Source organism: Corynebacterium sp. MSK012 (assembly GCF_030232435.1).
GTDB classification, from domain to species: domain Bacteria; phylum Actinomycetota; class Actinomycetes; order Mycobacteriales; family Mycobacteriaceae; genus Corynebacterium; species Corynebacterium jeikeium_D.
The window spans coordinates 1-57,671 of record NZ_JASPJU010000010.1; the positions used below are offsets into that span (position 1 = coordinate 1).

General features: G+C 58.2%; 51 protein-coding genes, 1 tRNA gene and 1 pseudogene (1 of these 53 running past the window's edge). 46 read left to right on the forward strand and 7 right to left on the reverse strand.

Going from position 1 to position 57,671, the window contains the following annotated elements:
- Positions 1-185 precede the first annotated feature (185 nt).
- Entirely contained in the window at positions 186-1,190 is a 1,005-nt protein-coding gene (locus tag QP977_RS07915) for a tyrosine-protein phosphatase (protein ID WP_187406551.1), read from the reverse strand.
- A gap of 370 nt (positions 1,191-1,560) precedes the next feature.
- Here QP977_RS07915 and QP977_RS07920 point away from each other — a divergent pair, with 370 nt between their 5' ends.
- The 26 genes and pseudogenes from QP977_RS07920 to QP977_RS08035 all read left to right on the forward strand — a co-directional run bounded on the left by QP977_RS07920 (position 1,561) and on the right by QP977_RS08035 (position 30,663).
- Positions 1,561-2,568: a siderophore ABC transporter substrate-binding protein gene (locus tag QP977_RS07920; RefSeq protein WP_070653001.1), complete on the forward strand. Its 1,008-nt coding sequence runs from the start codon at positions 1,561-1,563 to the stop codon at positions 2,566-2,568.
- Between the two features lie 39 nt (positions 2,569-2,607).
- Positions 2,608-3,555: an ABC transporter permease gene (locus QP977_RS07925; protein WP_070602722.1), complete on the forward strand. Its 948-nt coding sequence runs from the start codon at positions 2,608-2,610 to the stop codon at positions 3,553-3,555.
- Positions 3,548-4,591: an iron chelate uptake ABC transporter family permease subunit gene (locus QP977_RS07930; RefSeq protein WP_070827780.1), complete on the forward strand. Its 1,044-nt coding sequence runs from the start codon at positions 3,548-3,550 to the stop codon at positions 4,589-4,591. The genes QP977_RS07925 and QP977_RS07930 overlap by 8 nt, the downstream gene beginning before the upstream one ends.
- Positions 4,588-5,346 carry an iron ABC transporter ATP-binding protein gene (locus QP977_RS07935; RefSeq protein WP_187406548.1) on the forward strand — a complete coding sequence of 253 codons (759 nt, stop codon included), beginning with the start codon at positions 4,588-4,590 and terminating at the stop codon, positions 5,344-5,346. The genes QP977_RS07930 and QP977_RS07935 overlap by 4 nt, the downstream gene beginning before the upstream one ends.
- Positions 5,347-5,390: 44 nt before the next feature.
- Positions 5,391-6,263, forward strand: a complete 873-nt coding sequence (locus tag QP977_RS07940) for an RNase H family protein (protein WP_284847232.1) — start codon at positions 5,391-5,393, stop codon at positions 6,261-6,263.
- A gap of 112 nt (positions 6,264-6,375) precedes the next feature.
- A complete protein-coding gene (locus QP977_RS07945; RefSeq protein WP_284847233.1) occupies positions 6,376-7,581 on the forward strand; it encodes a hypothetical protein in 1,206 nt (401 codons plus the stop codon).
- A 119-nt stretch (positions 7,582-7,700) separates the two neighbouring features.
- Complete coding sequence (locus QP977_RS07950; protein WP_284847234.1) at positions 7,701-8,741, forward strand: HAD-IIA family hydrolase; 1,041 nt, start codon at positions 7,701-7,703, stop codon at positions 8,739-8,741.
- Positions 8,742-8,747: 6 nt separating this feature from the next.
- The gene (locus QP977_RS07955) at positions 8,748-8,999 is read left to right on the forward strand and encodes a hypothetical protein (RefSeq protein WP_042388740.1); all 252 of its coding nucleotides are present in this window, start codon (positions 8,748-8,750) and stop codon (positions 8,997-8,999) included.
- A 5-nt stretch (positions 9,000-9,004) separates the two neighbouring features.
- Complete coding sequence (locus tag QP977_RS07960) at positions 9,005-9,844, forward strand: TlyA family RNA methyltransferase (RefSeq protein ID WP_070601574.1); 840 nt, start codon at positions 9,005-9,007, stop codon at positions 9,842-9,844.
- Complete coding sequence (locus QP977_RS07965; protein ID WP_284847235.1) at positions 9,837-10,799, forward strand: NAD kinase; 963 nt, start codon at positions 9,837-9,839, stop codon at positions 10,797-10,799. The genes QP977_RS07960 and QP977_RS07965 overlap by 8 nt, the downstream gene beginning before the upstream one ends.
- A 57-nt stretch (positions 10,800-10,856) precedes the next feature.
- Positions 10,857-12,596, forward strand: a complete 1,740-nt coding sequence (gene recN, locus QP977_RS07970) for a DNA repair protein RecN (protein WP_224433453.1) — start codon at positions 10,857-10,859, stop codon at positions 12,594-12,596.
- A 25-nt stretch (positions 12,597-12,621) separates the two neighbouring features.
- A complete protein-coding gene (steA, locus tag QP977_RS07975; protein ID WP_284847236.1) occupies positions 12,622-13,806 on the forward strand; it encodes a putative cytokinetic ring protein SteA in 1,185 nt (394 codons plus the stop codon).
- An 89-nt stretch (positions 13,807-13,895) separates the two neighbouring features.
- On the forward strand, positions 13,896-14,804 hold the full coding sequence (locus tag QP977_RS07980; RefSeq protein WP_070862654.1) for a copper transporter: 909 nt from the start codon (positions 13,896-13,898) through the stop codon (positions 14,802-14,804).
- A 47-nt stretch (positions 14,805-14,851) separates the two neighbouring features.
- Positions 14,852-16,273 (forward strand): hypothetical protein, encoded by a 1,422-nt coding sequence (locus tag QP977_RS07985; RefSeq protein ID WP_151457924.1) that lies wholly within the window; start codon positions 14,852-14,854, stop codon positions 16,271-16,273.
- Between the two features lie 419 nt (positions 16,274-16,692).
- Positions 16,693-16,929, forward strand: a complete 237-nt coding sequence (locus QP977_RS07990; RefSeq protein WP_240593370.1) for a hypothetical protein — start codon at positions 16,693-16,695, stop codon at positions 16,927-16,929.
- A gap of 37 nt (positions 16,930-16,966) precedes the next feature.
- Positions 16,967-17,206, forward strand: a complete 240-nt coding sequence (locus tag QP977_RS07995) for a restriction endonuclease (RefSeq protein ID WP_240593368.1) — start codon at positions 16,967-16,969, stop codon at positions 17,204-17,206.
- 75 nt (positions 17,207-17,281) lie between these two features.
- Entirely contained in the window at positions 17,282-17,473 is a 192-nt protein-coding gene (locus QP977_RS11000) for a hypothetical protein (RefSeq protein ID WP_240593366.1), read from the forward strand.
- The gene (locus QP977_RS08000) at positions 17,412-17,669 is read left to right on the forward strand and encodes a hypothetical protein (RefSeq protein WP_240593364.1); all 258 of its coding nucleotides are present in this window, start codon (positions 17,412-17,414) and stop codon (positions 17,667-17,669) included. Before QP977_RS11000 ends, QP977_RS08000 begins: the two co-directional genes overlap by 62 nt.
- A gap of 406 nt (positions 17,670-18,075) precedes the next feature.
- The gene (locus QP977_RS08005; RefSeq protein WP_088611564.1) at positions 18,076-18,276 is read left to right on the forward strand and encodes a hypothetical protein; all 201 of its coding nucleotides are present in this window, start codon (positions 18,076-18,078) and stop codon (positions 18,274-18,276) included.
- Positions 18,277-18,699: 423 nt separating this feature from the next.
- Entirely contained in the window at positions 18,700-21,297 is a 2,598-nt protein-coding gene (locus QP977_RS08010; protein WP_284847237.1) for a type I restriction-modification system subunit M, read from the forward strand.
- Complete coding sequence (locus tag QP977_RS08015) at positions 21,290-22,546, forward strand: restriction endonuclease subunit S domain-containing protein (protein WP_151457923.1); 1,257 nt, start codon at positions 21,290-21,292, stop codon at positions 22,544-22,546. The genes QP977_RS08010 and QP977_RS08015 overlap by 8 nt, the downstream gene beginning before the upstream one ends.
- A 12-nt stretch (positions 22,547-22,558) precedes the next feature.
- Positions 22,559-25,726, forward strand: coding sequence for a type I restriction endonuclease subunit R, EcoR124 family (locus QP977_RS08020; RefSeq protein ID WP_284847238.1), 3,168 nt, complete (start codon positions 22,559-22,561; stop codon positions 25,724-25,726).
- Between the two features lie 933 nt (positions 25,727-26,659).
- Positions 26,660-26,815 (forward strand): annotated as a pseudogene (locus QP977_RS11005) (winged helix-turn-helix domain-containing protein); the annotation flags it as partial.
- Positions 26,816-26,857: 42 nt separating this feature from the next.
- Positions 26,858-27,535 (forward strand): restriction endonuclease, encoded by a 678-nt coding sequence (locus QP977_RS08025; RefSeq protein ID WP_240593359.1) that lies wholly within the window; start codon positions 26,858-26,860, stop codon positions 27,533-27,535.
- A 101-nt stretch (positions 27,536-27,636) separates the two neighbouring features.
- A complete protein-coding gene (locus QP977_RS08030; RefSeq protein ID WP_088611560.1) occupies positions 27,637-28,692 on the forward strand; it encodes a ParA family protein in 1,056 nt (351 codons plus the stop codon).
- Between the two features lie 186 nt (positions 28,693-28,878).
- Complete coding sequence (locus QP977_RS08035) at positions 28,879-30,663, forward strand: GmrSD restriction endonuclease domain-containing protein (RefSeq protein WP_049189949.1); 1,785 nt, start codon at positions 28,879-28,881, stop codon at positions 30,661-30,663.
- Between the two features lie 84 nt (positions 30,664-30,747).
- Here QP977_RS08035 and QP977_RS08040 read toward each other — a convergent pair whose 3' ends face one another.
- On the reverse strand, positions 30,748-31,113 hold the full coding sequence (locus QP977_RS08040; RefSeq protein ID WP_049189974.1) for a PH domain-containing protein: 366 nt from the start codon (positions 31,111-31,113) through the stop codon (positions 30,748-30,750).
- A gap of 429 nt (positions 31,114-31,542) precedes the next feature.
- Here QP977_RS08040 and QP977_RS08045 point away from each other — a divergent pair, with 429 nt between their 5' ends.
- On the forward strand, positions 31,543-32,658 hold the full coding sequence (locus QP977_RS08045) for an esterase/lipase family protein (protein ID WP_258225272.1): 1,116 nt from the start codon (positions 31,543-31,545) through the stop codon (positions 32,656-32,658).
- 74 nt (positions 32,659-32,732) lie between these two features.
- Here QP977_RS08045 and QP977_RS08050 read toward each other — a convergent pair whose 3' ends face one another.
- Both QP977_RS08050 and QP977_RS08055 read right to left on the reverse strand, forming a co-directional pair.
- On the reverse strand, positions 32,733-33,476 hold the full coding sequence (locus QP977_RS08050) for an LURP-one-related/scramblase family protein (protein WP_284847239.1): 744 nt from the start codon (positions 33,474-33,476) through the stop codon (positions 32,733-32,735).
- 43 nt (positions 33,477-33,519) lie between these two features.
- Entirely contained in the window at positions 33,520-34,038 is a 519-nt protein-coding gene (locus QP977_RS08055; RefSeq protein WP_070567026.1) for a type 1 glutamine amidotransferase domain-containing protein, read from the reverse strand.
- Between the two features lie 94 nt (positions 34,039-34,132).
- Here QP977_RS08055 and QP977_RS08060 point away from each other — a divergent pair, with 94 nt between their 5' ends.
- The 14 genes from QP977_RS08060 to QP977_RS08125 all read left to right on the forward strand — a co-directional run bounded on the left by QP977_RS08060 (position 34,133) and on the right by QP977_RS08125 (position 48,944).
- On the forward strand, positions 34,133-34,342 hold the full coding sequence (locus QP977_RS08060; RefSeq protein ID WP_038625583.1) for a DUF4177 domain-containing protein: 210 nt from the start codon (positions 34,133-34,135) through the stop codon (positions 34,340-34,342).
- Positions 34,343-34,415: 73 nt separating this feature from the next.
- Positions 34,416-36,047 (forward strand): CTP synthase, encoded by a 1,632-nt coding sequence (gene pyrG / locus QP977_RS08065; RefSeq protein ID WP_284847240.1) that lies wholly within the window; start codon positions 34,416-34,418, stop codon positions 36,045-36,047.
- A gap of 47 nt (positions 36,048-36,094) precedes the next feature.
- Positions 36,095-36,748 (forward strand): NUDIX domain-containing protein, encoded by a 654-nt coding sequence (locus QP977_RS08070; protein WP_070866389.1) that lies wholly within the window; start codon positions 36,095-36,097, stop codon positions 36,746-36,748.
- Complete coding sequence (locus QP977_RS08075; RefSeq protein ID WP_070862667.1) at positions 36,745-37,683, forward strand: site-specific tyrosine recombinase XerD; 939 nt, start codon at positions 36,745-36,747, stop codon at positions 37,681-37,683. Before QP977_RS08070 ends, QP977_RS08075 begins: the two co-directional genes overlap by 4 nt.
- A 64-nt stretch (positions 37,684-37,747) precedes the next feature.
- Positions 37,748-38,623 (forward strand): ParA family protein, encoded by an 876-nt coding sequence (locus tag QP977_RS08080; RefSeq protein WP_049189940.1) that lies wholly within the window; start codon positions 37,748-37,750, stop codon positions 38,621-38,623.
- A gap of 3 nt (positions 38,624-38,626) precedes the next feature.
- Complete coding sequence (locus tag QP977_RS08085) at positions 38,627-39,469, forward strand: segregation and condensation protein A (protein ID WP_284847241.1); 843 nt, start codon at positions 38,627-38,629, stop codon at positions 39,467-39,469.
- A gap of 129 nt (positions 39,470-39,598) precedes the next feature.
- A complete protein-coding gene (scpB, locus tag QP977_RS08090) occupies positions 39,599-40,213 on the forward strand; it encodes an SMC-Scp complex subunit ScpB (RefSeq protein WP_049170455.1) in 615 nt (204 codons plus the stop codon).
- Positions 40,214-40,625: 412 nt separating this feature from the next.
- Complete coding sequence (locus QP977_RS08095) at positions 40,626-41,786, forward strand: PDDEXK family nuclease (protein WP_284847242.1); 1,161 nt, start codon at positions 40,626-40,628, stop codon at positions 41,784-41,786.
- Between the two features lie 212 nt (positions 41,787-41,998).
- On the forward strand, positions 41,999-43,357 hold the full coding sequence (locus QP977_RS08100) for an adenosylmethionine--8-amino-7-oxononanoate transaminase (protein ID WP_284847243.1): 1,359 nt from the start codon (positions 41,999-42,001) through the stop codon (positions 43,355-43,357).
- A gap of 27 nt (positions 43,358-43,384) precedes the next feature.
- A complete protein-coding gene (gene bioD / locus QP977_RS08105) occupies positions 43,385-44,074 on the forward strand; it encodes a dethiobiotin synthase (protein ID WP_070429687.1) in 690 nt (229 codons plus the stop codon).
- Between the two features lie 342 nt (positions 44,075-44,416).
- A complete protein-coding gene (locus QP977_RS08110; protein ID WP_049193586.1) occupies positions 44,417-45,268 on the forward strand; it encodes a pseudouridine synthase in 852 nt (283 codons plus the stop codon).
- 51 nt (positions 45,269-45,319) lie between these two features.
- Positions 45,320-47,620, forward strand: a complete 2,301-nt coding sequence (gene der, locus QP977_RS08115; RefSeq protein WP_049170462.1) for a bifunctional cytidylate kinase/GTPase Der — start codon at positions 45,320-45,322, stop codon at positions 47,618-47,620.
- Positions 47,621-47,776: 156 nt separating this feature from the next.
- Positions 47,777-48,784, forward strand: coding sequence for a hypothetical protein (locus tag QP977_RS08120; protein WP_284847244.1), 1,008 nt, complete (start codon positions 47,777-47,779; stop codon positions 48,782-48,784).
- An 86-nt stretch (positions 48,785-48,870) separates the two neighbouring features.
- A tRNA-Pro gene (locus QP977_RS08125) sits at positions 48,871-48,944 on the forward strand.
- Between the two features lie 97 nt (positions 48,945-49,041).
- On the opposite strand, the gene rraA is transcribed toward QP977_RS08125, so the two are convergent.
- A complete protein-coding gene (gene rraA, locus QP977_RS08130; protein ID WP_016422839.1) occupies positions 49,042-49,515 on the reverse strand; it encodes a ribonuclease E activity regulator RraA in 474 nt (157 codons plus the stop codon).
- 190 nt (positions 49,516-49,705) lie between these two features.
- On the opposite strand from rraA, the gene secA2 reads away from it, so the two are divergent.
- The 5 genes from secA2 to QP977_RS08155 all read left to right on the forward strand — a co-directional run bounded on the left by secA2 (position 49,706) and on the right by QP977_RS08155 (position 55,015).
- A complete protein-coding gene (gene secA2 / locus QP977_RS08135) occupies positions 49,706-51,985 on the forward strand; it encodes an accessory Sec system translocase SecA2 (RefSeq protein ID WP_284847245.1) in 2,280 nt (759 codons plus the stop codon).
- A gap of 238 nt (positions 51,986-52,223) precedes the next feature.
- A complete protein-coding gene (gene odhI, locus QP977_RS08140) occupies positions 52,224-52,649 on the forward strand; it encodes an oxoglutarate dehydrogenase inhibitor Odhl (RefSeq protein ID WP_016422837.1) in 426 nt (141 codons plus the stop codon).
- A 70-nt stretch (positions 52,650-52,719) separates the two neighbouring features.
- Positions 52,720-53,478, forward strand: a complete 759-nt coding sequence (ftsR, locus tag QP977_RS08145) for a transcriptional regulator FtsR (RefSeq protein WP_016422836.1) — start codon at positions 52,720-52,722, stop codon at positions 53,476-53,478.
- A gap of 45 nt (positions 53,479-53,523) precedes the next feature.
- The gene (locus QP977_RS08150; RefSeq protein WP_284847246.1) at positions 53,524-54,123 is read left to right on the forward strand and encodes a bifunctional nuclease family protein; all 600 of its coding nucleotides are present in this window, start codon (positions 53,524-53,526) and stop codon (positions 54,121-54,123) included.
- Between the two features lie 388 nt (positions 54,124-54,511).
- The gene (locus QP977_RS08155) at positions 54,512-55,015 is read left to right on the forward strand and encodes a MerR family transcriptional regulator (RefSeq protein ID WP_172620271.1); all 504 of its coding nucleotides are present in this window, start codon (positions 54,512-54,514) and stop codon (positions 55,013-55,015) included.
- A gap of 145 nt (positions 55,016-55,160) precedes the next feature.
- On the opposite strand, the gene QP977_RS08160 is transcribed toward QP977_RS08155, so the two are convergent.
- Together QP977_RS08160 and QP977_RS08165 are read right to left on the reverse strand one after the other, a co-directional pair.
- Positions 55,161-56,759, reverse strand: coding sequence for a vWA domain-containing protein (locus tag QP977_RS08160; protein WP_284847247.1), 1,599 nt, complete (start codon positions 56,757-56,759; stop codon positions 55,161-55,163).
- Positions 56,760-56,856: 97 nt separating this feature from the next.
- A protein-coding gene (locus tag QP977_RS08165) for a 3-methyladenine DNA glycosylase (protein ID WP_284847248.1) crosses the window boundary here: on the reverse strand, positions 56,857-57,671 show its 3' portion. 103 nt of this gene lie beyond the right edge of the window; only the last 815 of its 918 coding nucleotides appear in the window; its start codon lies beyond the right edge, outside the window; it ends in the stop codon at positions 56,857-56,859.

The window sequence follows — 57,671 nt, forward strand, 5'->3', positions numbered from 1 at the left end:
AAGTCCACCAGCGCCGATGGTACTGCACTCGGGAGGGTGTGGGAGAGTAGGTCGCCGCCGGCATAATAATCTTGTTTTGTGGGTCGTGGTTGCCTTGCCCCTTGTGTGGGGTTGGGTGCTGCGGCCCACTTTTGTACCCACGGGTAAACAACATTCAACGAAGGTTGTTGTGGTAAGGCGTGGCGCTATACCAGATACTTCTGGCGCAATTGGTTGATGTCGGCGTCGGAAAGCCCGATGCCTTGTCGGACGAAGTTGTCGAAAGTACCGTAGTTCTCTTCGATAGCGTCCCACGACATCTTGAGCCACTTTTTGTCTACCGCGTCTTCACGATTGAGGTAAGCGTTGCTGGCAAGGAAGTCCTGCTCGATTGCTTCGTAACTAACTCCCAAGATGGCCAAGAGGAACGCGGCTCCGAGGCCGGTTCGATCCTTGCCCGCGCTGCAGTGGAATACAACGGCACCGTCTTCATATGCGAGTGCTTGGAGAAGATCCTTCCAAGCGGTTCGCGGTGCTTCTCCGGTAATCATCAACTCATAGCCGAGTAATTGGCCGAAATACTTCACTTCATCATCGAAAACCTCTGTATCGCGCGCTTTGATGCTGTCTCCCGCCGCTTCGTAGAACTCGGGCGCGTGGCCGTAGAGCTGCTCGCCAGTAGTTACGACAGGATTCTTCACAAAGCCCAAGCCATTGCGAACATCGATGATGTCCGCTACTTGGTAAGTCACGCCGTCGGGCAAGACGTCTGGGCCTTCGCTGCGCTCTTTAATGTTTCGCAAATCGACGACGCGTGTCACGCCTGCCTGCGTCATGTGGGCAAGATCTTCGTCGCTTGGCTCCCGTAAGGCGTTTGACCTGTATGCGAGGCCTTGGCGGATGTGGCGACCGTCCTCGGTCGTGATTAGGTTGGCGCTACTGCCCGCTACATCGCGGAAGTTGCTGAGTGAGGATAGTGAGCCGGATTCGATAGGGGTTGGAGATCCGGTTGGTGCCGTGGCGGTAGTAGTCTGACCGGTGCCCTGTGTTTCGGTCGCGCTAATCCCTGGTGTGACTGCATTAAACAACGCGGTGTCAGGGCTAGCCAACGCGGGCGATGGGGCAATAGTGCCGAGTGGTAGAAGAAGGGCCGCGGTTAGGGCAGAGACTTTAGCGCGATGATTCGCGCGGCTTAGGTTAGTTGGATTCACGGGTATTGAGGTTAGTGTGCTTCAGGTTTTCGGCAACTTATAAGAAAAGCTCTTTCCTGCATAGTCTTGCCCGCGCACCCGCATAGCCATGCCCGCACAATAGGCCCCACTGGGACGCGGTAAGAACGTAACGGGGGTGCCTGGCTACACTGCTCAGAAAAGTGGCTTCTACCAGCACAAATTAGCCAACGCTAAGCCAGGTTCGAAATATGCCCTAAATATTGCGTAATTTCATAACGTATTTACTTGTTAAATAGGGAACCCTAAGCTAATGTTTCACAGGTAATGATTACCTAAGTAAGTGATTGGGTAACGGCGTCTAAGTGGCGTTTGTTTAACAATCCTACTGTGACCGAAGGGATGCCTTTAAGTGGCGCGTTCTAACTCCGGCCGTATTCGCAATATCGTAGTTGCATCTGTTGCGAGCCTTGGACTTGTTCTTGGTGCTTGTTCTACTGATGCCGGTAACGAGGATAAGTCTGCAGCTGCAGGAAACGAGTCTACTATTACCGTTACTGATAATCATGGTGAGCAGACCGTACCTGCCGAGATTGACTCTGTTGTGGCCACGGATAACCGTTCCTTCGAGATGCTCGATCAGTGGGGTATTAAGCTGGCTGCAGCTCCTAAACCGATTATCCCGTTCACGGTTTCCGACTACAAGGACAATCCTGACGTTCAGGACATCGGCAATCACCGCGAGCCGAATCTCGAAATTGTTGCTGCTGCTGACCCGGACCTGATTGTGAACGGTCAGCGTTTCGGCAAGTACTACGATGACCTGAAGAAGCTCGCTCCGAACTCCGCGATTGTGGAGTTTGAGCCGCGCGAGGGCAAGCCGCTGGACGAGGAGCTCAAGCGCCACGCTAAGGGCCTGGGCACCATCTTCGGTAAGGAGAAGGAAGCCGATCAGCTCATCGCAGACTTTGACAAGGCTCTGGAGCGCGCTCGCAAGGCTTACAACCCGGACGTGAAGGTCATGGCGCTGAACTCGTCGGGCGGCACCCTCGGTTACATTGCTCCGACTGTTGGTCGTACCTTCGGCCCGCTGTTCGACCTGATTGGCATGAAGCCGGCGCTGGAGGTCGACAAGGCCAGCGATGACCACCAGGGTGATGAGATTTCCGCCGAGTCCATCGCTGAGGCGAACCCGGACTTCATCATGGTGCTTGACCGCGATGCCGGCACCTCTGTCCGCGGTACCGATGAGTACCGTTCGGCACAGTCTGTGGTCGAGGAGGCTGCTCCGCTGAAGAACGTGAAGGCAGTCAAGGAGGGCAAGATCTACTACGCCCCAGAGGACACCTACACCAACGAGTCCATTATCACGTACACGGAGATTCTGAACGGGCTTGCCGACGCCTTCGAGCAGGCCTAATAGTTCTCTGACCAGTCACAGGAGTACCTCACCAACTCTATGCAGAAGTTACTGGATTCCCGACTAGCCATCGGGATTGCCTTTGTGGCAGTCCTGGTGGCTATGTCGCTGTTTGTAGGCCAATACGACATCCTGGGCGCCGACGACGGCTGGGAGATGTTCGCCACTACGCGTATACCGCGAACCATTGCACTAGTGCTCTCGGGTGCCGCGATGGCGATGTGTGGCTTGGTCATGCAGCTACTTACGCGCAACAAGTTCGTCGAACCCACCACCACGGGAACCACGGAGTGGGCTGGTCTCGGCCTGATTTTCGTGATGTATTTCTTTCCTTCGGCCTCGATGCTTGGCCGGATGGGCGGGGCAATCATCTTCGCTTTCATCGGCACGGCAGTGTTCTTCCTGTTCTTGCGCCGTGTCGCTTTGAAGTCAAGTCTGGTTGTGCCCATCGTGGGCATCATGTTGGGTGCGGTAGTCAGTTCGATTTCGACTTTCTTTGCGTTGCAGACGGACATGCTGCAGTCGCTAGGCGTGTGGTTCGCAGGCTCTTTTACTGCCATTTATAAAGGGCAATACGAATTCCTGTGGCTGGTCGTCATCGTGGTTGCAATCGTCTTCGTATTCAGCGATCGGTTAACGGTTGCGGGGCTTGGTGAGGACATTGCCACCAACGTCGGTCTGAACTACAAGCGAATCGTGTTCCTGGGCACCGGCCTGATTGCCATTGCAACGGGCCTGGTTACGGTAGTGGTGGGCAATCTGCCCTTCCTGGGCCTCGTTGTCCCCAACATTGTCTCCATGTTCCGTGGCGATGATCTGCGCTCCAATCTGCCCTGGGTATGCCTGGTGGGCATTGCCATTGTGACGGTCGCGGACTTGATTGGCCGCGTCATTATCGCCCCGTTCGAGATTCCGGTATCGGTGATTCTCGGCATCCTGGGTGCTGCCATCTTCGTCTATCTGATTGTGGAGCGGCGTCGTGCTTAATCTCAGTTCAACTCACACGGTGGCCGACCAGGCCGGGCCGCAAACGACGTCGTTTAGCACGGCCGCCGCGGCGCGCAGGTACTGGATTATCATTGCTGCGCTGGCGGGCCTGGCGGTGTTGTTTACGGCGGGCCTGCTTGCGTGGGACAACCCGTTGCCGTTCGGTACGGATGGTTTTTGGCTGATTGCGCGCCGGCGTCTTGATGCCGTAATTGCCATGATCGTGGTTGCCTGCTGCCATGCCGTCGCGACAGTGGCGTTCCAGTCGATTGCGAATAACCGAATTATTACGCCGTCGATTATGGGGTTTGAAGCGCTGTACGTGGCTATCAGTACCGCTGCGGTGTACTTCTTCGGGGCGACGGGTCTGATGAATGCCGGCTCGGTTGGGGCGTTTGTGCTGCAGCTCGTGCTGATGGTGGGGCTGTCGCTGGTGCTGTATGCGTGGCTGCTGACCGGGCAGGGCGCGGATATGCACAGCATGCTGCTGGTGGGCATTGTCATCGGTGGCGGACTGGCTTCGCTGTCGACGTTCATGCAGCGCATGCTCACGCCTTCGGATTTTGACCTGCTGACGGCGCGGCTGTTCGGCTCTGTCAACAACGCTGACCCGGAGTTTTTCCCGGTGGCGATTCCGCTCGTGATAGGGGCGATCGTGGTGATCGCGTTGCATTCGCGGGCCCTCAACGTCATGTCGCTCGGCCGCGAAGTCGCGACGAATCTGGGTGTGAACTACCAGGTTCGGTCCATCACTGTGCTGGTCGCGGTGTCGGTGCTGATGGCAGTATCGACGGCTATGGTCGGCCCGATGACATTCCTCGGTTTCCTGGTCGCGACCATTGCGTACCAGGCTGCGGATACCTATGACCACCGCTTTGTGCTGCCGATGGCGGCGCTGATTGGCTACGTCACGCTGGCCAGTGCGTATTTCATCCTCAATCACGTTTTCTATGCCCAGGGCGTGGTGTCCATCATTATCGAGCTGGTTGGCGGTTCGATCTTCCTCTACGTCGTTTTGAAGAAGGGACGGCTATGATTCTCCTCGACAGTGTAAGCAAGAGCTATACCAGCGAGGTGTCAATTGGCCCCGTTGACCTGGAAATTCCAACCAACGCAATCACGGCTCTGATCGGCCCGAACGGCGCGGGCAAGTCCACGCTCTTGACTATGATTGGCCGCCTCCTTGCCGTCGATTCCGGTGACATCAACGTCGGTCCATACAACGTGGGCAAGACCAAGTCGAAGGATCTGGCGAAGGTGCTGTCGATTCTGCGCCAGGACAACCACTTCGTCACGCGTCTCACCGTGCGCCAGCTGGTCAGTTTCGGCCGCTTCCCGCACAGCCAGGGGCGCCTGACCGCTGAGGACGAGCGCATCATCTCCCAGTACATCGAGTTCCTCAATCTTGAGGCGCTCCAGGGCCGCTACCTCGACGAGCTCTCCGGTGGGCAGCGTCAGCGCGCGTATGTCGCAATGGTGCTCTGTCAGGAGACGGATTACGTGCTTCTCGACGAGCCGTTGAACAACCTGGATATTTCTCATTCGGTCGACATCATGTCGTACCTGCGCACTGCAGTGCGCGAGTTGGGGCGCACCATGGTGGTGGTGTTGCATGACATCAATTTCGCGGCTCGCTACGCCGATTACATCTGTGCGGTCAAGGATGGCCAGATTGTCGAGCACGGCCCAACCGCAGAGCTGATGCGTTCGGAGGTTCTGAGCCCAATCTTCAATACCCAGATTGACATCGTCGAGGGTCCGCACGGACCGGTCGCCTGCTACGGCTCTTAAGGCAATTCCTGGCCGGTCCCACGCAGCCGATACAATCTAGCCTCATGACTATTACTGCTGCCGTTGACGGTTCCGCTCTGCACAACCCCGGACCTGCCGGGTGGTGCTGGTATATCGACGACAGCTGCTGGGCCGCCGGCGGATGGAAAGAGGGAACCAATAACCGCGGCGAGCTCACCGCTCTTGCCGAGCTGCTCCGCGCCACCGCGCACATCCCTGACGAGCCGCTTTTCGTACTGTGTGATTCGCAGTATGTGATTAACTCCGTCACTAAGTGGATGCCGGGATGGAAGCGCAAAGGCTGGAAGAAGCGCGACGGTAAACCTGTCCTCAACGTCGACATTTTGCAGGACATCGACCAGCTGCTCGTTGGCCGCAATATTCACCTCGAGTGGGTTAAGGGGCACTCCGGCCACGACATGAACGAGGCCGCTGATCAGCGCGCCCGCGCCGCCGCCACCGCGTATCAGAAGGGCACCACCGTGCCCGAGGGGCCGGGTTTCGCTGGTTCGGGTAGTCGTGCGCAGGCGAATGCCGCGCCTAGGTCCGAGCCCAAGGCGACCAAGGCCACAACCTTCGAGCAGGAAGGCCTCTTTGACCTCGCCGTCGACACCACCGTGACACCCGAGGACGCCGCCAAGGAAGCGCTCACCATTTTCCGCCGCGCCGCACATCGCGCTGAACAGGGTAATGCCCGCGCACTCAAGGCATTGCTTAACGACGCCCTGGGCGCCAACCTCGCCGTGCCAGACGGACTTTCGGATGCCGAGTATGAGCTCCGCGTCGAGGGAACCACCGCCACCGCGCAGTTCACCACCGACGACTGGGTTGGCCTGGCTGTCTGGGATTTGTCCCAGGCAGTGGGGAAGGCCACAGGTTCCGCCCGTTTGCTGGGCTGGAATGTGGGAAGGTCTTAGCAGTAGTATGAAAGTTTGGTCTTTTAGGTAGACCACCAGGCAATCCGGGGTTACTGGTAGCCTGAAAACACATAAATTCTTTTACTCATTACATATAAGGAGCTCCGACTTCATGGCTGAGCACGAAGGTCCTCGTTCCGGCGAAGGCCGAGGAAATCGCGGAAACCGCGGGTCTAACCGTTCCCATGGTCGTGGCGAGGGCGGCTTTAACGGGCGCAACCGCAACGATCGTCGTGGACAGGGTGGTGGCCCAGGTGGTCGTGGCCGTGGTGGTCACGGTGGTCATGGCGGTAACCGCGATTCCCGTGGTTCGCAGGGCTTCCGTCGTGACGATCGCGATGATCGCGACTTTAACCGCGGCGACCGCAATGAGCGCGGTGGCCGTGGCGGTCGTGGTTACAACCGCAACAATCGAGATGATCGTAATGAGCGCAACGATCGTGGCGAGCGCAGCTTTGACCGGAACGACCGCGGCGACCGCAATGATCGTCGCGGCCCGGGCGGGCGCGGTGGCCAGGGAGGTCGCAACTTCGACCGTCGTGGTGGCAAGCCACGTCGCTCCAACCGTGGTGGCCGCTTCCAGGATGAGAAGCGTACGCACCGCACCGGCCCGCAGCGCCCAGGCTTCCGCGAGGAGCGCATTGAGGCCCGTAAGAACGAGCCGAAGCTGCCAGATGACATTCGCGCAGACGAGCTCGACCCGAGCGTGCGCCAGGATCTGAAGAGCCTGGCTAAGGACAACGCCGACAAGGTTGCTCGTCACATGATTATGTCCGCAATCCTGATGGCTGAAGACCCGAAGCGTGCTCTGGAGCACGCCCGCGCAGCGAAGGACCGCGCAGGTCGCGTCGGTGTCGTTCGTGAGACCGCTGGTGTTGCCGCTTACCACGCAGGTGAGTGGAAGGAAGCCCTGGCGGAGCTGCGTGCTGCTCGCCGCATCTCCGGTGGCCCGGGCATGCTTGCGGTCATGGCGGACTGTGAGCGCGGCCTCGGCCGCCCAGAGAAGGCCATCGAGCTGGCTCGCTCCGAGGAAGCCAAGCAGCTGGACAACGAGTCCAAGACTGAGCTGGCTATCGTCGCCGCAGGTGCCCGCCGCGATATGGGCCAGATCGATGAGGCTCTGGTCGAGCTGGAGACCCAGGATCTGAACCCGGACCGCGAGGATTTCGAAGCAGCTCGTCTGTTCTACGCCTACGCTGATGCGCTGGTGGAGGCCGGTCGTAAAGATGATGCCAAGGTGTGGTTTACCCGCTGCGCCAAGATCGATGTGGACCAGATGCTCGATGCTCGCGAGCGCATCGAAGAGCTGAGCAAGTAATCAGCCCAGCTGCCGGCTCGCGACATCAGCCACCGCTAACGCACCGCTGGCGCGATGCGGCTGCGCATCTACAATTCGTCGTAAAGCGTTCCTATTTCGTAAAAGGAGAAATGCACCTCATGGCTTCTGTCGCTTCTTCCTATGATGCCGCTCTGTTGGATCTGGATGGCACGATTTACGAGGGTGGCGCGGCGATTCCGAACGCGCTGGAGGGGCTGACTGAGGCGGCGCTGCCGATGGTGTTTATTACCAACAACGCCTCCCGTGCGCCGCAGACGGTGGCGGATCAGCTCAACGGGCTGGGCTATGACGTTCACGCGGACGATGTGATGACGTCGGCGCAGGCGGCCATTGAGATGGCGGCGGAGGTCATTGAGCCGGGCTCGAACGTTTTTGTGTTGGGTGCGGAGTCGTTTAAGCAGCTGGCTCGTGAGGCGGGGTACACGCTGGTGGATTCCGCTGATGACAACCCTGCGGCGGTGTTCCAGGGGCTCAACCGTGAGATGACGTGGAAGCAGATGTCGGAGGCGGCGCTGGCGGTGTCGCGAGGTGCGCGCTTCCTGGTGTCGAATTTGGATACGACGTTGCCGTCGGAGCGCGGTTTCCTAGTTGGTAATGGTTCGGTCGCTGCGGCGATTTCGACGACCACGGGTGTTGCGCCGCTGTCGGCGGGTAAGCCGAAGCCGCCGATGTTCATTAAGGCTGCGGAGCGTATGGGCGCGAAGAGTCCGCTGGCGATTGGGGATCGTCTGGATACCGACATCGCGGGTGGAAATGCTGCGAAGATGGACACGTTTATGGTGGTCACGGGCGTTTCCACGCATATGGATGTCGTCGCAGCGCCGCCTGAGCACCGTCCGACGCTCATCGGTGCTGACATGACCGCGCTGAACCGTGAGCTGGATCAGGCACGTCCGGCTCCGCAGGCTGGTTTCACCGCGCGTTACGACGACGCGGAGGCCGGTGTCATCGTTCTTTCTGGCGGTGACACGGAGGATCCTCGGTTGGCGAACCCAGCGGAGGCCGCGGTGGCGGCTCTGCTGACGGTCGTGGATGTGGTGTGGAACTCTGAGGCTGGTCGTGCTGGCGCGGTCGAGGTCGCGCAGGTCCGCGCTGAGGGCCCGGCTGCTGAGGCGGCGCTGGCTGCCTGGCGGATGTGATAGCCGATGAGTGAGGTCGCACCGAAGCCAGGGCAGGGGCAGGAGTCTGGTCCCGTGCCGGGGCCGAAACCCGGCCCTGTACCTAGCCCGGCGGCAATGCCCGGTGCGCGCGAGGTAACTCCGGAGGCCGTCCGGGAGCAGGTTGCGGCCGCACTGTCCGCACCTGCGCCGACTCCGCAGGAGAGAGTCGCGCAGTTCGAGCGGGCGCATGAGATTTTGTATGAGGCCCTGGGCTCGTCACGCAGGGAAGGAAAGTGAACGCGGTGGCAAAGAAAGCTCCTAAGCGCAGGCTCGATGCGGAGCTGGTGCGAAGGAAGATTGCTCGCTCCCGTGAGGCGGCAGTGGACATGATTAAAGCCGGCCGAGTTGAGGTCGGTGGTTTTGTCGCCTCTAAGCCCGCGACTGCGGTGACGGGGGACGTGTCCATTCGCGTCAGTGGTCTGGAAGAAGACGAGAACTGGGCGTCGCGCGGGGCTCACAAGCTGCTCGGCGCACTGGAGGCTTTCGAGCCGCAGGGCCTGGACTTGAAGGGCCGGAAGGTGTTGGATGCCGGTGCCTCCACGGGCGGCTTCACCGATGTGTGCCTGCGCCGCGATGTCGACACCGTCTACGCCGTCGATGTCGGCTACGGTCAGCTGATTTGGCGCCTGCAGGATGATCCGCGGGTGGTTGTGCTCGACCGGACTAATGTCCGCACGCTGACCCCGGAGATTCTCGGTGGCACGGCCGATGTCATGGTTGGCGACCTGTCGTTTATTTCTTTGAAGCTGGTCCTGCCAGCGATTGTTTCCTGCCTCGACGAGGGCGCTGACCTGCTGCCAATGGTCAAGCCGCAGTTCGAGGTGGGCAAGGAGCGCCTTGGCTCCGGTGGTGTCGTGCGCAGCGATGCACTGCGTCAGGAAGTTGTCCAGGAAGTCGCCGAATACGCCCGCACTCTGGGGCTGTCCTTCCGCGCAGCCGTGGCCAGCCCGCTGCCGGGTCCGAGCGGCAACGTGGAGTTCTTCCTGTGGCTGGTGAAAGACGGCGGCGCCAGCGATATTGGTGATGAGGCTATGGCTGCGGCCATCGCCAAGGCTGTTGAGGAGGGGCCGCACAATGACTAGCGCGAAGACTCACTCACGGGAAAGCAAGCCCAAGACCAGCGCCGGCAAGCGCGAGATTCTGCTGGTCCCGCACACCGGCCGCAGCGCCAACCTGGAAATGGCCGCCGAGGCTGCCGAGCTGCTAGCGGCCGCGGGTATCGATATCCGCGTGCTGGCCGGTAAGAACCCGGAGGCGCTGGCTGCGCACCCGACGCTCGGCAAGTACCCGCGCTACTGGCATTCCCCGCAGGCGGCGTCGGGATGCGAACTCGTCCTCGTCCTCGGCGGCGACGGCACCTTCCTACGCGCCGCTGACATTGCGCACTCGGCTGACCTGCCGGTGCTCGGCATCAACATGGGGCACGTGGGCTTCCTCGCCGAGTGGGAGCAGGAGTCCATGACGGAGGCAATTAGCCGCGTCATCAAGCGTTCCTGGCGTATTGAAGACCGCATGACCATCCGCGTCACCGTCCGTGACACCACCGGCCGCGTCATTGGCTCGGGCTGGGCGCTGAACGAAGTCAGCATCGAAAATGTCAACCGCCGTGGCGTGCTGGACGTCATCTTGGAAGTCGATGGTCGCCCGGTGAGTTCCTACGGTTGCGATGGTGTGCTAATTTCCACGCCGACCGGCTCCACCGCGTACGCCTTCTCCGCAGGTGGTCCCGTACTCTGGCCGGAGCTCGACGCTATGCTCGTCGTGCCCAACAACGCCCACGCGCTGTTCTCCCGCCCGCTGGTGATCTCACCGCATTCGACTATCGCGATTGAGACCAACCACGACACCGCCGAGGCCATCGCGGTGCTCGACGGCTTCCGCAACATCACCATGCCGCCGGGTAGCCGCATCGAAATCGAGCGCGGCGCGCAGCCGGTTCGCTGGGTGCGTCTGGACGATCAGCCGTTCGCCGATCGTCTGGTGCACAAGTTCCGCTTGCCGACGTCCGGGTGGCGCGGCCCCGCCGAAGCCCAATAGCCTCCAAACACGGCAGACGAGACCCCAACTTCAAGGGAAGGACTGATTGCAGGCGCCATGCTGACTGAGATTTCCATCCGCGACCTCGGTGTTATCCCCGATGCAACGCTTGAATTCAGCCCAGGCCTGACCGTACTGACAGGTGAAACCGGTGCGGGTAAGACCATGGTGGTCACAAGCCTCAAGTTGCTCTGTGGCGCGCGTGCCGACGCCGGCCGCGTGCGCACCGGCGCAGACAAGGCGTTGGTGGAAGGTCGCGTGTCCACCGAGCACCTCTCGGAGGAAGAGTCAGCGACCATCGATGCTGTGGTTTCTGAACTCGGCGGCGAACGCGATGAGAATGACGAGTACCTGCTTGCCCGTCAGGTCTCCGCGAAGGGCCGCTCCCGGGCGTGGGTTGGAGGCCGCAGTGCCTCGGCTGCGGCGTTGGCGGATGTCTCCACCCGTCTGGTTGCCATTCATGGCCAGAATGATCAGCTGCGCTTGCAAAGCGCTGATGAGCAGCGTGCGGCCATCGACCGCATGGATGCCGACACCATCGCACCAACGCTGGAAACCTACCGGCAGCAGCGTGCACACTGGCGCGCCCTGGCCAAAGAACTAGAAGAGAAGACCTCCAAGCGCCGCGAACTGGCCATGCGTGCCGACCAGCTCAGCTTCGCCATCGAAGAAATCGATGCGGTCTCACCCGAACCGGACGAAGACCAGGACCTGGCCTCCCAGATCCGCCGCATGCAGGACCTGGATGGTCTCCGCGACGCTGCAGCCGTGGCGCTGGCCGCCATCGATGGCGCCGCCGCCGTGAGCACGACCGGCATGGATGCCGCCACCGAGGACTCCGGTGCCGCCGAACTCCTCGGCGCCGCCGCGAACGAGCTCGCCGCCGCAGACGACGAGGAACTCACCGAGTTTTCCAACCAGCTCAATGAACTGACCAGCCAGCTGTCCGAAATCTCCGCTGGTCTCGGCGCGTTTCTCTCCGGCCTGCCGGAGGAAACCGAGTCCTTGGACAAGCTGATGCAACGCCAGGTGGAGATTAAGAACCTCACCCGCAAGTACGCCCCAGATATCGCCGGTGTCCTGGCCTGGCGGGATAAGGCGGAGCGTAAGCTCGCCACGCTGGATGTTTCCGGCGAAGCCCTGGACAAACTCACCGCAGAGATTAAAACCGCGGAGAAGAAACTCGGCACCACCGCGCGGAAGCTCTCCAAGGCCCGCGCGAAAGCCGCAAAGCACCTGGAACAGGCCGTGACCAAGGAGCTCAAGGGCCTGGCCATGCCGCACACCTCGCTGGTGGTGGAGATCACCAAGGCCGACACCTTTGGTCCCGCTGGCGTGGACAACATTGAGTTCAAGCTTCGCGCCCACGAGGGTGCCGAGCCGCGTCCGCTGGCATCATCCGCATCCGGCGGTGAGCTCTCTCGCATCATGCTGGCATTGGAAGTTGTCCTCGCCGAAGGACAGGCCGGGCACACAATGGTTTTCGATGAGGTCGATGCCGGTGTTGGTGGGCGCGCGGCTGTGGAAATTGGCAAGCGCCTGAAGCAGTTGGCGGTGAACAACCAGGTGATCGTCGTCACGCACTTGCCTCAGGTGGCGGCGTTTGCGGATACCCACTTGGTGGTCAGCAAGGATGCGCGTTCGGGTGCGGTGTCGTCGAAGGTGACGAGCCTGGGCGACGAGGAGCGGATTGACGAGCTCGCGCGGATGATGGCGGGCTTGGACGATTCGGACTCCGGACGTGCGCACGCGCAAGATCTTCTGGATCAAGCTCGGCGCGCCTTCGCGGCCAAGTAGCTGCACTTATGTTTCACTAAGTGCCATGAGTCTGTTCTCTCGGAACGAAAAAGATCTTCCTGGCATTTCGGGGACTGTGCGGGATGGTTCCCGCCTGGATCGTGCGCTGAAGCGCATGGGCGAAGGTGACATCGTGGTGATCGATGCGCCGGATATCTCGCGTCCACTGGCACAGCAGTTGATTGATGCCAAGGTCGCCGCAGTGGTGAACACCGGCGCGTTTACCACGGGTTTTGTGCCGAATTACGGCCCGCAGATGATGCGCGACGCCGACATTGCGATGGTGCAGAACGTCGGCGACGAGGTCTTTGCCAAGCTCAAGGACGGCAAGAACGGCAGGCTTGACGACGGCAAGCTCTACCACGGTGACCGCCTGATTGGCCAGGGCGACGAGGTCGACCAGGACGAGCTCGAGCGCGCCTTCGACGAGGGCCGCACCAGCATGGTCGACCGCCTGGAGGCGCTCTCCGGCAACTTGGTGGAGTTCGCCAAGACCGAGTCTCCGCTCTACATCGATGGCTTGGGCATTCCGGACGAGACAGAGCCACTGCACGGCCGCAAGGTCGTTGTGGTCAGCCCCGGTGAGGGACACCGCAAGACGCTGGAAGATCTAAAGAATTTCATCCGCGAGTACGAGCCGCTGCTCATCGGCGTCGATGCAGGTGCCGACACGCTCTTCGACCTGAAGTACGAGCCGGACTACATCATCGGTGATCCGGAGAACATCAACTCGGAGGCGCTGCGGTCCGCTGGTTGCGTGATTCTGCCTGCCGACCCGGATGGTCACGCGGTAGGCCTTGAGCGCATTCAGGACCTCGGCATTGGCGCCATGACATTCCCGGCGCTGTCCGATTCCGCCACTGACTTGGCGCTGGTCTTCGCCGCGCATCACGACGCCGACATGGTCGTCTCCGTCGGCGCCCCGCAGAACATCGACAGCATCTACCACGCTGAGAATCAAAGCGGTGTGCCGTCGGCGTTGCTGTCGCGTTTGAAGGTCGGGGAGAAGCTTGTCGACGGTCGCATGGTCGCCGACCTCTACCAGGTCAATAGCCGTGGTTTCGGTGTGGCCTGGGCAATCCTGGCTATCTTTGTCGCCGTTGCGGTGATCTTCGCTATCGCTGGTACCTCCGGTGATGGTTCTGTCAGTGAGAATCTGATTGATACGTGGAACTCCATTGCACTGTGGTTCCAGGGGCTGTTTAAGTAGTTTTAGCGGTATTCGAGCACTAGGAGCGCCTAAAAGTTTTCGGCTGTCAGAGCTGATTGAGGCGTCGGCGAAAGGAAAAGGGACGGGCGATGGGGAAGAAGCGCAGGAGCGGGAAGTTCACAGCTGGTGTGACAGGTGCTGCCCTCGGTGTTGCGGCAGGTGCTGCGCTGGGTGCTTATGTGCTGAACCCCGCTGGTGCAGGCATTGATTTCGGCACGGGTGCCGCGTCCGAGCGCGATGAGGCTGTCGCGCGTGCCGATGCGCAGCAAGCGCGTGCCGATGAAGCAAACCGCATCATCGAGCCCATCGTCGGCGAGATTGTTAAGGACTCGTTGCAGGATGTTCCCGTCCTTGTTGTCGCCACTCCTGATGCCACGGATGAGCAGCTGGCAGGGGTTTCCGAGACCCTGCGCGCTGCTGGCGCCCCGGATGCGGGCGTGCTGAAGCTGACCGATAAGTTCCTCTCTTCCGCTGGTGCGGACGAGCTGAAGGACACGGTTTCTACCTCGCTGCCGGCTGATGTCCAGCTGGACCCGGAGCGCCGCGAGCCAGGCCGCCAGGCTGGTCAGGCGCTGGCTCCGGTGTTGGAGCTGGATAAGGATGGGGGAGAGCGGGCTTCCGCTGCTGACCGAAAGCTGCTGCTGGAGGCCTTAAAAGGCGGCGGTTTTGTGGAGTATGACGAGGGGACTCTGCGTCCAGCCGCTGGCATTGTGATTGTTGGTAATCACGGCACAGTGTCACGCACTGCGATTGATAAGGGCGAGGACCCGGAGTTCGGTGCTGGCCTGGTGGCCGATCTGGCTGTGGCCCTGGCTGAGGGCTTTGGTGCTGGAGGCGATGCTGCAGGTCACGTTGTGGTGGGGACTGACAGCTTTGGCCGCGAAGGTGTCAGTACTCTGACTGACGAGCGCTGGGGTGCCGACCCTGCTGTGAAGCGTGTGGACGCGGTGTCGGATGCGGCGGGGCAGGTTGGAGTTGTTGGGGACTTGAAGAAATAACACGGACGAGAAATTTCACGAAATCACCGGAGAAAAAGGAAGATTACGTGGCAAGGCGGCCAATGGGGAAATCTAGTATCAAGAAAACGAAAGCTGCCCGTAGTACTCTTCGAAAATATTGTGTTGATAATGGGAATCACAATAGAGCAATCTTATTTATTGCGATTCAAGCGATGCTTTTTTGCAGTATCGCATACCTTCATTTCTTAGCGATCACGATCAGACAAATTGCTTTTACGGAGGACGCTGATATAAATAAAGCTTTTATGTTAGTGGATTTTCATGGGTTAGGAAATGTTACTTCGTTCCTGGGTATAATATTTGCTATTTTTATCACGTTAATATTGGGGATTGAAAATCGAGCCTTTAAGTTAGCGGATGAGCTCCAAAAATCACTGCATGGACAGACTTCAAGTCAACTTACCTTGGAGGACTTCAACCAGTTCAAAGATGAGAGCATTAACTATAGTTTTTACCCAGCGCTTCTCGGACGATTGTACTTATTAGCTTCGTTAGTTACGACTACATATATAGCGAACCGATTCGCAATATTTCTTATAGATTTTGAGGATCTAGGTGGCATAATTGCTGAGATTCTTGTAGTGAATCTACTATTATATGTACTCTTTGTTCTAATTCAACGACTAAATGATGTGAGCCTGAAGATAGATAAAATAAACACCGTATTCAGCCAATATAAGTATTTGGCTAAGATTGAAATTATCAAAGAGTCGGATTTTTCTGAATCTAATCTAGTGGCAATAAAATATGATGATTTAATAAAACGGTTAACTAAATTCAAGGGTGAAAGTAAGAAGTTCATCACTAAAACAAAGGTGTTGCAATCTTTTGCGTATCCCAGTCTGTCTATTATTGTAATTGCTTTAGGGTGGGTTTTTGTGTCCACTCAGTTGCTTAATCCGGGGCGCGTCCAGGGGCGATTGAGTATAGAAAACCCTATTTTGTTGAGCGTTACAGTTGTTTATTTACTGCTGCTTTTCTATATTGCAGTATCGATGCTATTTACAAGTTATTTCTTGTGGAAAAACTACAGAGTCGTTGGTGTATTCAACTTTAGGGTCCTTCGTTTGTCAGCATTCATCTCGATTATTCCATTATTGATTCTTTGCTTTAGAGCCAAAGGGGTATTTGGCCTCACGTCGACGATTTGTCTTTTGTTGATTCTTTTTGGAATATTGACCGGCGTGTTTTTAGGCGTAAGAGCAATGTTTTCGGAAAATACCAGAGGCAACATTGACTCATCGATTGGGTCTTCGTTATCATTTGAGGTTAATTCCAGTGGCTGGCCCATGCAGTTAGGTGAAGAGCGTTTGAAACGTATTCGAAACCTGTTTCACCACGCAAATATTTTCAATGCGTATCAGTTTAAGGTTATTCTTTTGTGTGCAATTGGTCGGCCTAACGTAATTAATCAGGTTGATGAGCGCGGTTCCGATACGGAAATCTAAATTATCGTGACACTAGCCGATGATTAAGGTATTATTAATTAGTGTTTTTGCTGGCTGGGGACATTATTTGATGCATTATTATTGTTAGCGCCGCTCTGATTCTAATGTGTCGGGGTCGACTCGTGGTATGTTTCCTTAAAGAACTTACTTAATTTAAGTAGAGGGTAGTAATCGTCCAAATATTGTTTGCGGATTGAATTAAATATATGATGTCTTTTTAATGTATTTAATTTCGTAACGCAATGGTAAATGGTGGAAAGGTATAAAATTTTTTTATAATGTGGTATTCTAGTATCTGGTTGGTTGCTAAAGAAGAGTTTCTTATGCCCAGTAAGGTGAAATTCTTCATTTCCAGGTCTGCCAAAGGCGCAATAGTCTCTGTCCAAGCTGTGTCATCCCAAAATTCTCATTACTTCTGAGTGTTATTTTTTCTAGGGCACAATATCTTCACGTCCAAGTTTTCAGAGGTCCATGACCAGCTCCGTGAGAATCAGCCGAAGGCGAAGTATTGCATTGCTTTCGAGAAGCTCATGGTCAATGACTTCCGCACTGACCCGACCCTGAAAGTTCAGTTCGACGAGGTCTACCGATGGTCAGACTGGAAGTACAAGGGGAGCGCCGGACACTGGCATCGTCCTGGTCGCACACCGCATTGACGCCGGCACGTGGGTAGTCATCCAGGGCAAGTTGTAAATGCCAACGACTTGCTTGGCAAAGGCGGACCTCGACTCATTCTTTGAAGCGTCGGGACGATCCTTTTGTACTGAGCCCGGCCCAAAACACTCCTGCAGCCGCATCATCATCTGTACAACTGACCACGAGTCCTCGAACTCAGAAGAAGCTTCGGCTAATCAGCTCATTCCCACCAGTCGTATCGTCATGGCAGCAATCGCCAAATCCCCGATTTACTGGGGTGTCGCTTTCCCCGGCTGAGAAATCCAAATCCATCTCTCTCAGCGCGAAACCTTTGAGTCGCGGCCGCACCATCAGGAAGCTATTGATCGCGCCATGGCGGGGTTTGCTACTCGCGAACGTGGTAAGCTCATTTTGGCCTGCGGTACTGGTAAAAACGTGACCGCTTTTCGCCTCGCCGTACGGGTAGCTGAAGAAGATGGGGAAAGCTCGAGTACTCTTCCTCGTGCCATCCATTTCGCTCTTTTCGCAAACTCTCAAGGAATGGACAGAACAAGGGCGTCTTGACATTCGCTCCTTCGCTGTGTGTTCGAACTCGGAGGTCGCTCGTAAAGCTGAGGATATTGCGACTTACGACCTAGAAGTTCCCGTCGCTACCAACGGAATTAAGATGGCTGAACGGTTGGAATCCGGCAAGCGGGCCAAGGGGCTCCACATCGTCTTTTCCACTTACCAGTCGCTGCCGGCTGCTCACGAGGCATAGGGCAAAGCCTGGGGTCACTCGGCCGAGCTTGAATCCAGGTCATCTAAGGCCGTACATTCTACGAACTGGCCCTGGCGAAGCCGTCGAAAGGATATCTGACGGGCTATTCTTACAGGTCATGGCTGTTGACGAGTTCGCTGACGATTTCATGGCCCGCAGCCAGACCAACCAAATCAATCTCTCTCCCTACGGCAATGATTGTGTATGTAACCGTCGGTCAATGTGCTCTGGTTAACAAGAGTGGTTTCAATCTGGGTGGAGCGATTCTTCCTCGTATCGGTGCGCACTTATACCTGTGACACGATTTGCTGCGCGCATTACAGGAAGAAATAGTACATGGTCACTGCTTTTTCTCTTCTTGCTAAAGCTAGAACTGAGAGGTTTGCACATGTGAATTTACTCCGAGGTGGACGACTCTATCGAAGCAGTCATTCTCGAATGGTTGTTGCAACTGGAGGCGATGGAAGTGTTACTGGCGGTGCTCTCGTTCCGGGAGCGGAAGGTGGTTACCGAGCAGATGCAGACACAGGTTGAAGAATTGAAGACGCTGCTCAAGTCAGATGCACGTAGGTTGCGATTGCCATTGTCGAAGCAGATGTTGACATAGTGGTAGCCGGATCAGTGTCGAACAAGCGCGAAGGTTAAACTTCGGATTGTAAAAGCCCGTCTGGGGTTTGAAGGCGCTAATTATTTGGCTGCAGAGCCAACTGGCAGGCCGGGCTTTGCCGAGTTGTGGAGCGGAGCTACCGTAGAAGGAAAGGTTGACTTATGAGGCTGCTGGTGGATATTCGCTTTTTGCCAAGAAAGCTTGGCGCGAAGGATTGTGTCCCGCATCGCGTGAAAACTACTTGGAGCTAGCAGTCAGTTGTTGCCTGCAGGCTATCGCTAATGAGCGGATTATGTTCCGCCTGGCTTTACGTAGGTCGATTCTGATCATGATTAGCCTGTTGATATACGCATGTAACGACACGTCAATCGTAGGTATACTGATTCGACTGGTTTAATACTGACAGGTAACAAGTACTTCATCATGGATAAAAGTCAATTAGCCTCGCGCATCTGGGAATCTGCGAACACTATGCGCTCAAAAATCGAAGCGCAAGAGTACAAGGACTATATGCTCGGCTTCATCTTCTATAAGTTCCTCTCTGATCAGGTCGAGCAACTTATGTACTCCAATGAGGTTGCATCTGAAGAGTTGGCCGAAATTCTTGTTGAGGACGATTCCGAGACTGTCGAGTTCGTGCAGCACCGTCTGGGCTACTTCATCTCGTACGACAATCTCCACTCGACGTGGCGTGCTGTAGGCAGTGACTTCAACGTCGCTGATGTCCGTGATGCGCTTGCAGCATTTGACCGTCTCCTCCTCCCGAGCCGTGCCCACGTGTTCAAAGACATCTTCCGAACACTGGAAACAGGCCTGTCGAAGCTGGGTAGCAACGCCACATCGCAGACTAAGGCGATTAAGGACCTACTGGACCTTATTAACGACATCCCGACTGACGGCGCTCAGGGCTACGACGTGCTTGGGTTTATCTACGAGTACTTAATCTCGAAGTTCGCGGCGAACGCCGGCAAGAAGGCGGGAGAGTTCTATACTCCGCACGAAGTCTCTGAGGTGATGAGTCGCATCGTCGCAGCACACACTCAAGACCGTGAGACCCTGACCATCTACGACCCGACCTCTGGTTCTGGTTCGCTGCTGTTGAATATCGGCCAGGCTGTCGCTCGTCATATGGGTGATCCAGATGCGATTAAGTACTACGCCCAAGAGATCAAGGAAAACACCTTCAACCTCACGCGCATGAACTTGGTCATGCGCGGGGTCAAGGCCGACAACATTGTCGCTCGCAATGGTGATAGCCTGAAACATGACTGGCCGATGTTCGACGAGTCTGACCCGGAGAACACCTACGATCCGCTGTTTGTAGATGCGGTTGTGTCGAACCCTCCGTATTCGCAGAAGTGGGATGCAGAGGGCATGGACACCGATCCACGCTTTACGCAGTATGGTCTGGCACCGCAGAACAAGGCAGACTTCGCCTTCTTGCTCCATGAGCTGTTCCACATTAAGCCGGACGGTATTATGACCATTGTCCTGCCACACGGTGTGCTTTTCCGTGGTGGGGCAGAAGAGACGATCCGCACCCGCCTTATCGAAGCCAATAACATCGACACCATCATTGGTCTGCCAAGTTCCATCTTCTATGGCACTGGCATTCCGACCATCATCATGGTGCTCAAGAAGCAGCGCAGCCACGACGACGTGCTGTTCATCGACGCATCCCAGGGCTTTATTAAAGACGGCAAGAACAACCTCCTGCGCGCACGTGACATCGAGCGAATCGTTGATGCTGTCCATACACGCCGCGACGTAGAGCACTTCGCTCGTGTTGTGTCTCGCGATGAAATCCGCGCTAACGACTACAACCTGAATATCCCGCGCTACGTCTCTGCAACGCCGCCGCCAGAATCCGTGGACTTCTTCGCCACCGTCAACGGCGGCATACCTGTCAGCGAGATCGACGCTCTGGCGGAGTACTGGGACGTGCTGCCGGGCCTGCGTGAAGCGCTGTTCGATGAAGACGCAAACGGGTACGCGACCTGCCGCACTGACGACATTCGAGAAATGGTCTTAGAGCACAGTGCTGCCGGAGCGCTGGCAGACACATTGAACGAGTCACTCGATGGTTTTGCTGAGTCCTTGGAAACAGATCTCATTGACAACGCGATGGCTGTTCCAGTCAACACTGCAGAGGATGGGATCAAGGCTGATCTGTTTGCGCGTCTGGCCCCGGTGCCCCTGGTCAACGAGTACCAGGGCTACCAGCTGTTACATGAGAAGTGGCTTGTCATTGCCAATGATCTAACGATCCTGCAGACCGAGGGCTGGGATGCAATGCGTGTCATTGACCCTGTCATGGAGTGGAAGACGAAGAACAAGAAGAAGGAAGAAGTCCAAACTGGCTGGGAAGGCCGCGTCGCGACTTTCGAGATTATCCGGGATCTGTACTTGCCTGAACTCCGTGACCAGGTAGATGATCTCACCGCTGAGCGCGACAGCGTTGATTCTGAGCTGACAGCCCTTATCGAGGGCCTGAGCGAAGAAGACAAGACTGATCTGGCTGATGTGCTCAACGCCAAGGAAACTGGTTTCTTGAAGGGTGAACTCAACAAGGCAGTCAAGGCGCTTCCAGCCCTTCCAAGGGGGCAGCAGTGGCCTGAGGGTAGCATCGAGGCTATCCAGATTGAGGCAAAGCAGTTGATCGACCGCCTGACTAAGGTGAAGGCGCAGCTCAAGAAGGCCAACGAAGAGCTAGAGACCAAGACGCACGAGACTGTTGAGAACCTCACTGACGATCAGATCGTCGAAGTGCTCTCGACCAAGTGGGTAGCAGCGCTTATGGTGCAACTCGCGCTGCTGCCGACGCTTGCGCTGCGTGAACTCGTTGACCAGGTGCAGCGCTTGCAGGATAAGTACGCCACGCCGCTAACTGAGTTGGATACGCAGATCGCTACCACTGAGCACAGCCTGCTTGCATCGCTAGACCAGCTGACTGGCTCGGATGCGGATATGCAGGCTGTCGCAGCCCTGAAGCAGATGCTGGGCGGTGGTCAGCGTGACTAAGAACAACACACCAGCGCTGCGGTTCGCTGGGTTCAGTGGTGAGTGGGATGAGCAGCCTTTGGGCGCTATCGCTGATCGTGTTCAAACTAAAAACACGAAACTCGCAAGCACGCTTCCCCTAACCATCTCGGCACTTCACGGACTTGTCAATCAAATCACTTATTTTAACAATCGTGTTGCAAGTAGCAATCTGACAAACTATCTACTCATTCACAACGGTGAATTTGCGTATAACAAGAGTTACTCCGAGGGGTACCCGGTCGGTGCTGTCAAACGACTGGACGGCTATGACAAGGGCGTTCTCTCATCTCTCTATGTTGTTTTTCGGCTTCTATCTGCGCGCGATGTGGATAGTGATTTCGTTTTATCATTCTTTGAAACCTCAAAATGGCATCGTTACGTTGAGATGCAGTCCGCAGAAGGTGCCCGTAACCATGGTCTGCTGAATATTTCAGCTGATACTTTCATGGGGGTCCCCGTATCTCTAGCCCCGTCTCTCAAAGAACAGCAAGCCATTGGTGAACTCTTCGCTGATCTCGACGCGCTGATCGAGCAGCACCGCGCCAAGCACGCGAACCTGCAACAGACGAAGGCTGCGCTCCTGCAGCGCATGTTCCCGCCAGACGGTGCCAATGAACCGGAGCTGCGGTTAGGTGGGTTCAGCGGTGGGTGGAATAGTTGTACGTTCGGGCAATTAGCGGTCTTGTCCCGAGGGCTAACCTACTCCCCTCGTGATCTCGTCGATCCTTACCAGGGCATTCGTGTTTATAGGTCTTCAAACATTAAGGATCACATTGTAGTGACTAACCCCGATGATGTGTGGGTCAGGGCGAGTGCTGTAAACATCCCGCTCCTCGCCAAGGGCGACATTATCATCACCGCTTCGAATGGGTCTGTTCGCTTGGTAGGGAAGAGCGGACTTGTCCGGGAACTGCCTGTCCCCGGTACACCTGGTGGGTTCATGCTCAAATGTTCTTCTAAAACTCCAGAGTTCACTGCTGCACTGCTTCAAAGTCCCTGGTTTAGGAGCTTTTTGAACGTTAATGTAGCAGGGGGCAATGGTGCCATTGGTAATTTAGATTCGACCCAGCTGTCTAACGAACCCACCCTCATCCCGCCCACCCTCGAAGAACAGCGTGCTATCGGTGAGGTGTTTACCAACCTCGATGCGCTTATCGCAGCTGCACAGCGCTACATCACGCAACTGGCTCAAGCCAAGACGGCGCTGCTACAGCGCATGTTCGTTTAAGGAGCGCTCACCATGACTACACCACTGACGTACACAGACGAGAATCGCTTCGAGGACGATGTTGTCGCCATGCTTCGCCGCCACGGTTGGGATGAGGTACTTGACCGTCCTACTGAGCGCCAGCTCATCGACAACTGGGCGCAGATTCTTTACAACAACAACCGTGACCAGGACCGACTCGGTGATGTGCCGCTGACGTCCTCTGAGATGGACCAGATCATCGAGCAGATCACGGAGCTACGCACACCGTTGCGTCTCAATGAGTTCATCAACGGCCGCAGTGTGGCTATTACCCGCGATGCTCCTGAGGCACACAACCTGGGCAAAGAGGTCTCGCTCAAGATCTACGACCGTCGTGAGATCGCAGGCGGGCAGTCCTGTTATCAGATCGCACGGCAGCCGAAGTTCCCCACTGCCGCGCATAAGCTCATGCCGGAACGCAGAGGCGACCTCATGCTCTTGATCAACGGCATGCCGGTCATCCACCTGGAACTCAAGCGCTCTGGCGTGCCTGTCTCGCAGGCAACGAACCAGATTATTAAATACGCCCACGAGGGCGTCTTTACTGGCCTGTTCTCACTGGTACAGATCTTTGTGGCGATGACGCCTACAGGGACGCAGTACTTCGCTAACCCCGGCCCCGGGGGCAAGTTCAACCCTGACTTCTTCTTCCACTGGGCTGATTTCAACAACGAGCCGATCAATGACTGGCCGACGGTGGTTACTTCGCTGCTGTCGATCCCGATGGCGCATCAGCTCATCGGCTTCTACACGGTGACAGACCGCGCAGCCGGCGTGCTCATGGTCATGCGTTCCTACCAGTACTTCGCTGCTCACCGCATCGCCGACCGGGTGGAAAGCCACGAGTGGGGCAGCGACAATAAGGGGGGCTACATCTGGCACACCACCGGCTCTGGCAAGACCATTACCAGCTTCAAAACCGCGCAGCTAATCGCTGATTCCAAGAACGCCGACAAGGTTGTGTTCCTGCTTGACCGTGTGGAGCTGAGCACGCAGTCGCTGGCGAACTACCGCAGCTATGGCGGGGATACCATCGACGTTGCAGACACCGCGAGTGCTGACGAGCTGCTCCGCCTGCTCACAAACGACACCTCAGTGCTGATTGTGACCTCGCTGCAGAAATTCCATCACTTGCAGGCTGACACGCTGCGTGAGACGGTACTAAAAAAACTGCGTGACAAGCGCATTGTCTTCATCATTGATGAGGCACATCGTTCCACCTTCGGAGACATGCTGCTGAATATCAAGACCACGCTGCCGGATGCGTTGCTGTTTGGTTTTACGGGCACACCTATCCATGACGAGAACAAGAAAGTGCGTTCCACCACGGCCACCATCTTCGGTGATGAACTGCACCGGTACTCCATCGCTGATGGTATCCGTGACGCCAATGTACTGGGCTTCGACCCTGAGATGGTCGAGACCTATCGAGCACATGATGTGCGTAAAACCATTGCTCTGGAACAAGCGAAGGCCGCCGATGAACAAGAGGCTTATAGCGACCCGAAGAAGAAAAAGACCTTCCTGAAGTACATGGACAAGGCGCAGATCCCGATGGCAGGTGTGCGCCACGAGGACGGCTCCTATGACAAGGGCATTGAGGACTACCTGCCGATGTCGCAGTACGCCCAGCCAAAACACCGTGCTGCCGTAGCACGAGATATCGCTGAGCATTGGGGCCACCTGAGCCGAAACAGTGCTTTTCATGCAATCTTGGCCACGCACTCGATTCCTGAGGCAATCGAGTACTTCCGCATCTTCCGTGATACTTACCCGCATTTGAATGTCACGGCGTTGTTCGATCCGAATATCGACAACACTGGGGAAGCACAACTGAGAAAAGAAGACGGCCTTCTCGAGGTGCTTGAGCATTACAACGCCAAATACGGCCAGCACTTCACCATGACCACACACGACGCCTTTAAGCGCGACATCGCTGCACGTCTGGCACGTAAGGCGCCGTACAACACGCCGGCATTTACGCATGACAAGCAGATTGACCTGCTCATTGTCGTCGATCAGATGCTCACGGGTTTTGACTCGAAGTGGCTGAACACGCTGTATCTCGACAAAATCATCGCTTACGAGAACATCATCCAGGCATTCTCGCGTACCAACCGTGTCTTCGGCCCGGAAAAACCCTTCGGCTCTATCCGCTACTACCGCAAGCCGTACACGATGCGGCGCAATATCGACGCTGCAGTGAAGTTGTACTCCGGTGATAAGCCCTTTGGGCTGTTCGTCGATCACCTTGACGAACACCTCATGCAGATCAATCAGTGTTTCACGATCATCAAGCGACTCTTTGCTGGTATCGAGGACTTCTCTCGGTTGCCAGACGATGAAGCTGATCGCCTTGAGTTCGCGAAAGTGTTGCCCGAACTATACGAGCACCTCCAAGCAGCCCAGATCCAGGGTTTTACCTGGGAGAAATCCTGCTACCCGTTTGCTGATACCGACATTTCGGTGGAATTGACTGAGCCGGTGTACATCGCGCTGCTATCGCGTTACAAGGAACTTGACCGTTCCGACGGCGAACCAGAGCCGACACCAGGCGGGGGAGATGGCGATGAACTTCCACCATATGACATCAACGTTCACATCACCCACATCGACACTGCACGAATTGACGCCGACTACCTCGACGCGAAGTATTCGAAGTACCTGCGTGCCATCGAGACCGGGGTACCACAGCCTGAACTTGATGAGCTGCTGTCAGATTTGCACGCTGGCTTCGCACGCTTGAGCGCTGACGACCAGGTCTTTGCAAACCGCTGGCTTCATGACATCCAATCAGGCGATGCAGTCCTTGTTTCAGGCAAGACAGTGCAGGATTACATCAACGACTACAAACTCACACAGCAAGAACGTGAGATCGCGCAACTTGTCCGCGCTATCGGCGTTGATCCTGTGCTTCTTCGTACAATCCTCGCCGCACACGTGGATGAGGTTCATATCAATGAGTATGGTCGTTTCGATGATGTCATTGGCTCTGTTGACCTGGACGCTGCAGCCCAGTACTTCCATCAACAGACAGGTAAGAAGCTCCCACGCTTTAAGATTCGCATGGCCACTGACAAGCTCTTGCGGGGATACGTGCTGCGCCACGATCTCCCTGCAGACCTCGAAGAAGCTGCGGCAGAAACAGTGGAGATATAACCGATTTCTATCGGATACGCCGATGTCTCCACATCAAATAGGGGCAATCACTCGCTCCCCAACGTGAGGCGCTTATCGGCGCTGGATACAATGCGAACTGCAACTACACTGACACAACCTAGGACATGAAGCGGCAACAGTCAGGGGTAGAGGACGCGTTAGCATACTTCGCTCCGGTGATTCGCTCGTTGTTACGCACTCAGAAAGGCTGGGCTAAGGCCTGGCTGAGACAGTTAATACTATCGGTGGCCTCGCTGGGTGTGGCATCAATGTGAAAGTTTTAGAACCCGAATTAGACACATCACGCGGTGGTGACAAAGCCATGATTAACGTCATGGTCGCCCTCGCGCTGTGTATATGGGGGAGCGTGACCTACCAGTTCAGCACACTTGCGAGAGTGCTCCATAACTTATGCGCAGAGTGGAGTAGCCGCTCCGAAGCCAATGCTTAGTAATTGGCGGCTCAAGTTACGAAGAAACTCATCGATAGGGGCTAGTTCATCGTTGCCGCGAGTGCACTTGAACGATTTGAGGCTGAGAATCTACAGACCAATCCGGCTCATCCTTGACAGTTACCAGGTCAAGAAGGACAAAGCATCCGGCATCGTTAACGATCTGAACGATTGGATTGACGAGGTGGGAACCCGCGTTCCATCGTGGACTTCATGGGGCGCGTGGTACGGGACCCTATGGAGACTGTGCGGATTATTGATGGGTTGAGTGCTGGAAACTAGAGAGTCGTGTTTCGCTTAGGAGATTTCAGATCAGAGTCAAAAACGATATATGCATCTCGAGCCAGTATTAGGCATCTATAATTCTTCTATGGCACAAGACAGCATTCCGACTACAGATCAGTTCCGTCCAGTAGTACTGCGTGTGCTATCAGATGGGCGAGAACGACGGCTCACGGAGATAGGCGACGATGTAGTCAAACATCTGGGGCTTTTCTCCTGAGGTTTTGGCGGAAACTATTCCGTCCGGACAGCCAAGATATAGAAATCGGATTGCTTGGGCCTGCTCGTCGTTTGCACAGTCTGGTCTGGTAATCCGGCCCAAGCGCGGGCGATACCTGATTTCGGATGATGGGCGCCAAGTAGATGCAAGGAACCTTGCGGAGTACACCGAAAAGGACATGCTGGAGTGGTCCAAGTGGCGGCAGTACCAAGATGAGATTCGGGAGCGTAAGAGCTCTGGCCATGCAGCAGCTGATTTGCCGGCATCCTCGGGCGTGCGTAACGAAGGGGCTCTAGCTGAATGGGAAGAGGCTTCGGCTAGTCCGACGAAATCTCCATTAGAGATGGTGGAAGATGCGCAAGCTGACTGGAACGCGAAGGTTTCCACCGATCTGCGGCAGCGCCTGCAGGACTCGACCCCAAAGTTCTTTGAACGCGCTGTCATCGAACTGTTGTGGGCAATGGGATACGGCGGTGTCCACGGACAGAAGCAGCATCTGGGACGGTCGAATGATGGAGGCGTCGACGGAGTGATTCGTGAAGATGCCCTTGGGCTTGGCAAAGTTTATGTGCAGGCCAAGCGCTATGCTGACTCAAGTTCCGTTGGGAATGGAGAAATAAGAAACTTCATTGGTGCGCTAGATTCTCGCGGTGCGAATAAAGGTGTATTCATCACAACTTCCCGCTTTACCAACGGGGCAGTAGAAGCTGCAGCTAACTATCGGCACGGAACAATCGTTCTGATTGATGGCGTGAAACTTTCCGCGCTCATGCTTGACCATGGTGTGGCGGTCCAAAAAGCACATGAGATTACCCTTTACGAACTGGATGACGACTTTTTCGAAGAGGATGAGTAGGACGTCTCACAGCCGGGTGTGACCTGTCGTTGCGGGGTTACTTGAGTGGGCTTCAGGTCTTATACAATCGGGAGACTGTTTTTACGTAAATAGGAAGCCCGATGCGGACACTCAGTTTCTTCAACAACAAGGGTGGGGTGGGGAAGACCACTCTATCCACCAATGTCGCCCATTATTTCGCTCGTCAGGGTAAACGAGTGCTCTACGTGGATTGTGATCCGCAGTGTAACGCCACACAGCTCATGCTGACTGAAGAGCAGCATGAGGAGATTTACCTGAGCAGCAAGAATGACGAACAGGCCGAGCGAGATTCGTTGGCTAATACGGTCTACTCGCTGTTCATTCCATTGCGAGAAGGCGAGACCGATATCGAGCCCGATATCCGGCCAGTGCGCTCGGAGCGGTTTGGAGTCGATGTCTTGCCAGGGCACCCGGCTCTTTCCAACATTGAAGATGTCATGAGTGACGCCTGGCAGTCATCGCTCGCCAAGAAGACCGGTGACTTTCGTCGAATCCACTGGGCCGGGCAGTTGGCTGTGGCTATGGAGGATGAAGATCGATACGACTACATCTTCTACGATGTGGGACCGTCGTTAGGCCCTTTTAATCGAACCGTGCTTTTGGGCTGCGACGCCTTCGTTACTCCTACGTCAACCGACCTGTTCAGCTTCCACGCCTTTGGAAACCTCGCCAAGTGGTTTAACGACTGGGTCACTGAATACAGCGAAATTTCTGAGGGCAACCTTGCCCAGTGGAGGAACTACTCACCGGATATTTCGAAGAAAACTCGAAAGCTTCGGCTGCTCGGGCATGATGGACGTGGGCTTCAGTACCTTGGCTACACAACGCTGGAATACGTGAAGCGGCGCTCGAATGGTAAAGAACAGCTTGTCGGAGCGTTTGAACGATTCCGCGGCAAGTTCGACGACGAAGCAAAGCGAATCGGCGATAGCCTCGGGCATTCGTGCGACCAGTACCTGATTGGGCATGTGCCGCACATGTACTCGATGCCGGCGACAGCTCAGGATAGTCATTCACCAATTGCAGACCTGCAAGCAACTGATGGCGTGCGGGGAACTCAGCTGAACCAGCGTACTGGCTATGCACAGAAAATTGATGAAGTCGCTGCACTGGTTCTGGAGCGGTTGGAGAGTTAGGTGCTGTTGGTCTTGGTTCCCTAGCATGTCTTTGACGCTTAGCGTTGGCGTGTAGGTGAGGCCGTTTTCGTACGTGCGAGCAATCCTGGCGTGGAAAGTATTTCCAGAAGTGAGTAGTGCTCAAATGCAAGGAATGTGTTCCCTAAACGCCAAGAGAATTCGTGTAACTGTGGAACAATTATCGGCATGAGCATGTACGCCGTGAACCAGCACACAGTCGAAACGCTGCTTGGATGGATTGAGAGCGACACTATCGCTATCCCCGAAATGCAGCGACCATTTGTATGGAACAGTACAAAAGTTCGCGATTTGATGGACTCGCTGTATCGCGGGTTCCCGGTGGGGTTCCTCATTACTTGGCAAAGTCAACAGGTACCGGTTAAAGGCGGCGGCCATGCCGGTTATCAGCAGATTCTGATTGATGGTCAACAGCGCATTACTGCTTTGCGTGCTGCCGTTGCCGGGCAGCCGGTGATGGGCAAGGACTTTAAGACCAAGCGGATTGTTATCTGCTTCAATCCGCAAACTGAGGAATTTGCGACTGCAACACCAGTGCTGAAGAAGCAACCGGAGTGGATCTACGACATCTCGGAGTTCCTGCGGTCGAACAATGTTTATCGGCCGATGAACGAGTACATGGCGAAGAACCCTGAAGCCGACGGCGAAGTAGTTGCGACTGCGCTGGAAAAGCTGATGGGAATCAAGAAAGCCCCAATTGGAATCATTGCACTGAGCGATGAGCTCGATATCGAGACTGTTGCCGAAATTTTTGTGCGCATCAACTCCAAGGGCGTAGCACTGTCTAGCGCCGACTTCGTCATGAGCAAGATTAGTTCCTACGGAGATCAAGGGCGCAACCTGCGGAAGCTCATTGACTACTTCGCACATCTAGCAGTAAGTCCGCATGATTACGGCGAGCTCCGTAATGATGAAGAGTTTGTGCAGACTCAATACTGGCGGGAGATTGAGTGGCTTAAAGATGACACCGAGGATCTCTACGATCCGTCGTATGTAGACCTTATTCGTGTCGCGTCGATGGTCGCGTTTCGGCGTGGTCGGGTTTCATTCGTTGTTCGTGAACTCAGCGGCCTCGATCCTGAAACCAGAAAGTTTTACCCTGAGCGAATTCCGGAAGCGTACAACAAGTTCGAACAAGCGCTACTCCGCGTCGTTAACAAGTATGAGTTCAAGAAGTTCTTGGTAATTCTGCGATCGACAGGCTTTATCAAGAAAAACATGATTACCTCAAGCAACGCGGTCAACTTTGCGTACGCGCTGTTCCTCATCATGCGTGCGGACGGCCGGCCGGATCCGGAGGTTAGTAGCGTCGTTAGGCGATGGTTTGTAATGACGCAGTTGACCAGTAGAGCGTCAGGTAGTTTTGAGTCGACTTTTGAACGAGATTTGCGTGCAATTGACCGAGTCGGGCCGGTCGCAGCGTTGAAGGAGCTTGAAGAAGGCGAGCTGGGAGAGAGCTTCTGGACGGTAACACTGCCTCAGCGTTTCGATTCGTCGAGCGTGAGTAATCCGCAATTCCGCGCCTTTATGGCTTCGCAGGTTAAGGCGCAGGCAACGGCGTTCTTAAGTAAGCACGCGCTAGTAAGCTCGATGATTGAAGTCCAAGGCGATATTCATCACCTAGTTCCGAAAGACTATCTTCGCAAAAGTGGGGTCAACGATAAGCGCGACTACAACCAGGTAGCCAACTACGCGTTCGCAGAGACTGCGGTAAATATTCGAATCGGCAACCGTATGCCCTCTGAATATTTGGGCGAGGTGTTCTCCCAAATTGAGTCCGGTGAGTCGACGCTCGGTGAGATTACGTCGCGTGAGGATCTTGACCGTAACTTCGAAATCAACGCCATTCCGCAGTCGCTGGTTGACACAACTGTTGAGAACTACCACGAGTTCCTGCAGAAGCGTCGCTCTTTGATGGCAGTGAAGCTTCGCGAATACTACAGGGATTTGTAGATTTACTTGTGGAGTATGACTCCCACAGATTGAAAAAGGTCCAAAGAATCTCGTGGGAATCGCGGAATAATCAGCTGACGGCTGTTACGCAAGCACGCAGTTACCGATTAGCCGGTCAATTGCACGGACATCGAGGCCGCGGCCAATTTTAATTTTGATTTTGCCCGCACGAGTCCACAGCTCGATTTCAGCGTTGAAATCCAGAGTGCCTGCGTTTTCTGTGGACCACATGTTGATGGAGCTGTACGGAAGCGAATACATCTCCACCTTTTTGCCGGTCAATCCCTGCGCATCTCGTACGATTAAACGCTTATTGGTGAAGATTGCAGAGTCTCGGAATGTCTTGAATGCCACGTAGGGCTGTTCGCCTTGAACCATCAGCTCCTGTGCGTCCTTAGGAATTGGGGTCTCTTCGACAAAAGTCCAACTAGTGATTTCTGCAGCTTCCACGGGATCCTCCAAGGGAAGTAAAAGTAATTTTCGGCTGCATAATTTTACGATTAATTCGTTAGTTAATGAAAAATATTTTTATCGGGTGTACCTGGGCTAACTCCTGAATTGGTGCTTGAGCAGGTGCTTGCGCCTGCAAGTATCGAGATATTTGCAGCCGCTGTCAGTGCAGCGTGCACAGGAATGGGGCGGGTGCGCGCTTCTGTTTCACCCGATGGCCGACATCATTTTAAAAGCCTGCAGAACTGGGGGGGGGGATAGTATTATAGTTATATTTAGTTCACATTTTATTAACCCTGTTTAGGGGCTTTGGTTGGTCGCCTATCAGAGTACGATAACGATTCATAGCCTGTAATTTTTGGCTCTTGCCCATGCCGTAGTTCTTATTGGAAGCGTTTTGCTATTCACTGTTCTACGCAAGGAGTAATCATGGGCACTCATCGAGCATTTTCGAAGCTGGCACGGTCGGCCACAGCACTGGTAGCCGCAGCTGGTGTCGCTATGGCAGCGGCTCCTATCGCGGCTGCCGCACCGGCTTCGGCAACTGGTAATGATCAGGTCCTGTCCTGGACCGAAATGGGCGAGTGGGGCCCAAAGGCAAATGATTTCCCCACCGTCATGGTCAATCAGGGGATGACGGAAAACATCAGTCCAGAGGGCACAAATGTGCACTGTGTTCCTGCTCCTGGAGAGAATCCGGTGGTCATGATTCACGGGATGAACTCGAACTCGTACCAGACCTATGCGCGCATGGCACCGGAGCTAAAGGCAATGGGTAAGTGTCTGTACGCATTTAACGTCGGCAAGCTAGGTCCTGACGAGTTTTCGGTGCTGGGCTCTATTCCAACCATGCGCAACATGACCCCGCTCGACACCGCTTTGGCTGAGCTGACTGCAAAGATTGACACCCTCAAGGCTGAAACTGGTGCTACCGCCGTCGATATTGTTGGTCACTCTGCTGGTGGCACCTTGGCTGCCGCTTACGCCAAGCAGGAGCAGGGCCGGGGTATAGGCACGGTAGTGTCCCTGGCGGGCGTCCTGCACGGCACATCGCTGCTCGGTATCTCCTATGGTTTGGAGCAGCTCGACCAGTTCGACAATGCTGGCAATAAGGCTGCTGGGTACATTGTCAGCCCGAGCCTGGTGGATCTGCTGCAGCATAGCGAGTTCATGGCCAAGATGAATGAGGGCGGCTTGGAGCAGCCGGGTGTCAACTATGTTGCAATTTCTACCCAGGTTGATGAAGCCGTCACTCCAATGGCTGCAAGCCAGTGGCAGGCACCAACGTCCAACAACATTCTGCTGCAGGATGGGTGCTCTGCGGACCTGTCGGGCCACATCGGACTAACTTTCTCGCCACGGGCAATTGCGCTGGTAGCTAATGCGCTGGGGCGCAACGTTGAGGTTCCATGTGTACCGGTAACCGCCGTTGTGGAAGGCGGCATCAATGACAACGCTGATGTTCGCGCAGAACACGTCAATGCAGTTTCTGATGGCATCACGCAAATCGACGGACGCATCGCGCAGGCTGCGGGATCGCGGTAGCGATAGTCGCGAGCGCGATAGTAACCGGTAGTCAGAGCCGGACAAGGGTTAGGGCGCGTTGTCGGCAGCAGTTACTAGCTGTCGGAACGCGCCTTTTTCGCCATCAAATCCAGGGCAATGGCGGCACCAATAATGGCAGCGCGCAATTGTGGTGGTAAATCATCCTTGAGCTGCAGTACATAGCGCTCATTGCCGGTTAGCATATTTGCGAAACCCGACCACTTGCGTGACATCTGTGCAACTTCGATGTCATTAATCTTGAAGGTTGCGTCGTAATGCCAAACGTCGCCGTCGACCTCGCAATTGGCAAAACCGGGGATAGAAATCTCCAGTCGCCGCTTAAAGAACGCAAACTTTTGTTGAATAGTTGCCAATAGGCGCGATGAGTCTGCTCTGACCTGCTGCTTGCCCTCAGGGCCTGTTGCCTGCGGGTCGGGGTAGTAGACCTCGTAGCTGTCAAGGGCGAAATCGGTCGGATCGGTAATAACGAACACCGGAGTGCCGTCTGGTTCGGACACTGTCAGACGACGAGAGCCCATAAAAATGCGGCTCAGCGTGCCGCCAGTAGTTTCAATCTTGCCGACGCAATTGCCCTCGGTGTCCAGGATGTCGAAATCATCCGCCATGAAATTTCGAATCTGCTGGATAACGATGCTGTTGTGCGAGAGCAATCCCCGATAACGTCCTTGCTGTGGCGGAAGCTGTTCAGGTGCGGAAGGCTGCTCAGCCGCGGAGGACTGCTGCTCGGAAGCATCTTCCTCATCATTTTGTGGAATCTGATCCCACAGTGACTTTGGGTTATCCCAATACGAAGTCATGGCAACAGCCCTCCTTTGATGAGTCTTGAGGCAGGCGAGTGGGTTAGAAGTTCTCTACGAGCGCCTTGTTGAAAGCCTCAAGATCAGCCGGGGTGCGGGAGGAGATCAGGTTGCCGTCAACGACAACTTCCTCATCGACCCAGTTGGCGCCAGCGTTCACCAGATCGGTCTTGACGCTGATGTAGGAAGTAATCGTGCGGCCCTTCAGTGCATCCGCGTCGGTGAGAATCCAACCGCCGTGGCAAATCACGCCGATTGGCTTGTCAGCTGCGGCGAATCCCTTCACCAGGGCCACGGCATCCTTATCGATGCGAATCTGGTCAGCATTCACGGTGCCGCCCGGCAGAATCAGAGCATCGTAATCATCAGCAGAAACGCTGCTGGTCAGCTTATCGACCTCCACCTTCGTGCCATTCTTGCCCTCAATGGAGCCTTCCTCCGTGGAGATAACGTGCACGGTCGCACCGGCATCCTTCACGGCCTCAGTCGGGCTAGTCAGCTCGGAGTCCTCGAATCCGTCAGTGGCCAAAACTGCAATGGTCTTATTCGTTAAATCAGTCATAGCCCCGAGGGTAACGACGTGATCGCGTTTATGCATCCGCCCGAGTATTGTTTTGCATGCAATATTGAAAAATTATCTTGATGGAGGGCGAAAGATGCCTCATTATGAAGTTCTTCAGGTGGTTCTGAAGGAGAAGTTCATCGGTACCGGCTCGGCTAATCTGACTGAGTTGGAGCGAGTAATTAACGACAAGGCGTCGCAAGGGTTTCGGCTGCACACGATTACTACTGCTTCTTCTGGCAGTAAGGGGCTGATGGGTGGTGACCGTATCCAGGCGACCATGATCTTCGAGAGTCTTACCTAGTTGCGTAATTAATCTCCGCCATTATGAAAAGTCGCTTGCGTTCACACCCGCGCAAGCGATATTCTGAAGTCCCGTGGTTACGAAATACATCATCGTTACGGGAGGCGTAGCCTCCTCCCTCGGCAAAGGCTTAACTGCGGCTTCGCTCGGCCGCCTGCTCACCTCGCGTGGTCTCAAAGTGACTATGCAAAAGCTCGATCCCTACCTCAACGTGGATCCGGGCACCATGAACCCCTTCCAGCACGGCGAGGTCTTCGTCACTGAAGATGGCGCAGAAACTGACCTGGACCTCGGTCACTACGAGCGCTTCCTCGATCGCAACCTCTCCGCCGGCGGTAACGTCACCACCGGCAAGGTCTATTCCTCAGTCATCGCCAAGGAGCGCCGCGGCGAATTCCTCGGCCAGACCGTGCAGGTCATCCCGCACATCACCGACGAGATCAAATCCCGCATCGTCGCTATGGGCAATGCCGACGCAAACGGCGAAAAGCCCGACGTGGTCATCACCGAGATCGGCGGCACCGTCGGCGATATTGAATCGCAGCCCTTCCTGGAAGCCGCACGGCAAGTGCGTCACGACGTCGGCCGCGAGAACGTCTTCTACCTGCACGTGTCACTGGTTCCGTACCTCGGCCCCTCCAAGGAACTGAAGACCAAGCCTACCCAGCACTCGGTGGCCGAACTTCGCTCGATTGGCCTGGTTCCCGATGCCGTCGTTTTGCGATGCGACCGCGACGTCCCCGACTCCCTCAAAAACAAGATTGCGCTGATGTGCGACATCGACCGCGAGGGCGTGGTGTCCTGCCCGGATGCTCCGAGCATCTACGACATCCCGAAGGTCCTCTATGAAGAGCACCTGGACACCTTCATCATCCGCCGCCTGAACCTGCCGTTCCGCGACATGGATTGGGCCGTGTGGGGAGACCTGCTCGAACGCGTCCACAACCCGAAGGGCGAGGTCACGGTGGCGCTCGTCGGCAAGTACATCGACCTGCCGGACGCCTACCTGTCCGTCGCGGAAGCTGTGCGTGCCGCAGGTTTCGCCCACCGCGTGAAGGCGAATATCCGCTGGGTCGCGTCCGATGACTGCGAAACCCCGGAGGGGCTGAAGAAGAACATGGCCGGCGTTGACGCGATTGTCATCCCCGGTGGCTTCGGCGGGCGCGGCATTGAAGGCAAGATCGCGACCATCCGCTACGCCAAGGAAACCGGCACGCCGCTGCTGGGAATCTGTCTGGGCATGCAGTGCGTCGTCATTGAGGCGGCGCGCACGGCAGGCGTTGAAGGCGCTTCTTCCACCGAGTTTGACGAGAATGCGGCCGAGCCGGTCATCGCCACGATGGAGGAACAGCTGCAGGCGGTCTCCGGTGAGGCTGACCTGGGCGGATCCATGCGCCTGGGGTCCTACCCGGCGAAGCTTGCCGAAGATTCCGTCGTCGCCGGCCTCTACGGCACCACCGATGTCACTGAGCGCCATCGCCACCGCTACGAGGTCAACAACGCCTACCGCGCGCAGCTCGAAGAGGCAGGCCTGGTCATCTCGGGCACCTCGCCGGACGCCAAACTCGTCGAATTCGTCGAATACCCCACGGACGTGCACCCATACCTCGTGGCCACGCAGGCGCACCCGGAGCTGAAGTCACGCCCCACCAGCGCCCATCCGCTTTTCGACGGCCTCATCGCCGCAGCCCTCAAGCGCGCTTAGCTTAGCTCCGCGAGGGCGAATCCGGCCTACCTATTAGAGTGAAGCTCATGGCGCACCAATTTGACGTTGTTGATTCCGAGATTGTTCTCGAGGCACCTATCATCGCGGTCCGCCGCGACCAGGTGCGAATGCCAGGCGGGAATGTGTCCGCCCGCGAGATCGTGGAGCATTTCGGCGCTGTCGCAGTCGTTGCCGCAGATGAGGATAACCGCCTCTACCTGCTGAATCAGTGGCGGCAGGCAGCGGGGCAGCGCTTGGTGGAGTTGCCGGCCGGACTTCTCGATGTCGCGGACGAGGACCCACTGGAGGCCGCCAAGCGTGAGCTGGTCGAGGAAGCCGGACTGGAGGCCGAGTCCTGGTCCCTGCTTACCGATATGTTCAGCTCGCCCGGGTTCGCAGAGGAAGCGGTCCGGATCTATCTGGCCAGGGGGCTCCGTGCCGTCGATAAGCCGGAAGCCCACGATGAGGAAGCGGACATGACTGCGTCGTGGATCGCAGTGGATGAGGCAGTGGCGATGGCGCTGCGCGGAGAGGTCCTCAACGGCATCGCGCTGTCCGGCATTTTGCTGGCGGCGGAGGTGCTGCTGCGGGGTGCGACGCCGCGCTCGGTCGTGGAGCCGTTCGACATTCGGCCGACGGCCCTGGCCAAGCGTCGAACCGAGCAGCTCGGCGCCGGCGCGGATCTGAAACGCATCCGATGAGTTCGATTGATCCGCTTGTCGACGCCTTCGTCACCTACCTCGCGGTGGAAAAGGGCCTGTCAGCGAATACGCTCGCCAGTTATAAGCGCGACTTGGAGAAGTACCGCACCTATCTGCGGGAGATTGGGCGTACGCGATTGGCGCAGGTCACCGAGCAGGATGTGTCAGAGTTCCTGGCGTATCTGGCGCGGGGAGATAAGTCGGCGGGAAGGCCAGCGCTGGCCCCGACCTCGGTGACGCGGTCGCTGTCGGCCGTGCGGAGCTTCCACAAGTTCGCGGTGTGTGAGGGCGCGTTGGATGTGGATGTCGCCAAGCGGGTGGCGCCGCCGAAGCAGCCCTCGCGGTATCCGAAGGCGCTCAGCATTGATGAGGTCACTCGGCTTATCGAGTCCATCCCCGACGATGAGACCGCCGACGTGACGGATTTGCGAAACCGCGCGCTGGTGGAGTTTTTGTACTCGACCGGTGCGCGCGTTTCCGAGGTCACCGGCCTGGATATCGATGACGTGGATCGCGAAACCAACCTCGTGTTGCTGCGCGGTAAGGGCGGCAAGGAGCGCATCGTGCCCGTGGGATCGCCGGCCATGGCGGCGCTGGATGCGTGGCTGACACGCGGGCGGCCGAGCTGGGTGCGGGCGAACTCCGGGCCGGCGCTGTTTATTAACTCGCTGGGGCGCAGGCTGTCTCGGCAGTCGGCGGGAAATACGCTGGCGGAGCTAGGCGAGCGCGCCGGGCTGAGCGTGAAAATCTCCCCGCACACCCTGCGCCACAGTTTCGGCACACACCTCATTGAGGGCGGTGCCGATGTGCGCGTGGTCCAAGAGCTGCTGGGGCACGCCTCGGTGACGACGACCCAGATCTACACCATGATTACCGCGGAGAATATGCGACGAGTCTGGGCGGGGGCTCACCCACGGGCTGAATACTCGCGGTAATATGTGGCGGTAATATATCGCGCAGTAGAATTGATGAGAAATCTTCAAGGAAGAGGGATTGACTGTGGCTGAAGAAGGGTTGTTTGAGGCCGATCGAGTTGAACTCGGTCTCACCGGTCGTCCGGCACGTGAGCTGCCGGAACCCGCACCCCTGAACAGTCACGGCCCCGCAGTCATCCTGGCAATGTGTAACCAGAAGGGCGGCGTGGGTAAGACCACCTCGACCATTAACCTGGGTGCGGCGCTGGCAGAGTTCGGTCGTAAAGTCCTGCTCGTTGACTTAGACCCACAAGGCGCACTATCCGCCGGTCTTGGTGTCCCGCATGAGGAGCTCGACCTGACCGTCTACAACCTCATCGTCGATGACACCACCGACGTTCGCGATGCCATCCACCACACCAAGGTCTCCGGCCTGGACCTCGTTCCGGCCAATATCGACCTGTCGGCGGCGGAAATCCAGCTTGTCAACGAAGTCGGCCGCGAGCAGGCCCTCGGACGCGCGCTGCGCCCAGTGATGAATGACTACGACTTCATCATCATTGACTGCCAGCCGTCGCTAGGCCTGCTGACCGTCAATGCGCTGACCATCTCCGAGGGCGTCATCATCCCAATGGTGGCGGAGTACTTCTCCCTGCGCGGTCTGGCACTGCTCACCGACACGGTGGCCAAGGTCCGCGACCGCCTGAACTTCAACCTGGAAGTCTCCGGCATTTTGGTCACCATGTTCGACCGCCGCACGCGCCACGCCAAGGAAGTCATGGAACGCCTCATCGAGGTCTTCGGTGACAAGGTCTTCGACACGGTCATCACCCGTACCGTCCGCTTCCCGGAAACCTCCGTCGCCGGCGAGCCCATCACCACCTGGGCACCGAACACCCCAGCTGCGGCGCAGTACCGCAACCTGGCCCGCGAGGTCATCGAGCGCAAAGGCCGCAAATAATAGGTGACTTCCCCGGATAGTTACACTCCCGAACCGTCGTCAAGCGAGGGCGTGCAGGAAGAGATCACCGGCTTCCGCGTTGCGCTCGCGAACTTCAACGGGCCATTTGACCTGCTGCTGCAGCTCATCAGCAGCAAAAAGATGGACGTCACCGAGGTCGCGCTGGCGGCGGTCACCGACGAGTTCATCTCGTACACGCGCAGCCTCGACGCAGTCAGCGACCTCGACGAAATCACCGAATTCCTCGTCGTGGCAGCGACGCTGCTCGACCTCAAAACCGCACGGCTTCTGCCGCGTGGCGACGTCGACAGCGAAGAAGACCTCGAACTGCTAGAAGCGCGCGACCTGCTGTTCGCCCGACTGCTGCAATACCAGGCGTATGGCAAGGTGGCCGACCAATTCGAGGAGTGGCAGAAGACCGCGCCGCGGCGCTATCCGCGAGCTGTGGGACCGGACAAGCAGTTCGAGGAGCTGCTGCCGCCCGTGCGCCTGGGCATGACGCTCGGGGAGTTCGCCGAGTTTGCGGCCGTCGTGATGCGACCGAAGCCGCCGGAGGAAGTCGGTGTCGGGCACATTCACGGTGTGCCCGTGTCCGTGCCGGAGCAGGCGGGCAGAATCCTGGACTCGCTGCGGCTGGCCGGCGAGGGGACCTGGCTGACGTTTACGCAGCTGACCTCGGAATGCCGCGTGTCCATGGAGATTGTTGGGCGGTTCCTGGCGCTGCTGGAGCTCTACCGTGCCAAAGCGATTGGTGTGGAGCAGGAGGAGGCGCTGGAGGAAATCCACGTGGCCTGGACCGGGCTCGAGGTGGACCCGGCCGTCGTGGCGGCGGCGAACTGGGAGTAGGTGGCTGGGGCTGGCTGTTGGGCGTGGGCTTGGTTGGGCGTGGGCTAGGCTTGGTTGGGCTGGCGCTAACAGCTGATTAGCGCCCGGCCAATTAGCGCCCGGCGCGGGAGGTTGCGTAATCTGACGCGCATGAGCGAAACCAGTTCCGGACCATCCGAGCAGGCCGTGGAGCCCGCGTCTGCTTCTTCGGCTCAGTTGCCGCCCATTGACCCGTTGCGAGCAGGCGTTGAGTCGATTCTGCTGGTAGTCGATACGCCGGTGGCGGCGGAGGATATGGCGCGGGCGCTGGATGTTTCCGCAAGTGATGTCCGTGACGTGCTTCGCGAAATCGAGTACGAATACCGTGCACGTCGCAGCGGCATTGAGCTACGCGAAACGGATGAGGGCTGGCGGTTTTACACAGCTCCCGCCCACGCCAGCGCGGTCGAGCGATTCTTGCTGGATGGCTCGCAGTCGAAGCTCTCACGTGCAGCTATGGAGACGCTGGCAGTAGTGGCTTACCGACAGCCGGCCACGCGTGCGCAGGTCTCCGGTGTGCGTGGTGTCAATGTCGATGGGGTGATGCGCACGCTGGTCGCGCGCGGTCTGATTGCGGAATCCGGAGAGGACCCGGCAACCGGCGCGCATTTGTACGTTACGACGACGCTGTTCCTGGAGCTTTTGGGGATTGATTCGCTGGACCAGCTGCCTGATTTGGCTCCGCTGCTGCCTGAGGTCGACTTGATCGACGAGCCGTTGGACTAGGTGGGGTTCACTCTATTGAACGACCCACTTCACGGTTTTCGATTCGCCTGACGGTCATCGATCCACTTCACGACACGGGTGTCACCTCATGCCACCTCCACAGCTGCCACGAGGTGACATAGGTGTCGTGAAGTCGCATTTTGGGGCTGCGGTTGCCGCTCACGACGGCTCACTGCGAGCCTTTGCACCCCACTGCACTCACCACACGCACACGCACCCCACCACACACCCACCCCACGCCCTGTGGATAACTCCCGAAAACTGCAAACTATCCACAGTCGATGCCAAATCGATGCCTCCTGAGTCTCCGTGTGAGCCCAAAAATGAGAACGTAGCACTCACAAGCACTCGCAAACACTCGCAAACACGCAAACACTCACCAACACTCACACCACCACCCGCCAGCCAGCAAATGCATGGACCTCAGGAGCGCAATCCGATGCCGCAGTGGATCTACGACGCCGACGACATCATCCGTACCGGCCAGCAGCGCGAATGCGCCCGCCCCAGCACATTCGCAATTTCCCGAATCGGCCAGCACTCCGACCGAGATCTCCGCCAGCGAGCCAAAAGCGGCAGCCTCCTGTGGCTCGCACACGGCGCGTACGTGCCGGTCGACAGGTGGCTCCTCCTAAACAGCACCGAACGTTACATCCTGGAAATCAAAGCGCTCGTCCATCGCGGCACCACCACCGTAGTCACCCGCGATGCCGCCGCTGCTCTCCACGGTTTACCTCTACTTACGCACAACACTCCCATCGCGATAGCCAACTCCGGCCGCACGCGCGGGCAATCGCGAAGCACGCCGAATGGCCCGTACCAGCCGCACAAACGCCTCATCCGCGTCTCCGGCCGGATTCTCCCCGAGGACATCGTAGAAATCGATGGCCGCCTCGTCACCGATGTCCCAAAGTCCGTCATCGACGTCTGCCGTTCCCGCACTCCGCACAATGCACTAGTGCTTGCCGACGCCGCCCTCCAGCGCCACACCGACACCGAGGAGCTGTTGGCCACGTTGGCTGCATATCCGCGTGCTCCGGGAAATGCACAGGCCAGGAGATTGTTGGGGCAAGCGACAGCGTCGTCGGAAAGCATTGGGGAATCGCTCACTAAAGAAGCAATCGTCCAGGCGGGGCTAGCTTCTGTCGACGATTCTCGTACTCCGTTGCTTCAGCAGGTGTCCTTTCGGGATGATCGTGGCTTCATCGCACGCGTGGACTTCTACCTGCCCGAGCTTGGGCTGATCGTCGAGTTCGATGGCCGTATGAAATACACCGACGGTGGAGTCGCGGACACGCAGGTGGCAATCGCAAAGGAGCTGGAGCGCGAAAAGCGCCTGAAGAACCTCGGGTTGAATGTCATCCGGATCGTCTGGTCACAGCTTTTCGACGGCTCCGCCGTAGCCACCTTGCGGCAAGCAGCCGCGGAAATCCGGCGTCACCTAGCAAATGGTGGTAGTTGCTATCGCGGTAACTACGCCTTCGCGCGGCAGCCCATCACGATCACAGGTAAGGCGGCCGAGTTGGCCATGCGTCGCCGACGAGTGTGGAGCCAGGCGGGGCGGCTGTACTAGGCGGCGTCGGCACTGCCGCTCTCGGCCCGCTTCCACAGGCCCTAAGTCCACTTCACGACACGAGTGTCACCTCATGCCACCTCCACAGCTGCCACGAGGTGACATGGGTGTCGTAAAGTCACTGAGACTGTCTGTAATCCTTGCGAGAAGCTCCACCACCAACCCCGAACGGCGTTCAAGTCTGGCGCTGTACAGGTATTATGCTGAGTATCATGACAGCCTCGGAAACCGCCCAGCCGCACACCCCGCAGCACTCCCAACCACCCGCCCAACCACACACCCAGCCAGCCATCGCCGACCTCGCCCAATTCGACGCCGACCACATCTGGCACCCATACGGCCCCATCCCGTCGCCGGTCGCGCCCAAGCTGGTCGAGTCCGCCGAGGGCGTGAACCTCCACCTCGCCGACGGCCGCACCCTCATCGACGGCATGAGCAGCTGGTGGGCCGCCTGTCACGGCCACTCGCACCCGAAGCTGGTCGCAGCCGCGAAGAAGCAGGCCACCACGATGTCGCATGTCATGTTCGGCGGACTCACACACCGTCCGGCCATCGAACTGGCGGAGAAGCTCCTAAAGCTCGCAGGCCCCGGCTTCGATGCCATTTTTTACTCGGACTCGGGTTCGGTCTCTGTCGAGGTGGCGATCAAAATGGCGTTGCAGTATCAGCAGGCCAAAGGCCATCCCGAGCGCACCCGCCTGGCCACTTGGCGTGGCGGCTATCACGGCGACACTCGCGCGCCCATGACCGTCTGCGACCCTGAGGGCGGCATGCATTCGCTGTGGACGGGGCAGTGGACTCCGCAGGTCTTCGCCGACAAACCGCCCGCCCGCGGCGCAACCGAGGAGGAACGAGCACGCTATCTCGCGTACTTCGATTCGCTTATCGACGACTCCGTCGCCGGCATCATTATTGAACCGGTGGTCCAAGGCGCTGGTGGCATGCGGTTCCATGACCACGAGCTGCTTGTGGGGCTCCGGAAGCTGTGTGACAAGCACGGGATTCTGCTCATCGCGGATGAGATCGCCACCGGCTTCGGCCGGGCCGGTGACCTGTTCACGACGCAGGCGGCCGGGATTGTGCCGGATATTATGTGTGTCGGCAAGGCGCTGACCGGCGGCTTTATGAGCTTCGCAGCCACCCTCACCACCGCCGACGTGGCTCGCACCATTTCCAGTGGCGCAGGCGGAGGCATCATGCACGGCCCGACCTTCATGGGCAACCCGTTGGCCTGTGCCGTGGCCTGCGCGCAGCTCGACCTGATTGCAGAGGGGCAGTGGCGTGAGGATGTCCCGCGCATCGAGTCCCGACTCCGCAACCAGCTCCAACCCCTAGCCAGCAGCGATGCCGTGGCCGACGTGCGTGTCCTTGGTGCAATCGGGGTTGTGGAGATGCAGCGCCCGGTGGACATGGGGCTGGCCACCGCAGCAGCTGTCGATGCTGGGGTGTGGCTGCGGCCATTCGGCAAGTTGGTGTACACCATGCCGCCGTATATCAGCACCAATGACGAGGTCGATCGCATCTGTGAGGCCATCGCCGCCATCGTCGCCGCGGAGGAAAAACGCAAGTAGCGCAACCAAAAAGGAGCATCAACCACCATGAGCATCGTCCTTGTCACAGGCACCGGTACCGATATTGGAAAGACCATCGGCACGGCAGCCCTGGCGGCGGCACTTCGCGAGGAAGGCAAGGAGGTGCACGTCGTCAAGCCAATTCAGACCGGTTTTCCGGGCCCAAATGGCGGTGATTTGGACACTGTCGCAGAGCTGACGGGGATCGACAACCTGCATGGCTTCGTGCGTTACCCCGAGCCGATGGCGCCGGTGGCGGCGGCGCAGCGCGCGGGAATGCGCCTGCCGAACGCCACGGAGATCGCTGAAAAGATCAAGCTTATCGACGGGCCGAACCGCGTTGTCCTCGTGGAGGGCGCGGGCGGCTTGCTGGTGCGGCTCGGCGAGGACTGGGCGCTGCCGGAGCTGGCGGCGTTGTTGCCGGGTAGTCAGATGGTGGTCGTGACGCGGTTGGACCTGGGTTGCCTGAACGAGGCGGAGCTCACCGTCGAGGTGGCGCGGGGCCGTGGAGTCAATGTCACGGCGCTGGTGGGCGGTTCGTTGCCGGCGGAGGTCGACCCGATCATTGAGACGAACCTGGAGGAACTGCCGCGCATCACCGGGGTGCCGCTGCTGGGGTCGGTGCAGGCGGGAGCTGGCGCGCTGGACCGGCAGGAGTTTGTGGCGAAAGCTACGCAGTGGCTGCCGGGCGTGCGAGAGTGGGCCGCAGCGCTGTAAAAGACGTTGTAGGTGGAGGCCGCGCGGGACGTCGTTAAGCTGGCGTTTTGCGAAAAACGTGCTAAGGTGGCTAGACGACAAGGCGCGAGGCTTTCTCTGTAATTCTCTTTATTAACCTGCTTCCACCGGCCAATTTTGGGCCCACGGGGGAGAGAACAGCGTCGCCTGGCGCTGACGTTCTAACAAACAGAACATTCTCCAACGCTTGAAAAGGATGTAGGTCAAGTGGCTAAGCCCGCTCGCCGAGAAGGCACACCGGCACACAAGAACCGTAAGAATCAATCCAACCGCGGCTCCACTAACGCCCAGCGCAACCGCAGCCGTCGCGACAGCGGCGCGAAGATGGAGACCTCCAACGTCCACGCGAAGGACATCTACGTATCCAACGCTCGCCCGGCGCGCCACCAGCATGTGGACGACAACCGCCGCGGCTCGGGCAAGCGCGTGCACAGCGAAGCAGGCGAGGGCGTGCGCCTGCAGAAGGTATTGGCACAGGCAGGCGTGGCGTCGCGTCGTATGGCGGAAAAGCTTATCGACGAAGGCCGCGTCGAGGTCGACGGCAAGATTGTGACGCGGCAGGGCGTGCGGGTGGACCCGAACACGTCTGTGATTCGCGTTGATGGTTCCCGCGTCATCGTCAATGAGGACATGCAGTACTTCGTCCTGAACAAGCCGCGTGGTGTGCAGTCGACCATGCACGATGACATGGGCCGCCCGTGTGTGGGCGACATCATCGGTGAGAAGATCAGCGCTGGTCAGCGACTCTTCCACGTGGGTCGCCTGGATGCGCCCACCGAGGGCCTGCTGCTGCTCACCAACGATGGTGAGCTGGCCAACCGCCTGATGCACCCGAGCTACGAGGTCACCAAGACCTACATGGCCACCGTTGTCGGCGAGGTCGATGCCAAGGTCATGCGTGAGCTGGAAAAGGGCATTGAGCTTGATGACGGCATCGCTAAGGCGGACATGGCGCAGATCATCGATGTCTGGCAGGGCCGCTCCATCGTCCGCATCGAGCTGCACGAGGGCCGCAAGCACATCGTCCGCCGGATGCTCAAGACTGCGGGCTTCCCGGTCGAGCGCCTGGTGCGCACTAAGATTCACACTGTCCAGCTGGGCGAGCAGACCCCGGGCGCTCTCCGCGCACTCAACCGGGCTGAGCTGACCTCCCTCTACAACGCGGTGGGGCTGTAAATGGCACTAGTGAAAAAGAACGAAGAGAACCAAGGAGCTGAAGGAGCCCACATGAGCGAGCAGAACACTGACGACATGCTGTTGGTTGCCATTGACGGCCCTTCCGGCACTGGCAAGTCGACTGTCTCCCGGATGGTCGCAACCGAGCTGGGTGCAAAGTACTTGGACACCGGCGCAATGTACCGCGTGGCCACCCTGTGGGTGCTGCGCCAGGGTATCGACCCGACTGATGAGGAAGCCGTGGCCAAGGCGACGGCCGCCCTGCCACTGGAAGTCTCCGATGACCCGAACTCCACTGCGGTCCTCCTCGACGGCGAGGATGTTTCCGGCGAGATTCGCGGCCCGGAGGTCACCCGCAACGTGTCGGCGGTCTCCGCGATTCCGGCCGTGCGCACCAACCTGGTCGCACTCCAGCGTTCGCTGGCCGCATCGGCTGTGCGCTGTGTGGTGGAAGGCCGCGATATCGGCACGGTCGTGCTCCCGGACGTTCCGGCGAAGATCTTCATGACCGCCTCCGCAGAGGTCCGCGCTCGCCGCCGCTACGACCAGGACATCGCTGCTGGTCGTGAGGCTGACTTCGACACCGTGCTTGCCGACGTCATCCGCCGCGACGAACTCGACAGCAACCGTGCGACCTCTCCGCTGAAGCCAGCCGAGGACGCGTTCATTCTGGACACCTCTGAGATGGACATTGAAGAGGTCGTGGAAAACGTCCTCGATGTCGTTGAGGCCGGCTACCCGGGGTCCACTATGGACTGGGACGATGTCGACAACGAGGAGTTCGAGGGCTCTTACGACGACTCCGAGGACGACACCGCCGGACACCTGGTCGCAAACGTGGAGAGCGAAAACGCGCCGGGCACCGCAGGCAGCCACACCAGCGCAGACGAGTTCATCGACCGCACAATCGCTGACCACGAGACGATCATCTCCGAAGCCATCGAGCGCGCCGAAACCGGCCAGATCGATGACGATGCCGACTGGGAAGAATTGGAAAACGCCTTCGCAGCGCTTGGCGTGAGCGACGAGGAGGAAGAAGCTCTTCCGACCGTGGCCATTGTGGGACGACCGAATGTTGGTAAGTCCACCATGGTTAACAGGTTCATTGGCCGTCGTGAAGCAGTTGTCGAAGACTTCCCGGGCGTGACCCGCGACCGCATCTCCTACCTGGGGGAATGGGGCGGACGTCGCTTCTGGGTGCAGGATACCGGCGGCTGGGACCCGGACGCCAAGGGCATGCATGCGGCGATTGCTCGTCAGGCGGAGACCGCCATGGAGACCGCCGATGTGATTGTCATGGTCGTCGACACCACCGTCGGCATCACCGCCACGGAAGAGGTCATGGCCCGCCGCCTGCAGCGCGCGGAGCAGCCGGTTATTCTCGCCGCCAACAAGTTTGAGTCGGATTCGCAGCTTGGCGACGTCGCGGAGTTCTGGGCCCTCGGGCTCGGCGAGCCGCACCCAACCTCGGCCCTCCACGGTCGTGGCAATGCCGACGTGATGGACGAAGTGGTGGCTTCCTTCCCGGAGGTGCCGCGTGCGAAGTCGCTGCCGACCGGGCCGCGTCGTGTGGCGCTGGTGGGCAAGCCGAATGTGGGCAAGTCTTCGCTGCTGAACAAGCTCTCCGGTGAAGATCGCGCAGTGGTCAGCGACGTGGCCGGTACCACGGTTGACCCGGTGGACTCCCTGGTGCAGATGGACGAGGCGCTCTGGCGTTTTGTGGATACCGCTGGTATCCGCAAGAAGACCAAGACCGCCAAGGGCCACGAGTTCTACGCCTCGCTGCGTACTCGCTCGACGATTGACAACGCCGAAGTCGTCATCTTCCTGGTCGATGCTTCCGAGCAGATCACCGAGCAGGACCAGCGCGTGCTGCGCATGATTCTCGACTCCGGTCGCGCACTTGTGGTCGCCTACAACAAGTGGGACCTCATGGATGAGGACCGTCGCGACCTGCTCGAGCGCGAAATTGAAGAGCAGCTCGCACATGTGCCGTGGGCTCGTCGGGTGAACATCTCCGCCAAGACTGGTCGCGCTGTGCAGAAACTAGAGCCGGCCATGCTGGAGGCCGTGGAGTCGTGGGATAAGCGTATCTCCACTGGTCGCCTGAACACTTGGTTGCGTGCGATTATGCAGCAGAACCCGCCACCGCTGCGTGGTGGCCGCCAGCCGCGCGTGCTGTTTGCCACCCAGGCATCCTCGCGCCCGCCGGTAATTGTGCTGTTCACCACCGGGTTCCTGGAGCACGGCTACCGTCGCTTCCTGGAGCGCAAGCTGCGTGAAGAATTCGGTTTCGAGGGCTCACCGGTGCGCATCGCGGTGCGTGTCCGCGAGAAGAAGAAGCGCCGCTAGGACCTGCTAGGAAGCACCGTCAGGTAGTTCCGTTCAGGCCTGCTAGTCGCTCGAATTGAGCTGAGAAAAGCCCAAAATGTGATTTAGGCGATTGCATTTTGGGCTTTTCGTTGGCATTTTAGAGTTTCAGTAAATTAGCGATAAGGAGAACTGACAATGGTCAGGCGCGGCAACAACCGTGACGGCTCTCAGCACGATGGCCGAGACAACAGCTACGGACGCGATTCCTCAAGCGCATACGGCGATGACTCCGCGACTCGCTACATTCCGCGGGACGAGGGATACCGCGGATACAACCCAGATGCCGACTTCGCGGGCGAGCAGCCGACCGAATACTTCGGTGGCGACTCCTCTGAGACACAATTCCTGCAGCGTGGCGATGAAACACGTTTTGAGAACTCGCGAGGTGCCGGAGCCGGTGCAGGTGCTGGTGCCGCCGGTGCACAAGGCAGTGGCGCACAGGGTAGCGGCCAGTACTGGGATCCGCTTTCTGAAGAAGAACGCGGCTATGGTCAGGCGGGCCAGCAGGCAGGTGCAACCCAGCAGTACTCCGCAGGCGGCGCAGGCGGTTACGGCGACATGAATAACGGCAACAACCGCGGTAATAACCGTGGCAACAGTGGCAATGATGACTCCAAGAAGGGCTGGGGCAAGCCTGTCGCCATCGTGGCCATCGCCGCCATGGTGGCCGTAGTCGCGCTGGTAGCCCTGGTTTTGTCCTTTACTTCCGGAACCGAGGACAAAAACGACAATACGGCGGTGCCGACGCAGGAGACGTCGTCAAGCCCGACGCCGACGACAACCTCGCCGGAAGAAACCACGACAAGTCCCACCGATCGCTTGGACCCGTCGGGCACGATTAACGACACCCGTGAGCGCCTCGAGCAGGAGCTCGACCAACTTCGCGAGTCGCCGCCAGCTATCCCCGGCCCCGGTGAGCGCAGCAGCGGTTGGGGCACCATCCCGCAGGGCGTGGTGGGCAAGAGTCCGGCATCGGTTGAGGTGGAATTGCGTACCAACGGCTACCAGAATGTGACTGTCGTCGACGCCGAGGGCAATCCGACCAACTCTGTGGCCGCGATCATGGGTAAGGTTGCCTCGATCGATCCGCCGGAGGGACAGATGGCGGAGACATCCACGCCTGTGACCATCTACCTGCAGTAATGCGGTAGCCAGGGAAGGTGCCAGGGGCGATTTTCGCCTTCAAACTCCAATGATGTAACCTATAGCTCGTTGCACTTTCGTGCACACGGGCTGTAGCGCAGTTTGGTAGCGCACCTCACTGGGGGTGAGGGGGTCGTCGGTTCAAATCCGGTCAGCCCGACAAAAATAGCCGCCGTCTTCTGGAAGATTCCGGGAGGCGGCGGTTTTGTTTACGGCTATTGCTTAAGGCTTTTGTTTGCCCATAGCTCACAAGCGCACTAGCGCACGACAATACCGTCGGAGTCAGCGTAGAGCGTCTCGCCCGGAACGAAGTCAATGCCGCCGAAGGAGACAACGACGTCGCGCTCGCCCTCACCGGTCTTGGTGGACTTGCGCGGGTTGGTGCCAAGCGCCTTGCAGCCGAAGTCCATCTCGCCAATCAGCTTGGAGTCGCGAATCGCGCCGTTGACGACCACACCAGCCCAGCCATTGTCCTTGCCGAGCCCCGCAATAACGTCACCGACCAGCGCCGTGTGCACAGAAGCGTCACCGTCGATGACAAGCACGCCACCCTCCGACGGTTCGGAGAGGACCTTCTTCAGCAGCGCGTTGTCCTGGAAACACTTGACCGTGGAGATCTTGCCGCAGAACTCCACGCGACCGCCGAGGTTACGCATCTGAGTATCGCAGGAACGCACGTCCGGGCCGATCTCGTCAACCAGGTCAGCGGTGGGGATGAATTCGATTGCCATAGGGGATTCAAGTCCTTCCGAAAATTGCTCGCATCAAGTGTTAAACCCATTGTTTCAAACTCAAGATGTGACTAAAGACATATGGTGCAAATTCGCTGGCAGCGATTGACACTCCGAAGGCCGGCCCAGATTGATTACTCTGGTGAGTCAGAACGCGCCGACAACCACACGCGCGCAGGAAGGGTAGAAGATGGCTGGGTTTAATTGGTTTTGGAAGGCTCTTAGCGGCAAGCAAGGGCGCAACCAAAAACGCAGCGTAGGGCTGGTGGCACACGCCGCTGAGCTCGAGCCGCAGGTACAGGCGCTTTCCGACGCCGACCTCGCCGACTTCACCCGCCAACACGCCACCGACGCACCGGAGCTTTTAGCCGCGCTCCGCGAAGTCTCCCAGCGCACCCTGTCCATGCGCCCCTTCGATGTGCAGCTGCAAGGCGCACTGGCGCTCATGGAGGGAGACGTTGTCCAGATGGCCACCGGTGAGGGCAAGACTCTCTCCGGCGCCCTGGCTGCAGCCGGTTTCGCGCTGCGTGGCCACCGCGTGCACTCTGTGACCGTCAACGACTACCTCGCAGGCCGCGACGCGCAGTGGATGCAACCGCTGTTCGGGTTCCTAGGGCTCTCGGTGGCGGCTATTTCGCCGCAGGAGGGACCGGGGGAGCGTCGTAAAGCATATGCGGCAGACATCGTCTACGCCGCCGTCAACGAACTCGGCTTCGACGTTCTGCGCGACCGCTGCGCGCCGGCCATCGAAGACCGCGTGCAGTCGCCCGCTGATGTCGCGATCATCGACGAGGCCGACTCCGTGCTGGTGGATGAAGCGCTAGTCCCGCTCGTGCTTGCCGGCAATGAGCCGGGCACCGCACCGACCGGTCAGATTACCGACGTGGTGCGTCGCCTGCAGCTCGGCGACGACTACACCGTCGACGAAGGTCGTCGCAACGTCTTCCTCACCGATACCGGCGCCGCACGCGTCGAACGGCTGCTTGGCATCGGCTCACTGTACGACGCCGAGCACGTCGGCACCACTCTGGTTCAGGTCAACGTTGCACTGCACGCCCACGAGCTGCTGCAGCGCGATGTCGACTACATCGTGCGCGACGGCAAGGTCCAGCTCATCGACGCTTCGAAGGGACGCGTGGCGGAACTGCAGCGCTGGCCGGACGGTCTGCAAGCAGCGGTAGAGGCCAAGGAGGGGCTGCAGGTCTCGGAGGGCGGCCGAATCCTCGACTCCATGACCATCCAGCAGCTCGTCGGCCGCTACGACATCACCTGCGGCATGACCGGCACCGCCACCTCCGCGGGCGACCAGTTCCGCGAGTTCTACGGACTTCACGTCTCCGTCATCGAACCCAACGTCCCATGCATTCGTGACGACGAGCCCGACCGCATCTACGCCACCACCGACGACGCGTTCGCCGCGCTTGTCGACGAGGTCGTGGAACTCAACGGCACTGGTCGACCAATACTCGTAGGCACCCGTGACGTGGCGGAATCGGAACGCCTGGCCGATGCACTGGTTCTGCGTGGTATCGAATCCTCGGTGCTGAACGCGAAAAATGACGAGCTGGAGGCCCAGGTCATCGCCAATGCTGGCGATATTGGCCGCGTGACGGTGTCCACCCAGATGGCCGGACGAGGAACCGACATCCGCCTCGGTGGGGCAGATGAATCCAACCGAGATGCGGTGGTCGAACGCGGTGGACTATGCGTTATTGGCCTGGGCAAGCACCGCACTGACCGACTGGACAATCAGCTGCGTGGCCGCGCCGGGCGCCAAGGCGATCCGGGCTCGTCGGTGTTCTTTGTCTCCCTGGATGATCCGGTGATTTCCGAGGGCGCTGCTGGCGAGACGCTGAGCGTGCTGCCCGAGGATGATGGCCGTGTCCGGGATAAGAGGGCATACCAGTTCATCGACCGCGCACAGCGAGTGACAGAGGCGACCATGCTGTCGATTCATGCGACGACGTGGAAGTACAACAAGCTCATCGGTGACCAGCGCGAGATTCTGGATGAGCGCCGGGAGAAACTGCTGACTACTAATGCAGCCTGGGAAGAACTGTCCAAGTTGGCATCGGCGCGGGCCAAGGAAGTCGAATCCGTAGTCGGGCGCGATGTCGCCGAGGATGCTGCCCGGGAAATCATGCTGAGCCACCTGGATCGCGGATGGTCAGACCACCTGGCGGATCTGGATGACCTGCGGGAGTCGATTCACCTGCGCGCGCTGGCTAAGGAAAGCCCCATTGATGAGTTCCACCGCGCCGCCATCGGCGCCTTTAAGAACCTGGTGAACAATGCCGTTACCGAGTCGGTGCAGACCTTCCAGGAGGTCGAAATCGACGGCGAAGGCGCACATCTGGAGGACACGGGTCTTGCTCGCCCGAGCTCGACGTGGACTTACATGGTCAACGACAACCCATTGAGCAATGGTGGCGGCTCGGTCGTCGGCTCGATTGCCGCGATGTTTAGGTAAGCCGTAACCACAAGTTTGGTAACAATTTGAAAATATTTCTCAGGTGACCGGCCTAGGTACACCCACAGAGAAAGCTCTCAGATGTCGGTATTTACGCATATCAATCATGTTGTACCTACCCTGTCGGTGAGCTGCGTCACAACAAGGTTGGGATTAGATAACAACACGAGAGCGGTTGGGGCGCTATTATCTAAAAAGTAACGAGTAAATCGCCCAAGGTTATCCCGGAGGGAAAGATATGACTAGCAATAGCGGCCAGCCAGAGGCATCGGTCGAGACCACCTCGGTCTTCCGTGCAGATTTGCTGAAGGAAATGGAGTCCGGCTCTAACACGGACTCCACGGTCTCCGGTGTTGAAGGACTTCCGGCGGGCTCGGCACTCTTGGTTGTCAAGCGGGGGCCAAACGCAGGTTCGCGTTTCCTGCTCGATCAGGCAGTCACCACCGCTGGTCGTCACCCGGACAGCGACATCTTCCTCGATGATGTGACTGTTTCCCGTCGTCACGCAGAGTTCCGCAAGAACGGTGACTCCTACGAGGTCGTCGACGTGGGATCGCTGAACGGTACCTACGTTAACCGCGAGCCGAAGAACTCCGCGGTTCTGGCTAATGGTGACGAGGTTCAGGTCGGTAAGTTCCGCCTCGTCTTCCTGATCGGTAACTAATTCGACATCGGTTAATGTCGACGCCTGTCGGCATTAACCCCTTATTTTTGTAAAGGCTCGGAAAAGACCAGTGGCAGCAGTACGCAAATCAGCAGTTTCGCAGCCGACTTCGTCGGAAAGCACTGCGAAGCAAGCACGCTCGGTGGGCAAGAAGAAGACCATCGGTGCTGTGCTGAAGGAAGTCAAGGTTGAGTTCCCTGATGTAACGCTGTCCAAAATTCGTTTTCTCGAGTCGGAGGGGCTGCTGTGCCCGTCGCGTAGCTCCTCGGGTTATCGTCGCTACAGCCAGGCGGACATTGACCGCCTGCGCTACATTCTCACCGTTCAGCGCGATAACTACTTGCCGCTGAAGGTTATTAAAGAGCAGCTCGACGAAATTGATGCGGGCAACGCTGGCGGCGACGGGCTGGCATCGGTCACTCCACTGGTGACGGCGGATCAGTTCCGCGAAGCCGCAGTGGTCTCGCTGACGCAGGCGGAGCTGGCAGAGCGCACCGGCGCTAGCGAGAAGTTCATCACTGAACTGGTTCGAGTCGGCCTGATTACTCCGGACACGCTGAACATGTTCGATGGCGATGACCTGCTCATCACTGAGACGGCGGTCAAACTGGCTGAGTTTGGCCTGGATGCCCGCCACCTCAAAACTGTGCGTACCGCTGCGGCCCGTGAGGCAGATTTGGTGTCGCTCGCTGCTAGTCCGCTGAGTAAGTCGCGTGCGGCTAGCGGCAAGCAGAAGGCTGTGGAGATGGGCCGTGAGATGACTGCGCTGATGGTCACGCTGCACGGCACTTTGGTCAAGCGCCAGGTCAACAAGGATCTGGGGAAGTAGTCGGTAGTCCCGCGTAAATAGCGGCTCGCTACAATTATCGCTGTTATGGACGAAAAACTCGTAGAAGTCAAGTTTCTAGACTGGATGGCGCATCCTCCTGAGGACGATCCAGTGCTACTCCTGCATGCCGAGGAGACCAATCGGATTATCCCGATTTGGATTGATTTGGCGACGGCGACGGAGTACTCCGCCCGTGAGACCGGCGCTACGCAGCGTCGCCCGGGCATGTATGAGGTCTTCGTCGATACGCTGGACATGGTGGGGCAGAGCGCCCTGCGCGGCCAGATTACGGGCGTGCATGAGGGCGTTTTCATCGCCAGCCTGGTGCTCGAAGGTGGCGCAGAGATTGATATGTGCCCGTCCGACCTCATCCTTATCGCTAGCGAGCTTGAGGTTCCGCTGTATGTCGCGCGTGATGTGCTCGACGCCACGTCGGTAGCGGCGCGTCTCGTCGCAACCAATGGCGGTTCGCTTGCCGACGAGTCGGAGACCGACTCCGTCGAGGCATCGGTGTCGGAGTTTGCGGAATTCCTCGACAGCATTGATGCTGACTACTTCGCCGAGCCGCATGGTGATGCGGAGGACAAGAAGTCTGATGGTGAAGCCGACGGTGGCGCCGATTCAGCTTCCGATGGCGACCGTTAAACGTGTGACTGGAGTGAATAACTGGCTACTTTTGGGGTAGTTGTGACGCTTATTTCCTCCGGCGTGTCGCTGAATGACCCCATAAAAGGGGTAACTTTTCGGAAGTTATAGTTTCATCCCGTCCTGCGGTTTTGCTCCAGGGTTGTGCTTGAGCTGGGGAAACTGCGGCTCCAAACTCTAAACCTTAACTTTAGGTTTAGAGATTCGGCGTGTCGTGCTGTGATGTATTGACAGCCGATTAACCTTGGCGAAAGATAAATAACGGCAGTGAAACTACCTCGGGAGAATTTATATGGTCGACGACAACAGCGGTTCGCTCTTTGGCGATAATGAGCTCCGTGCGTCGGACTCGCAAGAGCCGCGCGCGGTCCAGGAATCCCTGTTCGACATGGGACCGGACGAGCAGGTTGGCTACCGCGTTCCTATCGCATGTCAGGTAGCGGGCATTTCTTACCGCCAGCTGGACTACTGGGCACGCACCAAGCTGGTGGAGCCTTCTATTCGTACCGCCAAGGGGTCAGGTACCCAGCGTCTGTACTCCTTCCGTGACATCCTCGTTTTGAAGATTGTCCGCGGTCTGCTGGACACCGGTATTTCCCTGCAGAACATCCGTCTGGCTGTCGATCGCCTGCGTGACCTCGGCGTCGATGACCTGGCTACCATCACGCTGGTTTCCGACGGTCGCACCGTCTACCAGTGCCGCTCCAATGAAGAGGTCATCGACCTGCTCAACGGTGGCCAGGGAGTGTTCGGCATTGCTGTCCCGGGCATTATGAAGGAACTGACTGGCACCATCGCCTCCTTCCCGTCCGAGCGTATCGACGGTACTCAGGAGAACCCAGGTACTGGCATCGATGAGCTGGCTGAGCGTCGTCGCCGTCGCATCTCCTAACAGGCAATTGTATGGCTGAATAGCGGCGTCGCTGTTATGGCCTCCGCTCAAATAGCCGAAACAAGCTAAACAAAAACCGCCTTCCACAACTGGTTCCGTTTTTCCTCTCCCGAGGTTGGACCAGATGGAGGCGGTTTTTTGCTACTTACTCCGTACCGATAGCCGCAGCCAGCTGAGAGGCCAGGCCAGCGCCGTAGTCGGCCGCAATGCGCAGAGAGCCAGTAGTCATATTTGCCACTTCCTGCAGCTCGGGGCTGGAGCTGTCCCCGTCGGGAAGCACGATGACCTCAATCGTTACCGGGCGGTCCGGGCTAATGAGTTCCTTGATCCTCTCGACAGACTCGGCGGCATCGGCGCCCGAGGCATCGCGACCAGAGGTGAGCACGACGAGACGGTTCGGCTTGTCAGGGGAGTAGGTGTCGCGGGCGGCCTGGTAGGCATCGATAAGCGCTGGCCAGAACTGTGCCTCACCACCAGCCGGAAGTTCGGCCAGCGACCCCTTTACGGCGTCCGCGCCGTTGTTGGCCTCGTCATCGGGCGCGGGAAGTTCCGCGAGACGGTTCACCTCAGGTGCGAATGTCCACAGGCCGTAGCGGCCACCAGGTGCCGCATCGATAGCGCCGGAAAGTGCCGCAGACAGCGCCCCAACATCGACGCCCTCGGAGGTGTCAGCGAGCAGGAGCGCCGAACCCACCGCAGTTGCGGGCTGTTGCGCGTCCGGCTGCTCCAGTGCTGGCGGCAGCGCAAAAGAATCCGTCTGAATCTGCGAGAGCACTCCAAAGTTCTCCGCTACTTCAGGGCTGAAAGTGCTCTCAGCAGCTTCGCCGTCGGCGCCGTGATCTGCGGCGAAGTTCCGGAAGTCCTCGGCCGCGCGAGCCGTGTTCTCGTCGATTTTGCCGCCGGAGCCAAAGGTGACAACTGGCGCGTGCAACTGGGGTGCGTCCGCAGGGGAGACCAGCTTCAGCCCCTCGCCGGCCATCTGCAGCATGGGCTGGGTTGCGGCCACGCCGTCGAAATCAGCGACGTTCTGGCTGAGCATGGTCAGCAGAGTATTGGAGGTGTAGACCTCACCCAAGCCCGCGCGTTCGCGAGCGACGTCCGGGCCACCGCCAAGTCGAGCACTAATCACGGCCGACAGTGCCGCATCGGAGCCACCGGGGGCGGCTACGCGCAATCCTGCAAGCTCTTCCCAGGTGGCGTTGTTCAGCTGGTCAGCACGATTGGTTGTGAAGGCCACGCCGCTGGCAATCGGCGGCAACCACGTCTTGGGGTTGTTGACCTTGACCTTGTCTGAGTTCTTCGCCCGGTCTACGAAAGAGATATCGGCGGGAATCCAGACTCCCGGAGTCATAATTCCAGTACCGGCTTCACCCGCAGCGGGGTCCTCCGGAGCTCCCTCACCAGCTTCAGTGCCACCAGCCTTAGTCAGGGCGTTCACAACCTCCTGCGAGCCCGCCACCGTAATCTGTGGCCGCACACAGAAGTCCCTCACCACGGGATTCGACTCGCCGTAGTCCTGCACAAGCTTCTGTGCCGAGCCCACCGCAGCAGGATCGGCGGTCACCACCAGCGTCAGGTCACCCTTCGTGCACCGTGCACGGTCAGCATCAATCGACGAATCGTTGCTCTTGCGCAGATTAACCCAGGCAAAAACCGCAGCGACCAGAACAATTACGACCAAGACGGCAATAAAAGGCCCCTTAGCCACTCGATAGTTGTTCTCACCCGAGGCGTGTCGTCCCATGTCGTTCTAGCCCTTTCTATGCTGAGTGTGCTCGGCACTGTCGACTCGCAGCAGACCTCGTCGTAAAGCACAAACGCGCACGTAACTCCTGTCAACTTTACTGCGTGGACAATGCGACATCTACCACTTCGAGAAGACGGCCGCGCAGAACATCGGCACGCGCACTGAGCTCACGCTGGCGACGGACGTACTCGGCCTTGCCCTCGGGCGTTTCGATGCGAATGGGCGCAAAACCCCAATCCTGCAGATCGTAGGGAGCGGCGCGCATATCCAACTCACGGGCACTGCACGCGAGCTCGAAAGTATCCAGCCATAGGTCGCCGGGGACCGCCTCGCCGAGCTTGGTCGCCCATTTATACAAGTCCATGTTGGCGTGCAGACAACCCATCTGCTCACAGTGCGGCTGTGTCTCGCGCGTCGGTGCAAACTCGTTGAGCGGCACGGCGTCGGGCGTGAAGAAACGGAAGGCATCGAAGTGCGTACACCGAACCGTGTGGGCCTCGACGACCTCGTCCGTGCCTGCCTGACCAAGCCGCAGGGGCTCCGGATGACGATGCTCGGGCTGGCGATATACCATCGCCCATTCATGCAGACCAAAGCAGTCAAAGTGCGCCGGATTCGCGCGCGTCGAACGCAACAGATGGCCGATGTACGCCACCGTCTTACCTCGCTTATCGACGTACGCCGAAACATCCATACGCGCCGTCCCCGAGGCGGTATCGGTGGGGTCCTTGCGGGCAGGGCTATCGGTAGTGTCGTCCGTGTCGAGGGTAAAGAACTTCAGGTGACTGATGTCCTTGGCTGTCGCACCGGGAAGATCTACGCCGATGCCCGGTGACCAGCGGCGGAGCTGGCCGGGCTTAACGGGGTAGTACTCGAAGATGAAGTCCCAGACCGGGTGGCGCTGGCCGC

Coding starts and splice junctions, on each gene's coding strand:
- QP977_RS07995 (WP_240593368.1), top strand. CDS start 16,967: ATGCCAACGACTTGCTTGGCAAAGGCGGACCTCGACTCATTCTTTGAA.
- QP977_RS08055 (WP_070567026.1), bottom strand. CDS start 34,038: ATGACTGATTTAACGAATAAGACCATTGCAGTTTTGGCCACTGACGGA.
- QP977_RS08155 (WP_172620271.1), top strand. CDS start 54,512: ATGGGACCGGACGAGCAGGTTGGCTACCGCGTTCCTATCGCATGTCAG.
- QP977_RS07925 (WP_070602722.1), top strand. CDS start 2,608: ATGCAGAAGTTACTGGATTCCCGACTAGCCATCGGGATTGCCTTTGTG.
- rraA (WP_016422839.1), bottom strand. CDS start 49,515: ATGGCAATCGAATTCATCCCCACCGCTGACCTGGTTGACGAGATCGGC.
- QP977_RS07945 (WP_284847233.1), top strand. CDS start 6,376: ATGGCTGAGCACGAAGGTCCTCGTTCCGGCGAAGGCCGAGGAAATCGC.
- secA2 (WP_284847245.1), top strand. CDS start 49,706: ATGGCTGGGTTTAATTGGTTTTGGAAGGCTCTTAGCGGCAAGCAAGGG.
- QP977_RS07980 (WP_070862654.1), top strand. CDS start 13,896: ATGGGGAAGAAGCGCAGGAGCGGGAAGTTCACAGCTGGTGTGACAGGT.
- QP977_RS07935 (WP_187406548.1), top strand. CDS start 4,588: ATGATTCTCCTCGACAGTGTAAGCAAGAGCTATACCAGCGAGGTGTCA.
- QP977_RS07955 (WP_042388740.1), top strand. CDS start 8,748: ATGAGTGAGGTCGCACCGAAGCCAGGGCAGGGGCAGGAGTCTGGTCCC.
- QP977_RS08020 (WP_284847238.1), top strand. CDS start 22,559: ATGACTACACCACTGACGTACACAGACGAGAATCGCTTCGAGGACGAT.
- QP977_RS11000 (WP_240593366.1), top strand. CDS start 17,282: ATGGCGGGGTTTGCTACTCGCGAACGTGGTAAGCTCATTTTGGCCTGC.
- QP977_RS08075 (WP_070862667.1), top strand. CDS start 36,745: ATGAGTTCGATTGATCCGCTTGTCGACGCCTTCGTCACCTACCTCGCG.
- QP977_RS08010 (WP_284847237.1), top strand. CDS start 18,700: ATGGATAAAAGTCAATTAGCCTCGCGCATCTGGGAATCTGCGAACACT.
- steA (WP_284847236.1), top strand. CDS start 12,622: ATGAGTCTGTTCTCTCGGAACGAAAAAGATCTTCCTGGCATTTCGGGG.
- scpB (WP_049170455.1), top strand. CDS start 39,599: ATGAGCGAAACCAGTTCCGGACCATCCGAGCAGGCCGTGGAGCCCGCG.
- odhI (WP_016422837.1), top strand. CDS start 52,224: ATGACTAGCAATAGCGGCCAGCCAGAGGCATCGGTCGAGACCACCTCG.
- QP977_RS08095 (WP_284847242.1), top strand. CDS start 40,626: ATGCATGGACCTCAGGAGCGCAATCCGATGCCGCAGTGGATCTACGAC.
- recN (WP_224433453.1), top strand. CDS start 10,857: ATGCTGACTGAGATTTCCATCCGCGACCTCGGTGTTATCCCCGATGCA.
- QP977_RS07965 (WP_284847235.1), top strand. CDS start 9,837: ATGACTAGCGCGAAGACTCACTCACGGGAAAGCAAGCCCAAGACCAGC.
- QP977_RS07940 (WP_284847232.1), top strand. CDS start 5,391: ATGACTATTACTGCTGCCGTTGACGGTTCCGCTCTGCACAACCCCGGA.
- QP977_RS08150 (WP_284847246.1), top strand. CDS start 53,524: ATGGACGAAAAACTCGTAGAAGTCAAGTTTCTAGACTGGATGGCGCAT.
- QP977_RS08060 (WP_038625583.1), top strand. CDS start 34,133: ATGCCTCATTATGAAGTTCTTCAGGTGGTTCTGAAGGAGAAGTTCATC.
- QP977_RS08025 (WP_240593359.1), top strand. CDS start 26,858: ATGCTGGAGTGGTCCAAGTGGCGGCAGTACCAAGATGAGATTCGGGAG.
- QP977_RS08120 (WP_284847244.1), top strand. CDS start 47,777: ATGGTCAGGCGCGGCAACAACCGTGACGGCTCTCAGCACGATGGCCGA.
- QP977_RS08035 (WP_049189949.1), top strand. CDS start 28,879: ATGAGCATGTACGCCGTGAACCAGCACACAGTCGAAACGCTGCTTGGA.
- QP977_RS07950 (WP_284847234.1), top strand. CDS start 7,701: ATGGCTTCTGTCGCTTCTTCCTATGATGCCGCTCTGTTGGATCTGGAT.
- QP977_RS08030 (WP_088611560.1), top strand. CDS start 27,637: ATGCGGACACTCAGTTTCTTCAACAACAAGGGTGGGGTGGGGAAGACC.
- QP977_RS08160 (WP_284847247.1), bottom strand. CDS start 56,759: ATGGGACGACACGCCTCGGGTGAGAACAACTATCGAGTGGCTAAGGGG.
- QP977_RS08100 (WP_284847243.1), top strand. CDS start 41,999: ATGACAGCCTCGGAAACCGCCCAGCCGCACACCCCGCAGCACTCCCAA.
- QP977_RS08045 (WP_258225272.1), top strand. CDS start 31,543: ATGGGCACTCATCGAGCATTTTCGAAGCTGGCACGGTCGGCCACAGCA.
- QP977_RS08110 (WP_049193586.1), top strand. CDS start 44,417: ATGGAGACCTCCAACGTCCACGCGAAGGACATCTACGTATCCAACGCT.
- der (WP_049170462.1), top strand. CDS start 45,320: ATGAGCGAGCAGAACACTGACGACATGCTGTTGGTTGCCATTGACGGC.
- bioD (WP_070429687.1), top strand. CDS start 43,385: ATGAGCATCGTCCTTGTCACAGGCACCGGTACCGATATTGGAAAGACC.
- QP977_RS08050 (WP_284847239.1), bottom strand. CDS start 33,476: ATGACTTCGTATTGGGATAACCCAAAGTCACTGTGGGATCAGATTCCA.
- QP977_RS08070 (WP_070866389.1), top strand. CDS start 36,095: ATGGCGCACCAATTTGACGTTGTTGATTCCGAGATTGTTCTCGAGGCA.